This is a genomic window from Domibacillus iocasae (assembly GCF_001750285.1).
GTDB classification, from domain to species: Bacteria; Bacillota; Bacilli; order Bacillales; family Domibacillaceae; genus Domibacillus; species Domibacillus iocasae.
In genome coordinates this window covers 57672-115342 of the sequence record NZ_MAMP01000022.1, presented here as the reverse complement: position 1 = coordinate 115342, position 57671 = coordinate 57672, and the positions used below count along the sequence as shown (strand labels likewise).

At 43.6% G+C, this 57671-nt stretch carries 56 protein-coding genes and 3 other annotated features (2 of these 59 cut by a window edge); of the genes, 10 read left to right on the top strand and 46 right to left on the bottom strand.

The window, feature by feature from the left end:
• From BA724_RS11320 to BA724_RS11220, 21 genes are all read right to left on the bottom strand, one after another.
• Window positions 1-458, bottom strand: partial view of a dUTP diphosphatase gene (locus tag BA724_RS11320; RefSeq protein ID WP_069938779.1) — the 5' portion only. It extends 25 nt beyond the left edge of the window; 458 of the gene's 483 nt are visible here — the first part of the coding sequence; the start codon lies at window positions 456-458; its stop codon lies beyond the left edge, outside the window.
• On the bottom strand, window positions 455-724 hold the full coding sequence (locus BA724_RS11315; protein WP_069938778.1) for a DUF1294 domain-containing protein: 270 nt from the start codon (window positions 722-724) through the stop codon (window positions 455-457). The genes BA724_RS11320 and BA724_RS11315 overlap by 4 nt, the downstream gene beginning before the upstream one ends.
• A gap of 140 nt (window positions 725-864) precedes the next feature.
• The gene (rplT, locus tag BA724_RS11310; RefSeq protein WP_069938777.1) at window positions 865-1221 is read right to left on the bottom strand and encodes a 50S ribosomal protein L20; all 357 of its coding nucleotides are present in this window, start codon (window positions 1219-1221) and stop codon (window positions 865-867) included.
• 36 nt (window positions 1222-1257) lie between these two features.
• On the bottom strand, window positions 1258-1455 hold the full coding sequence (gene rpmI / locus BA724_RS11305) for a 50S ribosomal protein L35 (protein WP_069938776.1): 198 nt from the start codon (window positions 1453-1455) through the stop codon (window positions 1258-1260).
• 23 nt (window positions 1456-1478) lie between these two features.
• Complete coding sequence (infC, locus tag BA724_RS11300) at window positions 1479-1997, bottom strand: translation initiation factor IF-3 (RefSeq protein ID WP_245676207.1); 519 nt, start codon at window positions 1995-1997, stop codon at window positions 1479-1481.
• A 52-nt stretch (window positions 1998-2049) separates the two neighbouring features.
• Window positions 2050-2187, bottom strand: a sequence feature (ribosomal protein L20 leader region).
• A 123-nt stretch (window positions 2188-2310) separates the two neighbouring features.
• Complete coding sequence (gene thrS, locus BA724_RS11295) at window positions 2311-4242, bottom strand: threonine--tRNA ligase (protein WP_069938774.1); 1932 nt, start codon at window positions 4240-4242, stop codon at window positions 2311-2313.
• Window positions 4243-4296: 54 nt separating this feature from the next.
• Window positions 4297-4520: a binding site (T-box leader), on the bottom strand.
• Window positions 4521-4567: 47 nt separating this feature from the next.
• Complete coding sequence (gene dnaI, locus BA724_RS11290) at window positions 4568-5494, bottom strand: primosomal protein DnaI (protein WP_069938773.1); 927 nt, start codon at window positions 5492-5494, stop codon at window positions 4568-4570.
• Window positions 5481-6866, bottom strand: coding sequence for a replication initiation and membrane attachment family protein (locus BA724_RS11285; protein WP_069939232.1), 1386 nt, complete (start codon window positions 6864-6866; stop codon window positions 5481-5483). Before BA724_RS11285 ends, dnaI begins: the two co-directional genes overlap by 14 nt.
• 65 nt (window positions 6867-6931) lie before the next feature.
• Complete coding sequence (gene nrdR, locus BA724_RS11280) at window positions 6932-7390, bottom strand: transcriptional regulator NrdR (RefSeq protein WP_069939231.1); 459 nt, start codon at window positions 7388-7390, stop codon at window positions 6932-6934.
• Window positions 7391-7619: 229 nt separating this feature from the next.
• Complete coding sequence (gene speD / locus BA724_RS11275) at window positions 7620-8003, bottom strand: adenosylmethionine decarboxylase (RefSeq protein ID WP_069938772.1); 384 nt, start codon at window positions 8001-8003, stop codon at window positions 7620-7622.
• Window positions 8004-8211: 208 nt separating this feature from the next.
• Window positions 8212-9243, bottom strand: a complete 1032-nt coding sequence (locus BA724_RS11270) for a glyceraldehyde-3-phosphate dehydrogenase (RefSeq protein ID WP_069938771.1) — start codon at window positions 9241-9243, stop codon at window positions 8212-8214.
• A 145-nt stretch (window positions 9244-9388) separates the two neighbouring features.
• A complete protein-coding gene (gene coaE / locus BA724_RS11265) occupies window positions 9389-9985 on the bottom strand; it encodes a dephospho-CoA kinase (protein WP_069938770.1) in 597 nt (198 codons plus the stop codon).
• Window positions 9982-10818, bottom strand: coding sequence for a DNA-formamidopyrimidine glycosylase (gene mutM, locus BA724_RS11260; protein WP_069938769.1), 837 nt, complete (start codon window positions 10816-10818; stop codon window positions 9982-9984). The genes coaE and mutM overlap by 4 nt, the downstream gene beginning before the upstream one ends.
• 12 nt (window positions 10819-10830) lie before the next feature.
• Window positions 10831-13455: a DNA polymerase I gene (polA, locus tag BA724_RS11255; protein WP_069938768.1), complete on the bottom strand. Its 2625-nt coding sequence runs from the start codon at window positions 13453-13455 to the stop codon at window positions 10831-10833.
• Window positions 13456-13680: 225 nt separating this feature from the next.
• Window positions 13681-15456 carry a two-component system histidine kinase PnpS gene (gene pnpS / locus BA724_RS11250; RefSeq protein WP_069938767.1) on the bottom strand — a complete coding sequence of 592 codons (1776 nt, stop codon included), beginning with the start codon at window positions 15454-15456 and terminating at the stop codon, window positions 13681-13683.
• A complete protein-coding gene (locus BA724_RS11245; protein ID WP_069938766.1) occupies window positions 15453-16169 on the bottom strand; it encodes a response regulator transcription factor in 717 nt (238 codons plus the stop codon). The genes pnpS and BA724_RS11245 overlap by 4 nt, the downstream gene beginning before the upstream one ends.
• A gap of 134 nt (window positions 16170-16303) precedes the next feature.
• Window positions 16304-17245, bottom strand: coding sequence for a malate dehydrogenase (mdh, locus tag BA724_RS11240; protein ID WP_069938765.1), 942 nt, complete (start codon window positions 17243-17245; stop codon window positions 16304-16306).
• A 68-nt stretch (window positions 17246-17313) separates the two neighbouring features.
• Entirely contained in the window at window positions 17314-18582 is a 1269-nt protein-coding gene (gene icd / locus BA724_RS11235) for an NADP-dependent isocitrate dehydrogenase (protein ID WP_069938764.1), read from the bottom strand.
• Window positions 18583-18696: 114 nt separating this feature from the next.
• Entirely contained in the window at window positions 18697-19815 is a 1119-nt protein-coding gene (citZ, locus tag BA724_RS11230; RefSeq protein WP_069938763.1) for a citrate synthase, read from the bottom strand.
• Window positions 19816-20120: 305 nt separating this feature from the next.
• Window positions 20121-20354 (bottom strand): hypothetical protein, encoded by a 234-nt coding sequence (locus BA724_RS11225; protein ID WP_069938762.1) that lies wholly within the window; start codon window positions 20352-20354, stop codon window positions 20121-20123.
• Window positions 20355-20426: 72 nt separating this feature from the next.
• Window positions 20427-20882: a DUF441 domain-containing protein gene (locus tag BA724_RS11220; RefSeq protein ID WP_069938761.1), complete on the bottom strand. Its 456-nt coding sequence runs from the start codon at window positions 20880-20882 to the stop codon at window positions 20427-20429.
• Between the two features lie 79 nt (window positions 20883-20961).
• Here BA724_RS11220 and ytvI point away from each other — a divergent pair, with 79 nt between their 5' ends.
• Window positions 20962-21981, top strand: coding sequence for a sporulation integral membrane protein YtvI (gene ytvI, locus BA724_RS11215; RefSeq protein WP_069938760.1), 1020 nt, complete (start codon window positions 20962-20964; stop codon window positions 21979-21981).
• Here ytvI and pyk read toward each other — a convergent pair.
• From pyk to BA724_RS11175, 8 genes are all read right to left on the bottom strand, one after another.
• Window positions 21968-23731 carry a pyruvate kinase gene (gene pyk, locus BA724_RS11210; protein ID WP_069938759.1) on the bottom strand — a complete coding sequence of 588 codons (1764 nt, stop codon included), beginning with the start codon at window positions 23729-23731 and terminating at the stop codon, window positions 21968-21970. The two genes, ytvI and pyk, sit on opposite strands and share 14 nt — an antisense overlap.
• Window positions 23732-23754: 23 nt before the next feature.
• Window positions 23755-24714, bottom strand: a complete 960-nt coding sequence (pfkA, locus tag BA724_RS11205) for a 6-phosphofructokinase (protein ID WP_046178932.1) — start codon at window positions 24712-24714, stop codon at window positions 23755-23757.
• A 170-nt stretch (window positions 24715-24884) separates the two neighbouring features.
• Window positions 24885-25856, bottom strand: coding sequence for an acetyl-CoA carboxylase carboxyl transferase subunit alpha (gene accA / locus BA724_RS11200; protein WP_069938758.1), 972 nt, complete (start codon window positions 25854-25856; stop codon window positions 24885-24887).
• Window positions 25853-26713, bottom strand: a complete 861-nt coding sequence (gene accD / locus BA724_RS11195; RefSeq protein WP_069939230.1) for an acetyl-CoA carboxylase, carboxyltransferase subunit beta — start codon at window positions 26711-26713, stop codon at window positions 25853-25855. The genes accA and accD overlap by 4 nt, the downstream gene beginning before the upstream one ends.
• Before the next feature lie 27 nt (window positions 26714-26740).
• The gene (locus BA724_RS11190; protein WP_069938757.1) at window positions 26741-27274 is read right to left on the bottom strand and encodes a FadR/GntR family transcriptional regulator; all 534 of its coding nucleotides are present in this window, start codon (window positions 27272-27274) and stop codon (window positions 26741-26743) included.
• Entirely contained in the window at window positions 27275-27469 is a 195-nt protein-coding gene (locus tag BA724_RS19130) for a hypothetical protein (RefSeq protein ID WP_069938756.1), read from the bottom strand.
• An 88-nt stretch (window positions 27470-27557) separates the two neighbouring features.
• On the bottom strand, window positions 27558-30824 hold the full coding sequence (gene dnaE, locus BA724_RS11180) for a DNA polymerase III subunit alpha (RefSeq protein WP_069938755.1): 3267 nt from the start codon (window positions 30822-30824) through the stop codon (window positions 27558-27560).
• Between the two features lie 72 nt (window positions 30825-30896).
• Window positions 30897-31832, bottom strand: a complete 936-nt coding sequence (locus BA724_RS11175; protein ID WP_069938754.1) for a DHH family phosphoesterase — start codon at window positions 31830-31832, stop codon at window positions 30897-30899.
• 96 nt (window positions 31833-31928) lie between these two features.
• Between BA724_RS11175 and BA724_RS11170 the strand changes: the two genes are divergently transcribed.
• On the top strand, window positions 31929-32237 hold the full coding sequence (locus BA724_RS11170; protein WP_069938753.1) for a YtpI family protein: 309 nt from the start codon (window positions 31929-31931) through the stop codon (window positions 32235-32237).
• A 45-nt stretch (window positions 32238-32282) separates the two neighbouring features.
• Here BA724_RS11170 and BA724_RS11165 read toward each other — a convergent pair whose 3' ends face one another.
• Window positions 32283-33596, bottom strand: a complete 1314-nt coding sequence (locus BA724_RS11165) for a CBS domain-containing protein (RefSeq protein WP_069938752.1) — start codon at window positions 33594-33596, stop codon at window positions 32283-32285.
• A gap of 98 nt (window positions 33597-33694) precedes the next feature.
• Window positions 33695-34375, bottom strand: coding sequence for a metal-dependent hydrolase (locus tag BA724_RS11160; protein WP_069938751.1), 681 nt, complete (start codon window positions 34373-34375; stop codon window positions 33695-33697).
• A 212-nt stretch (window positions 34376-34587) separates the two neighbouring features.
• Between BA724_RS11160 and BA724_RS11155 the strand changes: the two genes are divergently transcribed.
• On the top strand, window positions 34588-35037 hold the full coding sequence (locus tag BA724_RS11155; protein ID WP_069938750.1) for a universal stress protein: 450 nt from the start codon (window positions 34588-34590) through the stop codon (window positions 35035-35037).
• A 162-nt stretch (window positions 35038-35199) separates the two neighbouring features.
• Here BA724_RS11155 and argH read toward each other — a convergent pair whose 3' ends face one another.
• Both argH and BA724_RS11145 read right to left on the bottom strand, forming a co-directional pair.
• A complete protein-coding gene (gene argH / locus BA724_RS11150; RefSeq protein ID WP_069938749.1) occupies window positions 35200-36576 on the bottom strand; it encodes an argininosuccinate lyase in 1377 nt (458 codons plus the stop codon).
• A gap of 2 nt (window positions 36577-36578) precedes the next feature.
• Window positions 36579-37781, bottom strand: coding sequence for an argininosuccinate synthase (locus BA724_RS11145; protein ID WP_069938748.1), 1203 nt, complete (start codon window positions 37779-37781; stop codon window positions 36579-36581).
• Between the two features lie 231 nt (window positions 37782-38012).
• Between BA724_RS11145 and BA724_RS11140 the strand changes: the two genes are divergently transcribed.
• The gene (locus BA724_RS11140) at window positions 38013-38324 is read left to right on the top strand and encodes a hypothetical protein (protein ID WP_069938747.1); all 312 of its coding nucleotides are present in this window, start codon (window positions 38013-38015) and stop codon (window positions 38322-38324) included.
• Between the two features lie 16 nt (window positions 38325-38340).
• On the opposite strand, the gene BA724_RS11135 is transcribed toward BA724_RS11140, so the two are convergent.
• The 7 genes from BA724_RS11135 to ezrA all read right to left on the bottom strand — a co-directional run bounded on the left by BA724_RS11135 (window position 38341) and on the right by ezrA (window position 45921).
• On the bottom strand, window positions 38341-39165 hold the full coding sequence (locus tag BA724_RS11135) for an EcsC family protein (protein WP_069938746.1): 825 nt from the start codon (window positions 39163-39165) through the stop codon (window positions 38341-38343).
• Window positions 39166-39170: 5 nt separating this feature from the next.
• Window positions 39171-40163 (bottom strand): class I SAM-dependent methyltransferase, encoded by a 993-nt coding sequence (locus tag BA724_RS11130; protein WP_069938745.1) that lies wholly within the window; start codon window positions 40161-40163, stop codon window positions 39171-39173.
• A gap of 84 nt (window positions 40164-40247) precedes the next feature.
• Complete coding sequence (gene tpx / locus BA724_RS11125) at window positions 40248-40748, bottom strand: thiol peroxidase (protein WP_069938744.1); 501 nt, start codon at window positions 40746-40748, stop codon at window positions 40248-40250.
• 74 nt (window positions 40749-40822) lie between these two features.
• Complete coding sequence (gene rarD, locus BA724_RS11120) at window positions 40823-41728, bottom strand: EamA family transporter RarD (RefSeq protein ID WP_069938743.1); 906 nt, start codon at window positions 41726-41728, stop codon at window positions 40823-40825.
• A 73-nt stretch (window positions 41729-41801) separates the two neighbouring features.
• Window positions 41802-42998, bottom strand: a complete 1197-nt coding sequence (thiI, locus tag BA724_RS11115) for a tRNA uracil 4-sulfurtransferase ThiI (RefSeq protein ID WP_069938742.1) — start codon at window positions 42996-42998, stop codon at window positions 41802-41804.
• A complete protein-coding gene (locus tag BA724_RS11110; RefSeq protein ID WP_069938741.1) occupies window positions 42995-44137 on the bottom strand; it encodes a cysteine desulfurase family protein in 1143 nt (380 codons plus the stop codon). Before BA724_RS11110 ends, thiI begins: the two co-directional genes overlap by 4 nt.
• A 92-nt stretch (window positions 44138-44229) precedes the next feature.
• Complete coding sequence (gene ezrA, locus BA724_RS11105) at window positions 44230-45921, bottom strand: septation ring formation regulator EzrA (protein WP_169818542.1); 1692 nt, start codon at window positions 45919-45921, stop codon at window positions 44230-44232.
• A 208-nt stretch (window positions 45922-46129) separates the two neighbouring features.
• Between ezrA and hisJ the strand changes: the two genes are divergently transcribed.
• The 3 genes from hisJ to rpsD all read left to right on the top strand — a co-directional run bounded on the left by hisJ (window position 46130) and on the right by rpsD (window position 48264).
• Window positions 46130-46942, top strand: a complete 813-nt coding sequence (gene hisJ / locus BA724_RS11100; RefSeq protein ID WP_069938740.1) for a histidinol-phosphatase HisJ — start codon at window positions 46130-46132, stop codon at window positions 46940-46942.
• Between the two features lie 2 nt (window positions 46943-46944).
• Window positions 46945-47424 (top strand): GAF domain-containing protein, encoded by a 480-nt coding sequence (locus BA724_RS11095; protein WP_069938739.1) that lies wholly within the window; start codon window positions 46945-46947, stop codon window positions 47422-47424.
• Window positions 47425-47661: 237 nt separating this feature from the next.
• Window positions 47662-48264 carry a 30S ribosomal protein S4 gene (gene rpsD, locus BA724_RS11090; protein ID WP_069938738.1) on the top strand — a complete coding sequence of 201 codons (603 nt, stop codon included), beginning with the start codon at window positions 47662-47664 and terminating at the stop codon, window positions 48262-48264.
• Between the two features lie 439 nt (window positions 48265-48703).
• On the opposite strand, the gene tyrS is transcribed toward rpsD, so the two are convergent.
• Both tyrS and acsA read right to left on the bottom strand, forming a co-directional pair.
• Window positions 48704-49984, bottom strand: a complete 1281-nt coding sequence (gene tyrS / locus BA724_RS11085) for a tyrosine--tRNA ligase (RefSeq protein WP_069938737.1) — start codon at window positions 49982-49984, stop codon at window positions 48704-48706.
• Between the two features lie 42 nt (window positions 49985-50026).
• Window positions 50027-50246 (bottom strand) — a binding site (T-box leader).
• A gap of 115 nt (window positions 50247-50361) precedes the next feature.
• Complete coding sequence (gene acsA / locus BA724_RS11080) at window positions 50362-52080, bottom strand: acetate--CoA ligase (RefSeq protein ID WP_069938736.1); 1719 nt, start codon at window positions 52078-52080, stop codon at window positions 50362-50364.
• A gap of 187 nt (window positions 52081-52267) precedes the next feature.
• Between acsA and BA724_RS11075 the strand changes: the two genes are divergently transcribed.
• Genes BA724_RS11075 through BA724_RS11065 form a run of 3 tightly spaced genes read left to right on the top strand, consistent with a single transcriptional unit; the run spans window position 52268 to window position 54723 of the window.
• Complete coding sequence (locus tag BA724_RS11075; RefSeq protein ID WP_069938735.1) at window positions 52268-52900, top strand: GNAT family N-acetyltransferase; 633 nt, start codon at window positions 52268-52270, stop codon at window positions 52898-52900.
• 18 nt (window positions 52901-52918) lie between these two features.
• Window positions 52919-53566, top strand: a complete 648-nt coding sequence (locus BA724_RS11070) for an acetoin utilization AcuB family protein (RefSeq protein ID WP_069938734.1) — start codon at window positions 52919-52921, stop codon at window positions 53564-53566.
• Complete coding sequence (locus tag BA724_RS11065; RefSeq protein WP_069938733.1) at window positions 53563-54723, top strand: acetoin utilization protein AcuC; 1161 nt, start codon at window positions 53563-53565, stop codon at window positions 54721-54723. Before BA724_RS11070 ends, BA724_RS11065 begins: the two co-directional genes overlap by 4 nt.
• A gap of 91 nt (window positions 54724-54814) precedes the next feature.
• Here BA724_RS11065 and ccpA read toward each other — a convergent pair whose 3' ends face one another.
• The 4 genes from ccpA to BA724_RS11045 form a co-directional block, all read right to left on the bottom strand.
• Complete coding sequence (gene ccpA / locus BA724_RS11060; RefSeq protein ID WP_069938732.1) at window positions 54815-55813, bottom strand: catabolite control protein A; 999 nt, start codon at window positions 55811-55813, stop codon at window positions 54815-54817.
• 78 nt (window positions 55814-55891) lie between these two features.
• The gene (locus tag BA724_RS11055; RefSeq protein WP_069938731.1) at window positions 55892-56968 is read right to left on the bottom strand and encodes a bifunctional 3-deoxy-7-phosphoheptulonate synthase/chorismate mutase; all 1077 of its coding nucleotides are present in this window, start codon (window positions 56966-56968) and stop codon (window positions 55892-55894) included.
• 223 nt (window positions 56969-57191) lie between these two features.
• Window positions 57192-57512, bottom strand: coding sequence for a bacillithiol system redox-active protein YtxJ (gene ytxJ, locus BA724_RS11050; protein ID WP_069938730.1), 321 nt, complete (start codon window positions 57510-57512; stop codon window positions 57192-57194).
• A gap of 50 nt (window positions 57513-57562) precedes the next feature.
• Window positions 57563-57671, bottom strand: partial view of a YtxH domain-containing protein gene (locus tag BA724_RS11045; protein WP_069938729.1) — the 3' portion only. The gene runs 602 nt beyond the window's last position; the window shows 109 of its 711 coding nt (coding positions 603-711); its start codon lies beyond the right edge, outside the window; the stop codon is at window positions 57563-57565.

Here is a 57671-nt window from a genome sequence, read left to right as displayed (position 1 = left end):
TAGTTTACTTCATTTTTGGCGATATATGCCCGTTCAACTTCATCAGACGAAAAGCCAAGCATGTCTCCTAATGTAAAATAGCGGTTCAGGAGCAGCCCATAATCATCTTCTGATTTTGTTTTTTGAAAAGCGTGAACGGATTCCATTACATGTAAAAACTGCACGGTTGCCGTTTCAGCCGATGCCTCTTTTTCAGGCTCCGCTCTATTATTTGTTAAGAGGCCAAGTGATAAAATAAAATGAACACCGTCGACAAACTCTTCTAAAATGACGTTCCGTTCGGATGGCCCTTTTTTGCTCCAAAACTTAAAGCAGCGCGTTTCATTGGCCAATTCGCCTATTTCGACCAGCAGTGCCAGCACCTTTTGGTCAAACAAGTCAACGCCTTCCAAGTCATGGCCTTTTTCTATGTATTCATCAAGTCCCCGCTGCATGTTATACAATTTTTCAATATTCAAATCGCTGTCCCTCCAGTCATTGCAAGAAGTAATAAATCGATTACAGCTAAAGCGGGCATGCCATATTTAAATGAAGCGTGTTTTGTTTTATGCCGGTACGTCTGCATCGCTACATAACCGCCGGGTGCACCGCCTGCTAAAGCCAACAGCCAGAGTGTTCGCTCTCTCGTCCGATACTGATTTTTCCGTGCTTTTTTCTTATCGTTCGCCAGGGTGACGTACGTGATAAAGTTAATCGCTATAAAATAAATAAATACAATAGACACTGTCGCACCTCCCTATCTATTTTAGCAAACTTACCGCGAAAGCGCATAATTTGTGTCCAGTCGGGGGTATTTATGTCCTTTCAGCTATAAAAAAAAAACCGCCCTGACAAGAAGTCAGGACGGTTTTGAAGCTAAAAAAATTAGCCTAGTTGTTTTTTCGCAGCTTCTGCAAGCTGTGTGAATGCTTTTTCGTCGCTGATTGCAAGATCAGCAAGCATTTTACGGTTTACTTCAATGCCGGCAAGTTTCAAGCCGTGCATTAAACGGCTGTACGAAAGACCGTTCATACGTGCAGCCGCGTTAATACGAGTGATCCACAATTTGCGGAAATCACGTTTTTTGTTACGGCGATCCCGGTATGCATATTGCAGGGATTTCATAACTTGCTGATTGGCAACTTTATATAAACGATGTTTCGAACCGAAATAACCTTTTGCTAATTTAAGAACCTTTTTACGACGTTTGCGTGTTACAGTACCGCCTTTTACGCGTGGCATACTATTCCCTCCTAATGGATGTTACGTTAGATTTTCTTACAGATTATCGAGCATGTGGCGAATGCGTTTGAAATCGCCTTTAGAAACCATTGCGCCTTTGCGCAATTTACGTTTTTGTTTTGTAGACTTGTTTGCAAACAAGTGACTTGTGTAAGCGTGGGAACGTTTCAGTTTACCTGAACCTGTTTTCTTGAAACGTTTGGCAGAACCACGGTGAGTTTTCATTTTTGGCATTTCGACTTCCTCCTCAAACTGGTTTACTTTTCGTTTTTCGGCGCCATAATAAGGAACATACTACGGCCATCCATTTTCGGCTTAGACTCAATAGTCGCAACTTCCTTGCACGCTTCTGCAAAGCGGTCAAGTACACGCTGGCCGAGTTCTTTATGGGTAATCGCACGTCCTTTGAATCGGATCGACGCTTTTACTTTGTCACCCTTTTCCAAAAACTTAATCGCATTGCGAAGTTTTGTATCGAAATCATGGTCATCAATGCTTGGACTGAGACGCACTTCTTTCAATTGGATGATTTTTTGGTTTTTGCGGGCTTCCTTATCTTTCTTCTGCTGTTCGAACTTGAATTTTCCATAGTCCATAATACGGGCTACCGGCGGTTTCGCATTCGGAGCAACAAGCACAAGGTCAAGATTAACGCGGGTTGCAATTTCAAGTGCTTCGCGTTTTTGTTTAATGCCGAGCTGCTCGCCATTCTGGTCAATCAGGCGTACTTCACGGGCACGGATGCCTTCGTTTAAATTCATGTCTTTGCTAATAATAAGCCACCTCCAGGTCATTTGAGAAAACACTGTTTAAAAGATAAGCGCACTGCCTGCATGAAAAAGGCGGAGCATCTGAAGTAGATGCCCCGCCAGTAAAAAGCCGACTAAACAGCTTTATTGTTTACCATGTCAACCTGCCAACTTTTTTGTCAGACGAGGTGAGAAGCGGGTGCTTCTGCTTTCTTTTATTATGTGTTTTATTCACCTAAGCAACTATATCATATCTTCTTTCAAATGTCCAGTAGACTACTGAAAGAACCAACGTTTTAAATCATACCATTGCTTTTCAAAAAAAACAATAGTTTTTTTCTTATCGTTTGCCTTCTTTTTGAACATGCTCGCGAAAATCATCAAATGATATCGTTTCCGACTGCTGTTCACCGTATTTACGGACGTTAACCGATCCGCTTTCGAGCTCTTTATCGCCCACAACGAGCATGTATGGAATTTTCTTCATTTGTGACTCTCGGATTTTGTAGCCGAGCTTTTCTTCGCGGCTGTCTATTTCTACACGAACGCCTGCTGACTTCAATTGATCTTTCAGCCCTTTTGCATAGTCATAATGAACTTCATTCGATACCGGGATAATTTGAACTTGTACCGGTGCAAGCCACGTCGGGAATGCTCCTTTATATTCTTCAATCAAGAAAGCGACAAAACGCTCCATTGTTGAAACAACGCCGCGGTGAATAACAACCGGACGGTGCTGCTTGCCGTCTTCACCAACATATGTTAAATCAAAACGCTCCGGCAGCAAGAAGTCAAGCTGAACGGTTGACAGTGTTTCTTCTTTGCCAAGTGCCGTTTTTACCTGCACATCAAGCTTTGGACCGTAAAACGCAGCTTCATCTTCCGCTTCTACGTATTCCATTCCAAGTTCATCCATTGCTTCTTTCAGCATCGCCTGAGCTCTTTCCCACATTTCATCGTCATCATAATATTTTTCTGTGTTCTTCGGATCACGATAGGACAAACGGAATGAATAATCGTTTAAGTCAAAGTCCTTGTAAACAGCAAGAACGAGCTCCACAACACGCTTCAGCTCATCTTTAATTTGATCCGGACGAACAAAAATGTGTGCATCATTCAGCGTCATGCCGCGGACCCGCTGCAATCCCGCAAGCGCTCCTGACATTTCATAGCGGTGCATTGTGCCAAGCTCCGCAATACGGATTGGCAATTCACGGTAGCTGTGAATGTCATTTTTGTAAATCATCATGTGATGCGGGCAGTTCATTGGACGAAGCACAAGATCTTCATTATCCATTTCCATGACCGGGAACATGCCATCCTGATAATGATCCCAATGTCCGCTCGTTTTATAAAGCTCTACACTTCCTAGTACCGGCGTATACACATGATCGTAGCCGAGGCTTACTTCCTTATCGACAATGTAGCGCTCGATAATACGGCGGATTGTCGCCCCTTTCGGCAGCCAAAGCGGCAAACCTTGTCCGACTTTTTGGGAATTTGTAAACAAATCTAGCTCTTTCCCGATTTTCCGGTGGTCGCGCTCTTTCGCTTCTTCTAGCATTTTCAAATGATGATCTAATTCTTCTTTTTTGAAGAATGCTGTACCGTAAATGCGCTGAAGCATTTTGTTATCAGAATTTCCGCGCCAATACGCGCCGGCAATATTTAGTAATTTGAATTCTTTCAGCTTACCTGTTGACGGCACATGTACGCCGCGGCAAAGATCCGTAAAATCGCCCTGCTCGTAAAGTGTCACTGTTTCGTCAGCCGGGATCGCTTCAAGAAGTTCAATTTTGTATTCATCGCCAATTTCTTCGTAAAACGCTTTTGCTTCATCGCGTGTTACTTCTTTGCGGACAACCGGCACGTTTTCATTAATGATTTTTTTCATTTCTTTTTCGATGACCGGCAAATCTTCTGGCGTAATCGATTCATCTAAATCAATATCATAATAAAAACCGCCTTCAATAACCGGGCCGACACCAAGCTTCACTTTGTCCGCGCCATATACGCGTTTAATGGCCTGTGCCATTAAGTGCGCTGTACTGTGGCGCAAAATTTCTAATGCATCCGCATGATCCGGTGTGATAATTTCAATCGAACCGTCCTGCTCGATCGGTGTTTTTAAATCAATTGGCGCACCGCTTACTTTACCGGCAAGTGCTTTTTTGCGCAAACCCGGACTGATCGACTGTGCGACATCCTCCATTGTTGTTCCATTAGGAAATTCCTTTACGGCCCCATCCGGAAATGTTAATCGAATCGACATGTGTGTTGCCTCCTTTTTTTCTAAAAACGACAAAAAACCCCGCTCCTCCATAAATGAAGGGGCGAGGTTTAATCGCGGTTCCACCCAACTTTCCGAGGATAATCCCCGGCTCAATTGCAGTCAGATAACGGTCTGGTGCCGCCGCTTCTTACTTGAATTCGTTCAGAAGCAGAGCTCGAGGGTGGTAAATGCATTTGTTCACGACGGAAAAGTTGCAGCCAATGCTTTCCCTCTCTAAAGACGTCCCAAATGAAACATGTCCCTGTCATAGCTTTTCATATGACGTTATTATAGTACCCATCCCATTCAAAATCAAGAGCGAGTTTTAATGCCGGCGATTCGCACCTGTCATTTCAACCGGCTCTGTTAAAAACCTGATTCGTTCCATAATTCGGGCTGCTTTCAGCTCTTCAGACTCGCCGCGCTGCGAATGGGTTAAGTGATGCTGAAGCTCATCGTAATTAAAATTAGATGTAAATAAAACCGGCAATCCTTCAAGCATGCGATGCTGTAAAATAGTGCCGAGTATGTCATCGCGAATCCAGCTCGACATCGTTTCCGCGCCAATGTCGTCAATCATCAAAACAGGAGCAGACTTAACGGCTTCGATTTTCTCGCCCGTTGACTGGTCATTCAATGACTGCTTCATTTCACGGACAAATTCCGGAAAGTAAACAATCATCGACGCAATATGTTTCTCAGCTAGTTCATTGGCAATCGCGCCGAATAAAAAGGATTTCCCCACACCGAATTTTCCGTAGATATATAAGCCTTTGGGCATTTCACCCAGCTTATAACCATCTACAAAACTTTTCGCCATTTTAACCGCATTCAGCCTGCTTCTATTCGCAAGCTCTACTTGGGCAAATCTCGCTTTCAAAACATCTCCCGGCATATAAAGGCTTTTAACATGCCTGCGTAAGTGCTTCATTTCATCATCCCGGATTTTACGCGGGCAGCGTTTGTAATCCAGTTCAACCGCCTGATAACGCATAGCAAGCTCCGGCTCGAACCCCTGCATCACGTTCACACACCCGTCAAGGGATGGACATTTCTCACAGCAGTGGCTTTGGGAGACGTACTCATATAATTTGATCATTGCACGGGTCACTTCCCGTTCTTCAAGGCTGTGCTCTTTAATAAATGCTTGAACGGTTTTGTCTGCAAGCACCTCCCGTTTTGTTTGCTCATACTGTTCCGCAAACCCGGGCGATTTGTTGAGACTTCCGAGTGCTTCATTAATCTTTTTCACCGGTCGACGCCCTTTCTGTTCGTTTTCTCAGTTCTTCTTCCAGCTTTCTTTTTTCTTCTTCAAAACTTTGGTCTACGATTTCCGGCTCTTCTTCGTTTTTCGTAAACCAAGATGGAAGTTTTTCTTGACGGACAGTTTTCCGGCTTCCATAAGAACGGGAAGTGTTTTTCGCCTTCGTCCGTTCTGTTGATTGCTTTTGTTCACTTCTCGCCAGCTCAATGCCTTCTTTGGCTGTTTTAATTTTTTTCCGCGCCCATTGCCCCGCAATTTTGTCCATAAAGCTTTTTGAGAGCTTCATGTTTGATTTCAGCATAACATATTGAATGAGCGCATTCATTACTCCCGGTGTGAAGTCGTATTGAAGCATAACTTGTTCAATTAGTTTCATATCAACAGATGAAGGCGCTCTATCAGATATATCAACGATCATTTGATACGGAGTGACCGATTCACAATGAAAAATCAGCTTTTCTTCTTTTGTTTTCGGTTCAGCATTTGCTGCACCTTCCTTCTGTGAAATACGGGGTGTCATATCCGGCAAGCGTCCGCCCGATTCAAATTGATACGCATTACGCGCCGACTTCCGAAGCTCATCCACGTCAATTTCATCTTGTTCGTTTAATGAAGACAGCACGAGATTTTTCATATTAAGCGGTGTAATTCCATACAAAAATGACAGCTTTTTAATCGTTTCTTTTATAAAAGGCGTTAAAGATGAGGCCGGTATTAACGCATCTTTTAATGCACGCTCTAGTGCGGAAAAATCAAACGATTCATTTAAGACAGGGCCCGTTTTGATGCCTTTTGATGCTAAACGGCTGCCGGGCTCCGGTGTGCTGTCCGGCTCTGCTTCCTGCGCATCCATATATCCTGTTGAAAATACGTCTGGAAACGCATGTGTCACATCACGAAAATCAGGCGACTTTGGCTCACGGTCACAAAACATCCGCTTCAGCCGCAAAAAATGAGGTTTGCCTATTTTCCGATATAAAAACACATTTAATAAACCGTCTGTAAAAAATTGATCCGGTGCGAGCGGCGGCAATAATTCGTATAAAAATTCCCGGCTTTCTTCTGTTTTTTTTACATATGTCTTTAACAAGCCGATTCCTTCAAGTTTCAGCCGGTCTTCATAAATTTGCTGGGGACTGCAGCCGAGCGTATTCATTAAATGATAGTGTGGTGCGCTGCCTGATGACAGCTTGCCGTCCTCCACTTCCGCATACATTGTCATATACAAGCTGAGCGCCTGCGCACCAACAAGCGGCTGATATAAAAGCGTAATTACTTTTTGCTCAAGGCTGTCTACACAGCCGGAGATTGTAATCGTATACGCGTCGGCGGGCTGCATTTCATTCCAGTGCCGATTCATGCTGTTCACCTCAATGCCTTCTTTAAATAAGAAGAAAAAAGCCCGGAGCAAGATCTCCCGGGATTTTATTTTTCTTTGTTAATAATGTCTTTTAACTCGTCTAAAAACACGTTAATGTCTTTAAATTGCCGATAAACGGATGCAAATCGGACATAGGCTACTTCATCAATCGCTGACAGCCGGTCCATAACCATTTCGCCCACTTCATCCGACTGCACTTCGGATACGCCTTTTGCACGCAGATCCTGTTCAATGTCCGCTGTCATTTTCTCAAGCGTCCCGAGTGGTACCGGCCGTTTCTCACAAGCTTTTATCAGTCCGCGGAGCATTTTCTCTCGGTTAAATTCTTCGCGCATCCCTTCTTTTTTCACGACAATGAGCGGTGTATGCTCGACACGTTCAAACGTCGTAAACCGGTAGCCGCACTTTTCACATTCGCGGCGCCGACGGATGGAATGCCCGTCATCTGCCGGGCGCGAATCGACTACTTTCGTCCCGTTAAAACGGCAGTCAGGGCAAATCATGGTCAAATCAACTCCGATTTTATTTGAATATGGATCAAATGCTAAGAACGCGGCGTCCTGCCTCAACGCATTTGTGACCTGCTTCCTGCAGGCCCAAGAACGCGGCGTCAACCGCTGCACATTCGTGACCTGCTTTATGCAGGTCCTGTCTTTACCCTTTATCATACTAAAAAAAAGACGTTATGAAAATAGAAAAGAGGTGTATGAAAATTCATACACCCCGTTTTGTTTACATAACGTTTGCCGTTTGCTTAATTTGTGAACGCACAGGACCCATACCACGCGGTATCTCAATCGTTTCGCGTGTTTCAGCTTCAAGCGCATCTGCAATATAGTTCGCAGCAATATTTGGATCTAGATCCCCACATGTATAAACGTCAATACTTGCATATCCATGTTCCGGGAAGCTATGAATTGTTAAGTGAGACTCGGAGATGATGACGACTCCACTTACTCCTTGAGGAGCAAACTTGTGGAACGCGACTTCGCGAATTTCCGCACCTGATTTAAGAGCGGCGTCGACAAATATTCTCTCGATAACTTCCATATCGTTTAATTTGTCAAAATTGCAGCCCCATAGTTCTGAAATGACGTGACGACCCATTGTTTCCATGATCGTTCCCCCTTTTACAAAGTAGTTTTTGAATAATTGTAAAAGTGATCACTGCCACGGGGGAAAGTTAGTCCGAAGAGGTCCTAACCCTTTAAGCATTTATTTCACAAAACCGAGTATAAGACCTGCTACACCATTTTGCAACAAATTTCTCTTATTTTTTCAAACGAAAAACTCCGGCAGGCGCCGGAGCTTTTCGTTGCTTGATTTAAGCGGAAATACGGACTTTTTTCTTCATTTGTTCCGCTACAAAATGGACAAGATCGACAACCCGGCAGGAGTAGCCCCATTCATTATCATACCAAGCAAGCACTTTTACTTTGTTGTCGCCCATCACAATCGTTGTCAGTCCATCAACAGTTGAAGAATGCGGATTTGTATTAAAGTCAACCGACACAAGCGGCTCTTCTGTAAAATCTAGAATTCCTTTTAATTGTCCGGCAGCAGCTTCTTTAAACGCTTCATTTACTTCTTCCGCTGTTACCGGGCGCTTCACATCCACAACAAGGTCGACAAGCGACACGTTAGACGTTGGTACACGAAGCGCCATGCCATGCAATTTTCCTTTTAGCTGCGGCAGGACGAGCGAGAGTGCTTTAGCCGCACCGGTTGACGTCGGAATGATCGATTGAGCACACGCACGGGCGCGGCGTAAATCTTTATGTGGATTATCAATATTTTTTTGATCATTTGTGTAGGCATGAACCGTTGTCATTAATCCATTTTCGATCCCGAATTGGTCATCGAGCACTTTGGCAACCGGTGCAAGACAGTTTGTTGTACAAGAGGCATTCGAAATAATCTCGTGTTTCTCTACGTCCAGCACTTCTTCATTCACACCCATTACGATGGTAACATCTTCGTTTTTTCCTGGTGCGGTAAGGACCACCTTTTTTGCTCCTGCCTGTAAATGAAGTGCTGCTTTCTCACGAGCATTAAACTTTCCCGTCGCTTCAATAACAATGTCGATACCAAGTTTGTCCCATGGAAGTTCGAGTGGATCCCGGCTTGAAAGAAGCTGAACCCGTTTTCCATTAATAATAAGGGCCCCTTCTTCCGTTTGCACATCCCCTTCGAATTTCCCATGATTCGTATCATATTTGAGCAAATGAGCAAGCGTCTCTGCCGGATAGCTGGCGTTCACCGCTATAATGTCAAGATCGTCGTCCAAAATCGCTTTGCGGAACACCATGCGGCCAATCCGGCCAAATCCGTTAATTGCTACTTTTGCTTTTGTCATAAATGAGGGCCTCCCATGAATTAATGTTATACTTTATATTTGTTTTCTTAATTTAGTATAACATATTTATCTGAAAAAGAAACAAAAAATGACCCACTAAAATAAATTTATGAATTTTAGATAAAAGGGACAAAAAAGGACCCAATTAAGAGCGGAGTCTTAATCGGGCTATCCATTGGTCAAGCTGTTCTATTGTTTGTTTAATCGTGCCGTTGTTATCAATGATATCATCGGCGAGCGCTTTTTTCTCATCAATCGGCATCTGGGATTGAATACGGGCGTCAGCTTCCTGCTCTGTATACCTATTTCGCTCCATAAGCCGTTGCAGCTGAGTATCTGGCGTAACGTAAACAAGTACTGTACGGTCCGCCATCCATGTCAGCTTACTTTCAAATAAAAGTGGAATATCAAAGATAATCGTATTGTGCCCTGCTTGAACGGCTTTGTCCTTTTCAGACAGCATCCATTCTCGGACAGCCGGATGAACAATCTCGTTTAATTGTTTTCGTTTGGATTCATCATGAAAAATGATTGAGCCAAGCTTTTCACGATTCAGCGTTCCGTCTTGTGCCAGAATTTCGCCGCCAAACACTCTAACAATTTGTTCTAGCGCCGGCTGTCCTGGCACGACAACAGCGCGGGCGGCAATATCCGCATCGACCACTGTGAACCCTTTTTCTTTCAGCAATTGACTGACGGTGCTTTTTCCGCTGGCGATACCACCCGTTAATCCAATAATCATATTAAACCCTCAAACGGCTGACAGTGCAGGCAAATGTGGGTGCCCCGTCCGCCGGTTTTCGTTTTCACAATTTCGGCTCCGCATTCCACACATGCTTCTCCTGCACGTCCGTATACATTCAGCACTTCTTGAAACGTTCCTTTTTGTCCTTGACTGTTAAGATAGGTTCGAATCGTACTGCCGCCCCGTTCGACCGCTTCCGCTAACACAGTGATTGTATATAAATGGATTTGGTTCGCTTCTTCTTTTGTAATCGTACTGCTGACTCGATGTGGGTGCACACGTGCCCGGAATAATACTTCATCTACATAAATGTTTCCAAGGCCTGTGACAATAATTTGATCAAGAAGCGCAGTTTTTACTTGTCTTGATGTTTTTTGCAGCTTTTCATGTAAATATTCTGGTGTGAAGCGTTCGTCAAACGGCTCCGGCCCGAGTGCTTTTAATGAAGAAAGTTCGTGTTCTGTTCCTTTTGCCGTTAAATGCATCGTTCCGAATTTGCGAACGTCCCGGTAGCGAAGCTCACTGCCATCTGTAAATGAAAAGACAATATGTGTATGCGGCGCTTCCGGCTCAGATGATTCATTCACACTGAACTTGCCCTCCATTCGCAAATGCGAGATCAGTGCGTAATGATCCAACTGGAAAATCAAAAATTTCCCACGGCGGTCGATTGACTGGATCGTTTCACCGATAAGCGCATCCCGGAATGGTTCGGCTTCCGGCTGCTTGATCATTTTTGGCCAGCGTATGTCAACGCCGGCAATTGTTTTGCCCGCCGCAAGAGCTGACAATGTACGGCGAACTGTTTCTACTTCCGGTAATTCCGGCATTCTTCTCTCTCCTTACTTCGCATCGTACCATGTTGGTCCAAATGAGTAGTCTACTTTGAGCGGCACATCAAGTTCAAAAGCATGCTCCATGACATCCGGTACAATGCGTTCCATTTGATCAATTTCTTCTTTCGGCACATCAAAAATCAGTTCATCGTGTACCTGTAACAATAGCTTGGATGTCAATTGTTCCTTCTCAAGCCGCTCAGCCACATCAATCATCGCTTTTTTAATAATATCGGCTGCACTTCCTTGAATCGGCGTATTCATTGCTGTACGCTCACCGAATGAACGTAAATTAAAGTTGCGGCTCGTTATTTCCGGAATGTAGCGGCGTCGATTTAGCAGTGTTGTCACATAGCCTTTTTCTTTTGCCTCGCGAATAATTGTATCCATGTATTCTTTAACGCCTGGGTAGGTATTTAAATAACGGTCAATAAATTGGGCGGCATCTTTTCTTGTAATCCCAAGATTTTGCGAAAGGCCGTAATCACTGATTCCGTATACAATCCCGAAATTAACAGCTTTCGCCTGTCTTCTCATATTAGATGTTACGCCGCTTTCTTCAACATGAAATACTTCCATCGCTGTTGCGGTATGAATATCAAGTCCCTGCTTAAATGCATCAATAAGCTTTTCATCCCGGCTTATATGCGCCAAAACACGCAGCTCAATTTGTGAATAATCAGCCGCAAACATAACGGAATCCCCTTTTTCAGGAATAAACGCCTGCCGGATTTTTCGTCCTTCTTCCAAGCGGATCGGAATATTTTGCAGATTCGGATCAGTGGAACTGAGCCGGCCTGTTTGAGTTAATGCTTGATTAAAACGAGTATGGATTTTGCGTGTATCCGGATCAGCGACTTTCAAAAGCCCTTCAATGTATGTCGACTGCAGCTTTCCGATTTGGCGGTAGTCCAAAATGTGCTGCACAATTTCATGAGAAGGTGCCAGCTTTTCAAGTACATCAGCTGATGTAGAATAGCCGGTTTTTGTTTTTTTCAGCGACGGTAATCCAAGCTTCTCAAATAAAATAACCCCCAACTGCTTCGGTGAATTAATATTAAACTCAGTCCCGGCAAGTGTATGAATCGTTTTCTCCATTTCAGCAAGCCGCTTTTTCAATTCTGTGCCCATTTCGTTTAATCGGTTTATATCAACACGGACACCCTCTGATTCCATATCCGCCAAAATAAGCGCCAGCGGCAGTTCAAGCTCGTCAAACAATTCGTTTTGGCTGTTCTCAGACAGCTCGTGCCGGCATGTTTCGTCGAGACGGCTTAACGCTTCCGCTTTGGCACTAACATGCTTTGCATACGTCTCTTCTGCTGGAAGCGCCCGCTTTGCGCCTTTCCCATAAATTGTTTCATCAGATGCGATTCCCGTTTCCCCGTGCAGTTTCGCCACGGCCGCAAAATCTTCGGGCGATTCAGACGGATTGATTAAATAGGAAGCAAGAAATACATCAAAATCAACACCGGCAATCTCAATACCGTGGCGCCGCAGCGCAATAACAGTCCGTTTCGCATCAAAAACGGTTTTCCGTGCTGATTGATTCTCAGCCCATTCTTTAAATGCAAGAGACGAAACAGCTGTTTCACCTGGCATAAAAATGGTTTGTCCATCACCGGATACAGAAATACCCGCAATTGGCGCTTTGTGATAATTCACGTCCATCATTTCCACATAAACGGCGTCTGCTTGTTTAAAATGGGCCGCTTCCGGTTCTGTAACGATCGTAAATGATACATCCGTCACTTGTTCTGGTTCGCCCGTTCGCTGTATGCCTTCGAGCAGCGTTTTAAATTCAAGATCACGGTACAAATCATACAGTTCATCATCGTCCGCACCTTTATATACAAGCCTCTCTATTGCCAGATCAAGCGGGACAGTCCGTAAAATCGTGGCCAGCTGCTTGCTCATAACCGCCATGTCTTTATGTTCGGTTAATTTTTCTTTCAGCTTTGCGCCGCTTACCTGCTCAACCGACTCAATCAGCTGTTCAACAGAATGAAATTGCTTTAACAGCTTAATCGCTGTTTTTTCCCCGACACCTGGTACACCCGGTATGTTATCGGATGCGTCTCCCATCAGCCCTTTCATATCGATGATTTGAAGAGGCGTCAATCCGTATTTTTCAAGAACATGCTCCGGTGTATATTCTTCTATATCCGTGATCCCTTTCCGCGTAATGCATACTGTCGTTTTTTCCGTGGCCAGCTGCGTTAAATCTTTATCGCCTGAATAAACTTTAACCATAACGCCTTCCTGTTCAGCTTTTAAAGACAATGTACCTATAATGTCATCTGCTTCATAATTTTCCAATTCAAAATATGGAATGCCATACGCTTTTAGGAGTTCGCGCACGTAAGAAAACTGCTCAGACAGCTCAGGCGGCGTTTTTTGGCGCGTTCCTTTATACTCTTTAAACGTCTCGTGGCGGAATGTTGTTTTTCCCGCATCAAACGCGACAAGAATATGCGTCGGCTGCTCATCTTTTACAATTTTATTAAGCATCATCGCAAAACCGTACACAGCGTTTGTATGCACACCTTTAGAATTGCTTAGGAGCGGCAGTGCAAAAAAAGCCCGGTACGCAATGCTGTTTCCGTCGATTAATACTAATTTTTTTTCCATAAATCCTCCTTTGCATCCGATAATGAATGCACTAAAAAGCCGTTGTTTTCTTTTTTCATTCTACCATGCACGGTAGAAAAAAAGAAAACAACGGCTTGTATCAATCCCGATTAAAAAAGCGGCAGAGGCCCATCAACAAAGTGCCTCTGCCAAACAAAAGCTGGATAAAGGGGGTTGATAATTCATACTATATCAGATGAATATGAAATAAATGTAAACGATTCATTAATCTTTTGTAAAATCGTTTGTCAGTTCTTTTTTAAATGAGACAGTAAACGATGTTCCTTCATTCATTTTACTGTCTACGCTGATTTTTCCGTGATGAGCTTCCATAATATGTTTTACGATCGCCAGACCAAGCCCTGTTCCGCCTGAATCACGGCTTCGTGCCTTATCAACGCGGTAAAAGCGTTCAAAAATACGCGGAAGCTCCACCTTATCAATGCCGATCCCCGTATCTGATACTTTCACCTTCACCATATGGTCTGACTCGCTTCCTTCAATAAAAATCCGCCCGCCTGTTGGCGTATATAAGATGGCATTGGTGATTAAATTCAAAAATACTTGCTTTAACCGGTATTCGTCTCCCTGAATCATTAAATGATCAGGTACATTAACCCGTAGAATAATCTGTTTTGCTTCAAGCCGGCTTTCAAGTGTCACAATCATTTCTTCAATCAATTTATTTAACGAGACAGTTGTAATATTGAGCGTAAGCCCTTTTTGTTCAATTTTTGACAGATCAAGAAGATCCGCAACAAGTGTCTCCATCCGACCGCTTTCTTTCCAGATAATATCCAAAAACATTTTAGCTGCATCTGGATCATTTAATGCCCCGTCTAAAAGTGTTTCCGAAAAGCCTTTGATTGATGTAATCGGCGTTTTCAGTTCATGTGAGACATTCGCAACAAAATCTTTGCGCATTTGCTCCAAGTGCTTGATTTCCGTTATATCATGAAATACGACGAGAATGCCTTTCCACTCGTCGTTTGTTCCGATAATGGGCGCACCGGATACTTCAATATCTTTCTCCTCGAGCTCAAACGGGATCTTAATTTGCCGGCGGACATTTTTTTCCGTCATAAATACGTCTTCTACTACTTTTATGACCTCATCCTGTGTAATGACTTCATAATATCGTTTTTTAATAATTCGGCCGGTACTGTACATTTTTTTAAATGAACGGTTCGCCATAACAATATAACCACGATCATCAATAAGCAGTAAGCCGCTTTCAATATTTTCTACTAGCGTAGTCAGGCGATTGTGATGAACCTCTTGCGCCTGCATCATTTCCTGCAAATTCCGGGCTAAAATATTAATGGAGGTATTAAGCATCCCCATCTCATCCGGCGGGATTTCATATGTCCGTGCCCGATAGTTTCCTTTTGCCAACTCAATCGCAACAGCTGTAGCAGATTCAATTGGCTTCACGTATCGACCCGTTACTTTTGTTCCAATTAAGACAATCAGCACAAGAGAAACCCCAAGCGACGTCAGTAAAATAAGCCAGATTTGTCCATATATTTCATCGAGCGCATCTACCTGCATGCTGACGATAATGTAACCTTCCTGCTCTCCTTCTTCATTTAAAATAGGCTTCCAGTGATATTGAACGTCCATTTTCCGCAACAATGAATTTCTATAAATTTCTTCATTTATTGTACTTGAAATACGCTTGACGATATCACGGTGAATCGCTGTCTGCTGTTCATCCGAGCCGCCGCTGTCATAAAGAAGCTTTCCGCTGTTATCCGCTACGCTTAATCGCGTATCCATTTGTTCGCTCCACTCCTCAAGCATGACAGGATCGAACGCTTCAGCCCCTCCCCAATCTTCTATCGCACTGGCGAGCAAGGATGTTTCTCGTTCAAGACGGTCGTTAATCGTTGCCAAATAGTACGATTTAAACATTTGACCAAGCCAAATGCCAAGTGCGACAAGTACGATGGCAATGAATGTGATAAGCGACAAGATCAGCCTTGTCCGAAAATTAATCATGCTTCTTTTGGTTCTTCCAATTTGTAGCCTAAACCACGGATTGTTTTAATGTACTGCGGCTTTTTTGTGTTTTCTTCCATCTTGTCACGTAAATGGCTGATATGGACATCTACAATGCGGGTATCGCCCACAAAATCATATTTCCAAACAGCCGCAAGCAGCTGGTCACGTGTCAGCACTCTCGTTTTGTTTTCAGCTAAAAACAGCAGCAGTTCAAATTCTTTTGGCGTCAACTCAAGCAGATTTTCTTTATAATAGGCTTCGTATTTTTCAGGATATAGCTTTAGATCTGCCACTTTGATCAACTCGTTATCTTCCTCTTCTTCAATAACCGGTTCAGCCGGCGGCAGCTGCACACGGCGCAAAATAGCTTTTACGCGGGCAATTAACTCCCTTGGACTAAACGGTTTTGTCATGTAATCATCTGCTCCGAGTTCAAGTCCCAGCACTTTATCAAACTCTTCATCTTTTGCAGTCAGCATTAAGATGGGAGTTGTCACTCGTCTTTGCCGAAGATCTTTGCACACTTCCATGCCATCAAATATCGGCAGCATCCAGTCTAAAATAATTAAATCCGGAGATGTCGATTCTGTCTTATCAAGTGCTTCCTGCCCATCACAGGCGGTTTCTACAATAAAACCTGCTTGCTCAAGGTTATATTTAATTAATGTGACGATTGATGATTCATCATCTACAACTAAAATTTTCTTCATAGAGTCCTCCTGATTCAAATGTCTATCTTTCATTATAACGAAAGAATCGCACTTGAGAAAGTGCTGTTCTGCATATGAGAGATACATAAAAAAAAGAACCTGCCAATTGATGGCAGGTTCTTTGAAGCGTATGTTTATGCAAGAACCGACATGACATTACGGACAGCGTCAGCAGACTTGTCAAGACCCGCTTTTTCATCCGCCGTCAATTCGAGTTCAATGATTTTTTCAATTCCGTTGCTGCCAAGAATCGTTGGAACACCTAAGTACAATTCATCATACCCATATTCACCTTCAAGATAAGCAATGGCCGGCAAAATGCGGCGTTGATCTTTCAGGATGGCCTCTGTCATCTCAACAAGTGATGCCGCTGGTGCATAGTATGCTGAACCGTTGCCCAGTAGTTGAACAATTTCGCCGCCGCCTTTACGCGTACGTTCAACGATCGCATCTAAACGATCTTTTGGAATTAATGTTTCGAGCGGGATGCCGCCTGCATATGAATAACGAACAAGCGGTACCATGTCATCACCATGGCCGCCAAGAACAAAACCTGTTACATCTTTAACCGATACTTTCAATTCTTGTGCAACGAATGTACGGAAACGAGCTGTATCCAGGACGCCTGATTGGCCAATAACACGATTTTTCGGGAATCCAGATTCTTTTAAAACAGTATACGTCATTGCATCAACTGGATTTGTTAACACAATAATCGTGCAGTCTGGAGCGTGTTTGACGATTTCAGCTGTAACAGATTTCATTACCTTTTGGTTCGTCTGAACAAGGTCATCACGGCTCATGCCCGGTTTACGTGCAATCCCTGCTGTAATAATAACAATATCAGAGCCCGCTGTATCTGCATAATCTGATGTACCTGTAATGTTTGCGTCAAATCCTTGAACCGGGCTTGCTTCTAACATATCTAAAGCTTTCCCTTTTGTAGGACCGTCTGCTTGCGGGATATCTACTAAGACAACATCTGCCAATTCTTTTTGTGCAAGAAGAAACGCTGTTGTTGCACCCGTGAATCCGCCGCCAATTACAGAAACTTTTTTACGATTGTATGTTGTCATAATAAAAATCCTCCCTTATTTATATAAGTTAGTATGTATATACTCTCCGTAACGGAGAGTATTGGCGATTATAGGTTTTTAATTAGTTCATCTGCGAATTCAGAACATTTTACTTCTGTTGCGCCATCCATCAGGCGGGCAAAGTCATATGTAACGACTTTAGAAGAGATCGTTTTTTCTACTGATTTCGTGATTGCATTTGCTGCTTCTGTCCAGCCAAGGTGCTCAAGAAGCAAAACGCCTGACAATAATACAGATGATGGGTTTACTTTATCAAGGCCAGCGTACTTCGGTGCTGTTCCGTGCGTTGCTTCAAAAATCGCATGACCAGTTTCATAGTTGATGTTAGCGCCCGGTGCAATGCCGATTCCGCCTACCTGCGCTGCAAGAGCATCAGAAATGTAGTCACCATTGAGATTCATTGTTGCTACAACATCAAACTCTTTCGGGCGAGTTAAGATTTGCTGCAAGAAAATGTCGGCAATAGAATCTTTAACGATTAGCTTACCTTCTGCTTCTGCATCAGATTGTGCTTTATTCGCTGCTTCTGTGCCTTCCGCTTCTTTAATTTTATCGTATTGCGCCCATGTGAAAACTTTGTCGCCGAATTCTTTTTCAGCAAGATCATAGCCCCAATTTTTAAATGCGCCTTCTGTAAATTTCATAATGTTGCCTTTATGAACAAGCGTCAGCGATTTGCGGCCCTCTTTTAATGCATAGTTGATGGCTGCACGTACTAGACGCTCTGTTCCTTCTTTTGATACAGGCTTGATGCCGATACCTGATGTTTCAGGGAAGCGGATTTTGTTTGCACCCATCTCATTTTTTAGGAATTCGATGACTTTTTTCACTTCATCCGAACCTTCTGCATACTCGATTCCTGCATAGATGTCTTCTGTGTTTTCACGGAAAATAACCATGTCCGTGTCTTCCGGACGTTTTACCGGTGAAGGCACGCCGTCAAAATAACGAACTGGGCGAAGGCATGTAAAAAGATCCAATTCCTGGCGAAGTGCCACGTTCAATGAACGGATTCCGCCGCCAACTGGAGTTGTAAGTGGACCTTTAATTGCGATTAAGTATTCATCAATTTGCTCAAGTGTTTCTTTTGGAAGCCATTCGCCCGTTTGGTTGAATGCTTTTTCACCAGCAAGCACTTCTTTCCAAACGATTTTCTTTTCGCCATTGTACTCTTTTTCAACTGCCGCATCTAATACACGTGATGCTGCTGCCCAAATATCTGGACCGATTCCATCGCCCTCAATAAAAGGAACGACCGGGTTGTTTGGTACGTTTAGCACGCCATCTTGCATTGAAATTTTTTCGCCTTGAGTCATCTTGCAATTCCCTCCAATTCCATGTTCAAAGGTTAGCAGATTATGCATCTAACCCTTGTTTGCCATCTTCCATATTACACTAGTTATTTATTTGTTTGCAAATGCTTTCTTAATTCAGACGCGTTCACCGATTGGCACGTATTTTTGCATATCGGGACCTGTATATTCCGCACGTGGACGGATTAATCTGTTATTGGCATACTGCTCAAGAATATGCGCAATCCAGCCCGATGCACGGCTGACAGCAAAAATAGGTGTGAATAAATCGTGCTCAATACCGAGACTGTGGTAAACAGATGCCGAATAGAAGTCAACGTTTGGCGGCAGGTTTTTGCTGCCTGTTACGAGTTCTTCAATTTCAATTGACATATTATAAAGCTCAGGCTCGCCATTTTGCTCCGTCAAGCGCTTTGACATTTCGCGCAGATGCTTTGCACGCGGGTCACCCTGACGATAAACACGGTGTCCAAAGCCCATGATTTTTTCTTTATTGTTTAGCTTTTCAAGGATGTATGGCTCAACGTTGTCAGCCGAACCAATCTCTGTAAGCATTTTCATAACTTGCTCGTTTGCACCGCCATGAAGAGGGCCTTTAAGGGCACCAAGAGCAGCTGTTACACCAGAATACATGTCAGATAATGTTGCCACGCATACACGCGCTGTAAAGGTGGAAGCGTTTAATTCGTGATCTGCATGTAGAACGAGCGCCTTATCAAAAGCTTCAATTTCTACTGCTGTTGGCTCATTGCCGGAAAGCATATATAGGAAGTTTTCCGCGATGCCAAATTCTTTCTTCGGTGCAATTGGCTCTTGCCCCTTGCGAATGCGTGCAAATGCTGTAACAAGCGCCGGAATTTTAGCCTGAATACGAATGGCTTTACGATAGTTCGCTTCCTCTGTCATTACATCTGCTTCTTCGTCATATAGACCGAGTAATGAAACGGATGAACGGAGCGCTGCCATTGGATGAACTTTGTCAATTGGATACATTTTAAAATGATCCATAATTTCCTGAGGAATGTCATAGCTTTCTGATAGCTGTGTTCTCAGCTCATCCAGCTGTGCCTGTGTTGGAAGGCTGCGGTGCCAAAGCAAATAAATTACTTCTTCAAAACTCGCATTTTCAGTCAGATCGTCAATGTCATAACCTGCATATGTAAGTGTGTCATCAATGATTGAACTGACAGATGACGTTGTAGCAACTACTCCTTCGAGTCCGCGTGCAGTAGTCATAATTATCTCTCCTTCGCCTGTTTATTTCCCCGTTACCCGCTTTTTTATTTTTCATATGTACATTCTGAGCAACTGCTCAGTACCATTTTGAAATAAAAAAGCTTATGTAAAATAGTACAAGTGCTTTTTTGAACAAAAAAAATTACTGCAATGTTCAAAAAGGTGTGCGCTTACATTTCCTATTATAAACAATCTAGGCGGTTTTGTGAATCAAAACGTGTCAAATAGTTCGAAATTTTTTTAGAAAAAAGTAAAATTCCGAACATAACATGTTCGGAATTTATGGTATTATTATATGTTTAGGCTTAAAATTCAGACCTTTTATTCATTCTTTCTGCCGTTTTATATGCATCATAAATGCCCCAGATCCATACAATTGGAAATGTGATAAAGCCAATAAGCACCCACATGAGCGCCGAATTGATCATTTGCACAACAATCAAGATAAGGCCTTTGATAATCTGACCGTTATAAATTTGTCCGACGCCGGTCCAAAATACGCTTAATACAGCCGCAATACCCGGATTTTTCGTTAACAATATGTCCGCCTCCTTTTTATCTTCTTATGTTATACATATACGGGTCCGCCAATGAAAAAGTTTCATTTTTGTTTATTGAACTATCGAAAATAATTTCATTGCATAATACGCGATGCCTGCACCAATTAATGGACCGACTGGAACGCCGTTAAAAAGAGCTACAGCTAACACTGTGCCTAATACGAGTGCTGTCGTTATATGCGGGTCTTCGGCCAAAAGCACAATTCCGTTTTTTGCGATTAACGCAACGAGAATGCCTGCCGCAAGCGCAATCCAGGCATATGGCGATTTTAATGCTGCCCCCAGCTCCTTAAAACCGATTGCACCCGTGGCGATTGGGATAAGCACCGCTATAGTAATAACCGTTACGCCCCAATTGATACCGTTTTTTTGCATTAAATCAAACCATTTCATATCGAGCCCAGCCGCTTTTAAGGCAAGCAAAAATGCAGATGCGACAAGCAATGATTGATTTTTCGCAATCATGCTGATGATAACTAATAGGAGTAAAAATAAATATGCCTGCATTATTTGTTCACCTCTAAAAAAAGACGCATGGACGTGTCCATTTCTTCATACGAGTAGTAGAGAAATGGAGGCATGTACCATGCGGATGATTGTTCAATATGTTCTCGTTAGTGCGGTCTTGCTTTCTGTTTACTGGCTGCTGCCAATTTTCAAGCCTTTTTTAGCCGGGGCATTTTTTGCCGCTGTTTTACATAAACCAGCCCACTTTATTCAAAAAAAAGCGTCTGTATCCCGGAGCACAGCTGTGTTCGCTTCTCTCGTATGGATTCTATGTCTACTTTCGGCCGGCCTGTTTTTATTCGGATGGATCAGCGCTCGAACAGCTTCACATATCCATTATGTGATTCCCCATTACATCCCGGTCGCTACAGCACATTTAGAACAGTTAATCAATAACGTTACGGATTTTCTAACAGAAGATCAAAAAGGGCTTCTATTACAGTCCCTGTACGCTGTTGAAACAGCGATTGACAACACTATTGAAGAATATGCGGGAAAATGGCTGCTCATAGGCACATCGTACTTTCTCGCTCTTTCAGGAACAGCAGCTGAACTGTTAATTGCCATACTGGCTGCATTTTTTATTGCAAAGGATGGCCCTTCGTTTATTACGATTCTGCCTGAATCCATCCGTGAAAAAACAGCGATTGCTGCAAATGATTTTTCCACTTCTTTTTATGCATACGGTTATGCTCAAGCACAGCTTTTTGCCGCTACTTTTGCCGCTGCATGTATTGGCTTTTTTCTGCTGCATATTCCGCATGTGCTGGAACTTGCTTTTTTAACAGCCGTGCTTGAGTTTCTGCCTATTATCGGATCAAGCTTGCTGTTTCTCCCATGGATCTTTTTCTGTCTGCTCACCGGTCAAACGAACATCGCTATTTTTGCCGGCGTTCTTTACGCGGCACTTACGATCATGCGTCAACTGCTTGAACCGAAGCTCATTTCCGATTCAGCCGGACTTCATCCACTTGCTGTTTTGTTTGCAGCGTTTGCTGGTTACCAATTGGCAGGCGTTTTCGGCTTGGTGACAGGCCCTCTATTTTGGCTTGCTTGTTCGTCCGTGTACCGCTCTCGTTTGTTATTTACAGAACGTTAGCATGGCCATCGTAAATAATGCCGCGTGCTGCGTCGACCGTAATTTCCTGACCATCTGAAAGTATCGTTAAAGCACCTTCTACATCCACAATAACTGGAATACCAAGATTAATGCCAACAACGGCTGCATGGCTCGTTAATCCGCCCTCTTCCGTAATAACAGCACTGCACTTTTCAATTGCAGGCATCATTTCACGATCCGTTCCATATGTGACAAGAATATCACCTTGTTTTACTTTTTCGAGTGCTTCAGATGATGTTTTCGCTGTTACTACTTTACCGTATGCAGAATGACGGCCGATTCCTTGTGCTTTCACTAAAATATCGCCGACTACATGGATTTTCATTAAGTTTGTTGTTCCAGATTCTCCTACTGGAACACCCGCTGTAATCACAACAAGTTCACCGTGGCTGATTAACCCTTCATCGAGGCAGTGGACAATTGCATTATCCAGCATTTCGTCGGTAGAAGATACGCTTAGCCCCATAAGCGGGACAACACCCCAAACGAGTGAAAGGCTTCTTGTCACACGCTCACTATCCGTTACTGCGTAAATGGATGCTTTCGGACGATAGCGTGAAATCATCCGTGCCGTATGGCCGCTTGATGTTGGCGCAATAATAGCACGTACTTCCAGCGCTTCCGCTGTTTTCGCAACAGACTGCCCAATAGCATCTGTCATAGTCATTCGCCCTGTATTGTTGCGGCGGCGCGGCGGAATTTCTTTCATTTGCAATTCTGACTCTGCCCGCACAGCAATATTATGCATTGTTTGAACGGCTTCAAGCGGATAAGTACCCGCTGCTGTTTCACCTGAAAGCATGATCGCATCGGTTCCGTCAAAAATCGCATTGGCCACATCACTTGCTTCTGCACGAGTTGGACGTGGATTACGCTGCATTGAATCAAGCATTTGTGTAGCAGTAATAACCGGTTTGCCCAGCAGGTTGCATTTCTTAATAAGCTGTTTTTGAACAATCGGCACTTCTTCAGCTGGAATTTCCACACCAAGATCTCCACGTGCCACCATTAATCCGTCAGATACTTCAAGAATGTCATCAATATTATCGACACCTTCCTGGTTCTCGATTTTCGGGATGATTTGAATATGAGCCGCGTCGTTTTTTTCTAAAAGCTCACGAATATCTAATACATCCGATGTACGGCGGACAAACGATGCTGCGATAAAGTCTACGTCCTGCTCGATGCCAAAACGAATATCGTCTGCGTCTTTTTCTGTGATTCCCGGCAATTTAACGGATACACCTGGAACGTTGACCCCTTTTTTATTTTTCAGCGTGCCTGTATTTAAAATGCGAACACCAATTTCACCTTTTTCACGATTAATGCCTGTGACAAGCAGACCAATTAAGCCATCATCAAGTAAAATTCTTGAGCCTGGTTCCACATCATCAATTAAACCTGGATACGTGATTGAAAATTTTTCTGGTGTTCCGAGCACTTCTGTCATCGAAATAGCGGAGTCTTTTCCGCTTTCGAGCTCAATTGATCCGTTTTCCATTTCATGCGTGCGGATTTCAGGTCCTTTCGTATCGAGCAAAATCGCGACCGTTTTCCCGGTGTTTTTTGCTGCCTGACGAATATTTTGAATGCGTGCTCCATGTTCTTCATGGCTTCCGTGAGAGAAGTTTAAACGCGCAACGTTCATTCCAGCTTTCATTAACGATTCAAGCGTTTCAAGGCTTTCACTTGCCGGTCCGATTGTACAGACGATTTTCGTTTTTTGCATCAATAGTTCCTCCAATTTCGTAGTTAAATCGACAGTTCCTGTGATAGTTCATACATACGCTGATCCACTTTGTGCGGCTTCGAGAGCGCTTCAATAATGTCATAATCAACGATTTGGTTTTGCTCAATTCCAACAGCGCGCCCGCCTTTTCCTTCAAGAAGCAATTCCACTGCGTGCGCACCGAGACGGCTTGCCAGCACGCGGTCTGATGCGCTTGGTGTACCTCCCCGCTGCATATGACCCAATACAGAAACACGTGTGTCGAATCCTGTCAACTCTTCAATAATAGCACCAAATTTGTTGCCTGTCATGACGCCTTCTGCCACGACAATAATACTATGTTTTTTGCCGCGCTCCTGACTGCGTTTTAGCTTTGAAGCAATTTTGTTCATGTCATACGGTGCTTCGGGAATAAGGATCGTCTCTGCCCCGCCTGCAAGACCTGACCAAAGCGCAAGGTCTCCTGCATGGCGGCCCATTACTTCGACAATAAATGTCCGCTCATGAGAGCTTGCTGTATCACGAATTTTATCAATTGCATCAATAACAGTATTCAAAGCCGTATCAAAACCAATCGTAAATTCTGTTCCCGGAATATCATTATCGATCGTTCCTGGTACGCCCACACATGGGAAACCGTGCTCAGTCAATGCTTTTGCTCCCATGTAAGAACCATCTCCACCGATGACGACAAGCCCTTCAATACCGAATTTCTCCATCTGCTCAATACCCTGCTTTTGTCCTTCAAGTGTCTTGAACTCTAAACAGCGTGCAGAACGAAGAATGGTACCTCCACGATGGATAATATCACCGACAGAACCGCGGTCCAGCTGCTTAATATGTCCATTAATCAAGCCATGGTATCCTTGATACACACCGAACACTTCCATGTCATGATAAATCGCTTTCCGGACAACAGCCCGTACAGCCGCGTTCATTCCCGGCGCGTCTCCACCGCTTGTTAATACACCAATTCGTTTCATCATCCTGTCACCTCTAAAAAAATTTTGTCAGTCACAACTCTCATATGCCTACCTCCTTTTAAGATAACAGAACGTTTTGCCATTCACAATCTTTACCCATAAAGTAAGCGTTAACACCTAAAAAACCTCATGTTTCCACTCAGTTACCGAAAAAAAACCGGTCCTGAAAGTTAATCTTTCAGGCCGGTTGTTTGTTCGGCATAGCCGCCAATCCGCTTATATTTTTCATAACGCAGGTCAACAAGAGCGGTTTGTTCCATCATTTGCAGCTGTTTAATTGCCGGCTGCAATACTTCATCAATCAGCTCCGCTTGCTTTTTTGCATCACGGTGCGCACCGCCGCGCACTTCCGGAATGATTTCATCCACGATGCCGAGCGAACGTAAATCTGGAGCTGTAATTTTCATTGTTTCGGCTGCACGTTTTGCGAGTCCCGCATCTTTCCATAAAAGAGCAGCTGCCCCTTCCGGTGAAATAACAGAGTATGTCGAGTTTTCAAGCATAAATAATCGGTCTCCGACACCAAGTGCCAGTGCTCCTCCACTTCCCCCTTCACCAATCACGATGCAAATAACCGGAACCGTCAAACCGGCCATCTCAAAGATATTACGGGCAATTGCTTCGCTTTGCCCACGTTCCTCGGCTGCTTTTCCCGGATACGCCCCTTTTGTATCAATTAAACAAATAATCGGCCGATTAAATTTCTCTGCCTGCTTCATAAGACGCAGTGCTTTCCGGTACCCTTCTGGATGAGGCATACCAAATGTACGCTGAATGTTTTCTTTCGTATCTCGCCCACGCTGGTGGCCGATAACAGTTACAGGCTGTCCATGGTACTTCGCTATTCCCGCGACAATCGCTGCATCATCGCCATATGCGCGGTCTCCATGCAGTTCAAAAAAGCCTTCAAACAAGTATGAGATATAATCCAGTGTCGTCGGCCGGTTCGGATGACGTGCCATTTGCACACGGTCCCAGGGCGTCATGCTGTTGTAAATGTCATCTTCCAGCTTCTTCAAACGCAGTTCCAGCTTTTCAATTTCGTCTGATAAATCCACTTCTGATGTAGAAGTGAAATTTTTTAATTCAGCAATTTTTTCTTGCAGGTCACGGACCGGCTTTTCAAATTCAAGTCCTGTCATCTTTCTCCACCGCCCGTTTGATGAATATCAAGCAAAAATGAAAGCTTTTCTTTCATTTCACTTCTGTGCAACACGGCATCAAGCTGGCCACACTTCAGTAAAAATTCAGCCGTCTGAAAATCCTCAGGCAGTTTTTCACGAATGGTCTGTTCAATAATCCGCCGTCCTGCAAATCCAATGAGCGCACCGGGCTCTGCAAAGTTAAAGTCTCCTAAAGACGCAAAGCTTGCCGATACACCGCCTGTTGTAGGGTGGGTCATTACCGACACAATCAATCCGCCGCGATCACTCAGCCGCTTAAATGCAGCACCAGTCTTAGCCATCTGCATGAGGGACAAAACCCCCTCCTGCATACGCGCACCACCAGAAGCTGTAAAAATAATAAATGGAATCCGAAGGCGAATCGCTTCTTCAACCGCTCGCGTGATTTTTTCCCCAACGACTGAACCCATGCTGCCCATTCGAAATGACGAATCCATAAATGCAAAAGCCGATGGATAGCCATCAATTGTTCCGACACCTGTTACAATTGCTTCAGTTAAGCCGGTTTTCTTTTGATCAGCTGCTATTTTCTCTTCATAATCCGGAAATTTAAGCGGGTTGGCCGTTGACAAGCCGGCATCGAGTTCACGGAAAGAGCCTTCATCTAAAAGACTTTTAATGCGTTCATGCGCTTTCATCGGGTAATGATAGCCACACCCAAAGCAAACATGGAGGTTTTTTTGTAATTCTCTTGTGTACATAATTTTTTTGCATTTCGGGCATTTTTGCATAATACCTTCAGGGACATCCTGTTTTGCTGCCTCCGACGGAATCGTTGCATATTTTATTTTTTTCGGTTTTTGTTTTGTGAACATATTTTTAATCGCCACTGTTCCACCCCTTTACTGGCCCTCTGAATACTGGATTTGTTTGGCCGCAGCCAGCAGCTCTTGAAGACGTTCGTTGTCCGGATCACTCCCGGCATAATCGGAAATGATCATCCATATATTTTGGAGCAAACGATTATCCGCTGCTTCTATTTTTTGCTGAAAAGAACTCCCTGACTCGTTAAAATCGAAGCTGGATTTTCTAGATAAGATAGCGAGACATCCTAATTCCAATATCGCTTTAACGTCCCGAACATCTTCTTTGTTTTGTTCACCATCAAAAATAAATGTGCCAATGAGCGGGACAAGCTGGTGATCTGTAAAATCGCGCAGAAAAGTCCCTTCACCGCGCCGTGTTTCAATGAGCCCCAGCAGTTCCAAAGCCCTCAGCGCTTCCCGAACCGATGAACGCCCGATTGAAAGCCGGTCTGACAGTTCTCGCTCTGATGGAATTTTATCCCCGCATTGAAGACGGTCTGTTTTAATCATTTCCTGAATTTGCGAAATAGCTGCCAAAAATTTAGAAGGCGGACGTGATGAATCTTTCATTTATTCACCTTTGCCAATCAATGATAGCTGCATTGTTTTTTGATGCACATCTTCTGGATTTGCTTTACGGCGTGCCACACCAGGCGAGTACGCAAGGCTTAGATCCTTTGCATTCTTGACAACCGTTTTAATTCCAGTAGACAATTCACCCTGGTTTTCTTTATGCATCTGGCGTGCTTCTTCCTGATTTGACATCCTGACATCTCCCCTATCTTGCCATACCAGTGGTCAGACCACATAATTCACTATAATACTTTAAACGATTCAAAAGCAATTGTAAAGGTTAGACAAATGATTTAAGAACGACATTTTTGGCTCCACACTTCTTTTTTAATTCATCTATTAATTCAGCTGTTGGCGACACTTTATATTTCGTTCCAAGTCTTACTGTCTCTTTTGTCCGTTCATAATGAATGACGACAGAAGCACGGCCCGGGCAGCGCTGCAATTCGTCAACGACCCATTCTGCCAGCCTGCTTTCTCCTTTGCCTTCCTGCAGTTGAATATACAGCGTTTGTTTTTCTTCCATGATTTTGTTCAAGCCATCTTTAATTGATTCTATAGACTTAATAATAATTTGCAGCGTTCCATTTCTTTCCTCTGTCGATCCAAATGCCAGTACAACTTGTCCTTTTTCAATAAGTGCTCCGAATTTCCGGTATGTGTCGGGGAATAAAACGACCTCTTTCTCTCCTGTCTCATCGATAAAAGAAGAAAATGCCATCTTCTCTCCTTTCTTCGTCCGAATTTCACGAACGGTCCCAACCATTCCAGCAACGATGATGTTTCGGCTTTTCCGAAGCTCCGCCAGTGGAACGGCTCCTGCCTGGCTCAGCATCGAACGATACATCGCTACCGGATGATCCGATATATACAGACCGAGCATCTCTTTTTCTTTTTCAAGCTTTGTGTCACTTTCCAGATCCGGTACATCTGCGTATTTCGGGTGAAATGAAACGCCGAGCCCCTCAAATAAACTTCCTTCGTCGGGCTGGATGAGCGCGGCATGTTCAAAAGCAGCATCGATGCTGGCGAGAAGCACGGCGCGATCTTGACCAAATTCGTCCATAGCGCCGGCATAAATTAAGGATTCAATTACTTTTCGATTCACGACACCGATCGGCACTCGCTGGCAAAAATCAAATAAGTCGCGAAAGTGTCCCTTTTTTCGCTCGTCAATAATGGCTTTGGCTGACTGCTGTCCGACACCTTTTACTGGCACGAGGCCGAATCGGATACCATCAGAATCCGCTTGAAACGAAAAACTGCTCCAATTGACGGATGGTGCAAGAAAATGCAGGTTGTATTCAGCTGCTTCTGCTGCATATTGCCGCAGTTTCTCTTCATTTCCAGTTTGTGATTGAAGCAGTGCTGCAAGAAAATGTGCCGGGTAGTGTGCTTTGAGCCAGGCAAGCCAATATGCAATCATACTGTATGCAACCGCATGGCTGCGATTAAATCCGTAATCGGCAAACCGGACAATTAAGTCATACACGTAGACGGCTGTTTTTTCGTCAATACCGTTTTGTTTGGCGCCACTGACAAAATGCCGCCTTTCCTTTTCCAGCGTTTCCTTTTTCTTTTTGCTCACAGCACGGCGAAGCAAGTCAGCCTCACCAGGCGAAAAACCGGCTAATTTAACAGCAATTTGAATAATTTGTTCCTGATAAACGATAATGCCATATGTCGGTTCCAGGATGTCTTTTAAAATTGGATGTGAATACCTGATCTCCTCTTGTTCATGACGGCGTTTAATGTATAAGGGGATTTGCTCCATCGGACCGGGACGATATAATGCGTTGACCGCTACCATATCTTCAAACCGGTTTGGCTGGAGATTCATGAGCACGTTTCTCATTCCGTCCGATTCAAACTGAAAAACACCAGCTGTTTTTCCTTGTCCGAGCAATTGAAAAACAAGCGGGTCATCCAGTGTAAGCGATAATAAATCTATTTTTTTGCCGGTTTTTCTTTTAATTGAAGCTAAAATTCGTTCAATCGTCGTCAAATTACGTAAACCGAGCAGATCCATTTTTAACAATCCAAGCATTTCAAGCGGCTCCATCGGATATTGCGTTAAGTAAACACCATCGTGCCCATCCATAATCGGTACATAATCCGTCAGCGGCTTTTCTGAAATAATCACGCCGGCTGCATGTGTAGACGTATGGCGCGGCAGTCCCTCTAAATGAAGCGCTGTTTGATAAATTCGTTCGTTTACCTGTGATTCAGCGCGCCAGCCGCTTAAGTTGATTTGTGAAAGCTTCGTTCCTGGAACAGACGGAATGAGCTTTGATAACCGGGACAATTCCGCTGTGTTAAAGCCGAATATACGCGCCGTATCACGCATAACCGCTTTTGCTGACAGTGTACCGAATGTAACAATTTGCGCCGTATGAACAGCGCCATATTTATCAGCGATATATTGAATGACTTCATCTCGGCGATGATCTGGAAAGTCAATATCAATATCCGGCATGGTGATCCGCTCCGGGTTTAAAAACCGCTCAAATAAAAGGTCGTAATGAATGGGATCTACAGCTGTGATTCCTAATGCAAAAGCCACGAGAGACCCTGCAGCCGACCCCCGGCCGGGACCTGCCAGCATGCCTTGCTTTTTTGCATACTGCATAAAATCATGAACGATTAGAAAATAGTCGCTGAAATTCATTTTGCTGATAACCGATAACTCATAGGAAAGCCGCTTCATGTAAAGACTGTTTTTTTCCGAAAGCCCCTCCATACACAACCTCTTTAGACGATCATCAGCGGTTTCACCATCCGGAAGCGGAAAAGAGGGAATCAGCCGGCTGCCGAACTCAATGTTTACATGGCAAAGTTCGGCAATGGCCTCCGTGTTTTCGATTGCTTCTGGCATCTCTTTGTATGTATCTTTTAATTGTGCGCTTGACGCAAACGCATATACCGCTTCCGCTACTTCTTCTTCGGGGTCAATAAGCCGGTTTTCTCGAATCGCCTGCAGGCATTTGGACGCAAAAGCACCTTCTGTATGTGCGTATTGCACATTGCCAATCGCAACAACCGGAATGCTGCTTTCTCTTGCTTTTTCAATTAAAAAACGCTCACGGCTGCCCCCCCGAAGACCAATATAAAAGTGGCTGAACAACTGCTTAAAATGAGCCGCCGCTTCTTCAGAAGGATCGCCATCGAGTCCGGGAAGCACCGCAATGATTCCTTCTGCATATCCATTAAGCCACCGAAGCGGGAGACCGCTTTTCGCTTTCGTTTGCAGAGCACTTGCGATTTTGGTCAAGTTGGAAAAACCTATATCATTCTGCGCGTACAAAAGAAGCGGAAAAGCTTGCCCGCTTACCTGCTGGGCTTCCACTTCTGCTTTTAACCCAATAATAGGCTTAATATTTCTCTTTTTGCAGGCAAGGTAAAAAGGAATGGCCGCATGAAGGTTGTTCCAGTCAGTCAGCCCGATTGCCTTGCTGCCCATTTCCTGCGCTTTTTGGGCGATCTTCTCAGGCGTAAGAGTCGCTCCCCGAAAGCTGTATGCCGTTTCCGTTTCCAAATGGATCATCATTTTTCACTCCTTCCGGTTATGTGAATGTATGTTCTTTTTTTTATATAAAAGAAAGGAGAAAAAATTCTCCTTTTATTGCCCAGCAACAAGTGTTTTTAAATCTGCCAGCACTTGATCTGCTTCTTTCCATGAGTAAATACTGGCACCTGCAGCTAGAGGATGTCCGCCGCCGCCATACTTCATGGCGAGACCATTAATAACAGGCCCTTTCGAACGGAACCGGACGCGAATCTGATCTTCTTCTTCAATGAAAAACACCCAGGACCGAATGCCTTTGACGCTGCCTAAAATACTGACTAGGAGCGATGTTTCCGCTTGTGTCGCCTGAAACTTTTGAAGCAGCTCTTTCGTTAAGCGCACTTCAGCAACACCAGAATCGTCTATGTCAAAATGCTGCAAAATGTAGCCCTCTAACTTCAACACGTGTGCGTCTTTCTCATACATATTGTTAAACAGTTCCTGACGATCAAACGTATATTGCATGAGCTCACCGGCATATTGCATCGTATCAATCGTTGTCGACGAGTATAAAAATCGCCCTGTATCGCTGACAATGCCTGCATATAGAAGGCGTGCCGCAGCGTCGCTCATTTTCAGCTGGCCTTCAGACGTCTTATACAGCTCATAAATCATCTGGCTGCACGCCGCAGCATCCACGTCAACCCAAAGCAAATCGCCGTACGGATCTTCATTCGGGTGGTGGTCGATTTTAATGATTTCTTTACCAAGCTTGTAGCGCTGATCACAAATCCGTGCCTGGTTTGCCGTATCACATACAATCACAAGCGCATTTTCATACACACTGTCTTCAATCTGATCAAGACGGCGCATAAAATAAAGAGTCGGCTCTTCTTCGCCCACAGTATAAACTGTTTTTTCCGGAAACGTTGCTTTAATAATTTCGGCAAGACCTCCCTGCGATCCGTATGCATCTGGATCAGGACGCACATGGCGATGCAGAATGATTGTGTCATACTGTTTAATTTTGTCGATAATGTGTTGTTTCAAGTCTTTTCCCCTTCTCTAAAGGCTCGTTTCCGGTGGAAATCCGCCGCTATTCCCGTTACAATAAAACGAGAGTAAAAAAACGGAGGAATATGTTGGATGCCCAATTTCTTTTTAGTCGTAATTATTGTTTTATCGTTTATTTTTTATTTGTTTTATAAAGTTCAGTATGTCCGCAGCAGACGGCCAATGGAGCGAAAATGGCTGTCTGCGAAATCCAGCATGGTGCTTGGATTGTTTGTCGGTATGTTTGGCGTCAATACGCTGCTCATTCAGCAAACAATGACCGCTTATATTGTCGCGGCTATTTTTATCTTATACGGATTCGCCAGTATGATTGCAGGCTTCAAAATGTATAAGCACTATTTACCCTTTGCCCGGCAGGAAGCGGAAGAACTGGATCGATAACGGATGGAAAAGCAGGCATATCAGCCTGCTTTTTTCAATTTGTTGTTAGCGGTCGATTAATTGGCACATCATCATTACTTTGCCTGCCAGCACACCCGTGTTGTATACTTCCACATCCACTTTCCCGAATTTCCGGCCGATCTCCAGCACTTTTGGAAAAATGGTCAGCGTTGATTCCATTTGAATCGGCTTTAAAAAGTAAATGGTGATATTTTCAACAACGAGATCCCCGCGTTTGTGAGCACGTAATGCCCGATTCGCCGCTTCTGTGACGATGGTTGTAAAAACACCATATGAAATAGTACCAAGCTGATTGGTCATTTGCGGTGTTACATCAAATTGGTAGCCTCCACCCGCTTCTTGATCTTCAGGCAAAATAAGCTGCTTGGCGATCGTATCATCGAGCGTTTCGGCCGCTTGAGGCTGACGCTGTGCCATCTGCATCGCTTTTAAGACGTCCTGTCGGCTGACAATCCCCTGCAAGCGGTTTTGCTCATCAATGACCGGCAGCAATTCAATTCCTTCCCAAATCATCATATGCGCGGCTGAGGCAACACTTGTTTTAAGTGTGACCGTAATCGGATGTTTCGTCATCACTTTATCAATCAGCATTTCCCGGCCGCTTCCCATTATATCTTTCGCTGTAACCATACCAAATACCTTTAAATGTTCATCGACTACTGGAAATCGGCTGTGCGATGTTTCTCTGTTTTTATCAAGCCAGTCACCGACCGTATCACCCAGCTCCAAAAAAACACTGCTTTCAACCGGTGTTAAAATATCACCGACAAGCACAATTTCTTTTTTGATAAGCTGATCGTAAATAGCCCGGTTAATCATGGCCGCAACGGTGAACGTGTCATAGCTTGTCGAAATGACCGGAAGCTCCAGGTCATCCGCCAGCTTCTTCAATTCATCGCCTGCTTCAAATCCGCCAGTAATTAAAACAGCCGCACCAGCTTGCAGCGCAAGTTCGTGGGCTTTCACCCGGTTTCCGACAATTAACAAGTTGCCTGGACCTGTGTAGCGCATCATCGCTTCCAGCTGCATTGCACCGATGACGAATTTATTTAATGTTTTATGTAGTCCGTTTCGCCCGCCCAGCACTTGCCCATCGACAATATTGACGACTTCTGCAAATGTCAGCTTTTCAATGTTTTCTTTTTTCTTTTGCTCGATCCGGATTGTTCCGACACGTTCAATCGCGCTGACCATTCCTTTTGTCTCAGCATCTTTAATCGCCCGGTAGGCGGTTCCCTCACTAAGCGAAAGTGCCTTGGCAATTTGGCGGACGGAAATCTTCTCGCCGATCGGCAATTCCTCAATGTACTGAAGAATTTGTTCATGTTTCGTTATCAATAGCCCCACCAGTCCCTTTCCGCTCTCATTCCTTTCTTAATTATAGACCAAAACAAAGCGAAAAAAAAGAAGCCGCCTCCTCTGAGACAGCTCTGATTTTATAATTGGATTATATCTCCGGCATTCATTACTTTCCCGCTCCCGTTTTTCACTTTCGACGTGAAGTCTTCTGGGTTTTGCTTAATTGGGGGAAAGGTGTCGTAATGAATCGGCACGACTGTTTTCGCCTGTAAAAATTCCGCCGCGATCGCCGCATCTTCAGGTCCCATCGTAAAATTATCACCGATTGGCAGGAAAGCCAAATCAATTGGATGACGTTGAGCAATTAATTTCATATCAGAAAATAAGCCAGTATCCCCTGCATGATAGACGGTTTTTCCTTCATTCATAATAAGAACCCCAGCCGGCATACCCATGTATAAAAACGTTCCATCTTCCTGCTGAAGACCAGAGCCATGAAACGCCTGGGTAAATTTAATTTTTCCAAACTCAAATTCACGGCTGCCGCCTATATGCATAGGATGCGCATTAACACCTTGATGCTGTAAATAAAGCGCCAGCTCGTTCACAGCAATAACAAGCGCACCGCTTCGCTTAGCAATCTCTACTGTATCGCCTACGTGGTCGCCATGCCCATGCGTCAGCACGATAAAATCCGGATTTTGTTCGTTTGCTTTTAAATCCGTCAAGTCGTTTCCAGTAATAAACGGATCGATCAACACCGTTTTTCCGTTTGATTCAATTTTCACAATCGAATGTCCGTGAAATGATACTTTCATGTTTAGTCCCCTTCCCTTTTGTTAAGCATTTTCACACATTTCTTTCTTAAAAGCATTATGACATATTTCCCTTTTCAAAGACACTTAAAACCTGACTTGAAGAAGAAGTCATACTTCTCTTTTAAAATAATAGATTATTTTCAGAATGTTTAGCTTATCACTTTTTATTTTATATTTTTGTTGTAAAATGTAACTATAAGGGGGAATGACTTATGTTGAAGTATAAGCACGTATTAGTAGCCGTTGACGGATCAAAAGAAGCGGAATGGGCCTTTAAAAAATCTGTTCAAATCGCAAAACGAAATGGTGCTTCGCTAAACCTTGTTCATGTCATTGACACCCGTTCATTTGCCGCCATCGAGGCGTACGACCGCTCCATCGCTGAACGCGCAACAAAATACGGAAACGAGCTTCTTAACGATTATAAAAAAGAAGCGGAAACAGCTGGTGTGACACATGTAAATACGTTTGTCGAATATGGTTCTCCTAAATCAATCATCCCAAAAGATATAGCGAAACAAGTAGAAGCAGATTTGATCATCTGTGGCGCCACTGGATTAAACGCAATGGAACGTTTTTTAATCGGAAGCGTTTCCGAGCATATTACACGGGCAGCCAACTGTGATGTATTAATTGTCCGTACTGATGATATTGATGAATAACTGCATGCATAAAAAAACCGCCACTTCTTTGGCGGTTTTTTGTTAATCCAGCTCCCAGCTCCATCGGCTCAAGGTCATAAGCCAGCGCTTCTGGAGACAAAAAGCGCCTCCGCCAGTCTTAGTCTTATGCTTGTCGCCGATAAGCAGGCGCCTTACACTTTTTTATTTTAGCAGTTCTCTTGCCGCTTGAATTTGGTTTTCGACTTGGTCAAACCCTGTGCCGCCGAGAGACTTCCTTCTCTTGACTGCTTCGTACGGTGACAGAACGCCGTAAATATCTTCTTCGATGACATTTGATGCTTCTTTCAACTCTTCCATCGACAAATCAAGCAGGAAGCATCCTTTTTGGATACACGTAAATACAAGCTTGCCGGTAATTTCATGCGCTTCACGGAATGGGATGCCTTTTGCAGCCAGGTAATCCGCAAGCTCTGTCGCATTGGAGAAATCATTTTGCACGGCGTCTTTCATGCGGTCTTCATTTACCGTCATTGTATCGACCATTCCCGCAAAAATTTTCAGAGAACCAAGAACCGTATGCACGGTATCAAACATACCCTCTTTATCCTCTTGCATATCTTTATTATAGGCAAGAGGCAGCCCTTTCAAAATCGTCAGCAAGCTGAACAGATTGCCGTATACACGGCCTGTTTTGCCGCGAATCAATTCTGCCATATCCGGATTTTTCTTTTGCGGCATAATGCTTGAGCCGGTTGAGAACGTATCGTCCATCTCGACGAAGCGAAACTCCTGACTTGACCATAAAATGATTTCTTCTGCAAAACGCGACATGTGCATCATTAAAATGGATGATGCGCTTAAAAATTCAAGAATGAAATCGCGGTCACTTACCGCATCCATACTGTTTTGGTAAACATTTGAGAACCCAAGCAGCTCCGCAGAACGCTGACGGTCAATCGGGAACGTCGTGCCGGCGAGTGCCCCTGCCCCGAGCGGTGACACATCAATCCGTTTTAATGCTTCCTGATACCGTTCTTTATCGCGCTGCAGCATCCAAAAATATGTCATTAAATGATGACCAAATGAAATCGGCTGCGCACGCTGCAAATGTGTGTAGCCCGGCGCAAGTGTTTCTTTATGCTTGTCGGCTTTCTCCACTAAAACCGACTGGAACTGGCTGATTAATCCGATAATGTCTTTGACTTGCTTCTTCAAGTACAAATGCATGTCTGTTGCGACTTGATCATTCCGGCTTCTTCCGGTATGAAGCTTTCCGCCAACAGGACCAATCGAATCAATTAATGCTTTTTCTAAGTTTAAATGAATATCTTCAAGTGAAACCGAAAACTCGATTTCACCGGCTTCGGCTTTCTTCTTTAAAGCCTCAAGCCCTGACTTGATTTGATTCATTTCTTCGTTTGTTAAAATGCCTGTCTCACCAAGCATGGTCACGTGGGCGATGCTGCCTTCGATATCTTCGAAAACGAGCTCCTGGTCAAATGAGATGGACGCTCCGAATTCGTCTACCCACTCTTCCGCTGATTTTTGAAACCGTCCGCCCCATAACTTTTTCGTCATGATTACTTAAGCCCCTTCTCTTTATGAACGCGCGAGCTGACAACCGTTGGAAGGCCGTATAGATTGATAAAACCAACCGCAGATGCATGATCAAACGCATCGTCTTTAGAGTAAGTAGCCAAGCTTTCATCATACAATGAATATGGCGATTTTCTTCCTTCAACAATAGCATGCCCTTTAAAGAGTTTCACACGCACTGTACCTGTTACATATTTTTGTGTATCTTTCAAAAAAGCAACAAGTGATTCCCGAATCGGGTTGAACCAAAGACCATCATAAATGATTTCAGTTAAACGCTTTTCGATAACCGGTTTAAAGTGAGCAAGTTCTTTTACAAGTGTAATGTCTTCAAGCTCTTTGTGTGCAGTAATAAGCGTTGTTGCGCCCGGTGTTTCATACACTTCACGTGATTTAATACCGACAAGACGGTTTTCAATGTGGTCAATACGGCCAACTCCGTGCTTGCCTGCTACTTCATTTAAGTGAAGAATCAATTGATCCAGTTCCATTTTCTCGCCGTTTACAGCTGTTGGAACACCTTCTTCAAAATCAATTTCGATAATGTCCGGCGTATCTGGTGTATCTTCTAAATGAGCTGTTAAGTCATATGCATCAAGCGGTGGTGCCGCCCAAGGATCTTCTAAAGCGCCGCATTCGTTGGCGCGACCCCATAGGTTCTGGTCAATCGAAAACGGGCTTTCTTTTCCAATCGGCACTGGTACGTTGTGCTGCTTCGCATATTCGATTTCTTCTTCACGTGACCAAGCCCAATCACGAACAGGCGCTAAAACTTCTAGATCCGGATTCAACGCGCGGATCGCTACTTCGAAACGAACCTGGTCATTTCCTTTTCCTGTGCAGCCATGTGCAACAGCTGTTGCATTTTCCTGCTCTGCAATTTCGACCAATTTTTTAGAAATAAGCGGGCGAGACAAAGCGGATACAACCGGATATTTGTTTTCATACCATGTATGGCCCTGCAACGCAATAAGTGCAAAATCTTCAGCGAATTCTTTTTTCGCATCGATCATATAACTTTCAACTGCCCCTACTTGAAGCGCTTTGTTTTTAATAAATTCAAGATCTTTTCCTTCGCCGACATCAAGGCACACCGCGATAACATCATACCCTTTTTCTTTCAGCCACGGGATCGCAACGGATGTATCAAGACCACCTGAATACGCGAGAACAACTTTCTTACCCATCTATTATTTCCTCCTCTTAATTGCAAACAACAGTATAATTATTCATTTAATTTTATTTTTATTCTATTAACATGTATAAAGAATATCATGTTCCCCACGGTCTTTCAAGTGCTTTTCTAAAAAAAATACAGTTTTTTGTTTATTTATGTAGAAATCATGTATATTCGGTTATTTTGCTATTTCAAACACTTTTTACTATTATAGAAGAAACTCAATTAAGCAGGTGACTCCATGTTTCATCATGATAAACGCCTCGGGATTTCAGTCCCCTTTCTCAAACGGGAATGGCTTGACTATCCAATAGAAGAGCGGCAGGAAATTATGCATAAATGGGAAATGATTCGGGGGAAGATTCCGGATCGCATTCAAGAACTTGAAGTACATATTATTGAGAAGCAGGCCGCTTTGAATAATGAAGAGGATTTTGACCGATCATGCCAGCTCAATACAGACATTAGCGAGCTCGCCTCGGTTATTAATGATTTATGGCTTTGGTTCAGAATCGTACCCGATGTATATGCCAATGAAAAAATGCATCAATAAAAAGAACCGGCTGTAGTCAGCTCCGGTTCTTTTTTTCATGCAAATAGCGGTATTGATAATATCGTTCAGCAAAAGTAGTCATTTGTTTAACTGCCCGATAATTGGCACCGGCTCCGATCGCCATTGAGATAAGCGGAACGCCCGATATGGTTTGATGACGCAGCGTTCGAACAGCCGCCAGCTTCAATGCGTGACGCAATGGTTCTTGAAGCATCGTTTTATCCATCGCCCAGCTGCCATCAGAAATAGAAGCAATTCCTTCTTCCACTTCTGTGATAAGCTGTGCCCATCCATCTGCTTTCAGATGATCAGGAAGCAAAGAGACGTGAAAGAGATGAAGGATGTTCTCTTTTTCAATTGGATGACTTGGATCAAAACCATATGAAAGAGTGTTTGTTTGAATCGCGTGCAGCCCAATAGCGGTCATAGAAAGAAGATCTGCGGCTATCGGTACCAAACTTCCTGTTCCTGTGATAGCTCCTTGGACTGCCGCGGCTGCATGATTTCTGGAAGCTTGTTGACGGCTTATGTAATGAAGCTGGTCAATTGTAAGACTGCGCAGCTGCTCTACCGTTTCAATATCATCTCGAAAGATCCGGGCTGTCAAGAGTATTCGGCCTCGCACTTCTGTTTGCAGCATTTCTTTTTGCAAAAACGAATGAATCCATTCTATTGATTGATCCACCTGCATAAAAAATCGATCCTGCATATCATCCGTCATGAAGGCTGTGATCCTGTCGAGGGCATCATTCTCCTCTGTTTCATTGCCCCGACTTGAAACCAGCTGCTGCTCCCAATCCATCAGCTGATTCCAATACAAGTGGTCTCTTTTCGTCCACATCGCTGTCATCCTTTCTGATGTTCACTGAACCACCGATCAATTTTTTGAATGATCGCCGCTGTTGCTTTTTTATCTGTTAATGATGGCATGGCTGCGAGCAGCACTTCTTTCGGCTTTTTTACACCTGGTGCTTTTTTGCGGATCATTAAAATGCTTTTTGCCGCTTGTTTATTTTTAAAAAGCGTTTCTGGCAATTGAATCACACCTTCAATATACGCTTCTTCTGTTAAAAAGGACTGCAGCTTTTTCGCTTCCGGTGATTCAAAGAGACCATTCGGAATGACAAAAAACAGCTGCCCACCCGGTTTAGTGTGCTGCAGGCTTTGCTCAATAAACAAGTGATGGGCATATGAATGACCAGTGTCTGCTTTTAGCCTGTATGAAGATGCCCGATTATCATTCGGGTAATACCCTACAGGCAAATCACAAACAACCACATCTACTGGATCAATTAACAGCGGTTCTAGTGCATCTTGATTGTATAATGTAATCGGATGGTGGAGCAGGTTTGCCCCTGCATAGGCAAGCTTTAATAACACATCATCAAGATCGACACCGTGCGCTTCCACTTTTCCATCAAATTCATTTAATACCGTTGTGACGAGATTTCCTGTTCCGATCGTCGGATCCAGCAGCGTAAACGTCTTCGTTGTCCCTATGCTTTTTCTTAATAAATACGCGATAAATAAACCGATTGAATCCGGCGTCATTTGGTGATTCGGCTGAACATTCTCTTTCATACCTTTCAAAATGGCCAGCTGGTACGACTTTCGGATCGCTTCTTTTGAATAGTGTTCCAGTTGAACCTCACTGTATAACTTTTGAAGCCGTTTTTCATCCATTTCATTTAATTCTTCCTGCACGACGTAGCCGTGAAAGAGATTTTCTGCTGTTTCACCGAGCGCTTCTAAATATGAAATCGATAGAAGCCTGCTCATAAGTTCGGCAGATTCATTCATTACGGTAAACAATTTTTCTACTGTTAATTCCTGTGTCATAAAAAAGATCCTCACTTTCATTTCGCAAAAAACAGCCGGCTCCGACAAAATGTCAAAGCCGGCTGTGAACGAGCCTGTACTGAATTAGTTTGCTGCTTTCGCTGCTTCAATCGCCGCGTCGTAGTCCGGGTGATCTGTTCCCTCACCGACATACTCCACATATGTAACTGTATCGCTGGAGTCAATCACAAAAACAGAACGTGCCAGAAGGCGAAGTTCTTTCATGCCAACACCATACGCTTCAGCAAATGAAAAGTCCCGATGATCTGATAATGTTTTTACATTTTCCAGACCAGCTGCGGCGCACCAGCGCTTTTGAGCAAATGGAAGGTCAGCTGAAACAGTCAGCACTTCAACGTTGTCCACTTTTGCCGCTTCTTCATTGAAACGGCGTGTCTGCGCATCACATACACCTGTATCAATAGAAGGCACTACACTGATTAAACGAACTTTGCCTGATGTATCAGCAAGTGTGACAGCTGACAAGTCATTTGCCAACACCGTAAAATCCGGAGCTTTGTCCCCCACTTTTACCTCGTTCCCAATCAATGTCATTGGATTTCCTTTAAATGTTACGTTTGCCATTGTTTATTCCCTCCAAATTCAGCATTATACATACATCATACTGAATCACGTACTCCGATTGCAATGAAAAAGGGCTAAACGACCGCTTTTTTCTTTTGAACACTTTTTATCTGGGCAAATGTAAAGACAGCAAGCGCGCTCCAAATAAAAACAAAAGAAAGCAATTGCGATGGCGTAAATGGTTCATTGTATATAAAAACGCCGAGCAAAAGCGTCATCGTTGGCGCAATGTATTGCAGGAAGCCGATCAAATAAAGCGGAATTTTTTGTGCCCCATGCCCGAATAAAAGAAGAGGGATCGCCGTGAGCACACCACCGCCCATTAAGAGAAGATCTGTCTGGATATCGCCTGAAAACAATTGAATACTGCCTTTTCTTGATAAAAACAATAGATATAAAACGGCAAACGGGGTGACAGCGGCTGTTTCAATTGTCAAGCCAACCGCCGCATCCATCCGAATCATCTTTTTGGCTAAGCCATAAAGAGCGAATGAAATCGCCAGTGATAATGATACCCATGGAAAAGAACCATACGAAAATGTCATAATTAAAACCCCGCATGCGGCCAGCAAAAAAGAAATGACTTGCGCCTTAGAAAGCGATTCTTTTAGCACGACAACCCCGAGCAGCACACTCATAAGCGGATTAATATAATAGCCCATACTCGTTTCAATAATATGGTTATTGTTCACTGCCCAAATAAAAACAAACCAGTTAATGCTGATTAAGAATGAGGCCGCCCCGAGTGCCAGTGCTTTTTTTGGATGAATTGTAATCTCTTTCAATACGCTTTTAAGCGGTGCAAGCTTTCTCATCAGCACGAGCAGTATGATCATAAAAACAAATGACCAAATCACACGGTTCGCCAATATTTCATTGGCAGACACATCACTGATCAGCTTCCAATAAATCGGGATCAATCCCCAAATCACATACGATCCAGCTGTATACATCATGCCGGATTTCCGTTCGTTTTGCATGTATTCACCTCATTTATTTCTATACCCGAAATATATCCCTGGAAAAATCCGCGCCGGAAACTGGCGCGGTCTTTTATAACAAGTCATCCATTTCCGATTCGTTGTTCGGAAGCAGAATCGTTTCCGTTGATCGAACGGCTTCATCAATCAACGGATCGAAATCTAAAAAGCTTTCAAAAAATTGGACTTTTTCCGTTTTCGGCTTTGTTTTTGGTGCTGCCGGTGTAAAAATCGTACAACAGTCTTCAAATGGTAAAATTGAAATGTCATGCGTGCCGATTTTGCGTGCAATATTCATAATGTCAAGCTTGTCCGTTGCAATTAGCGGCCGAAGAACCGGCGTGTTGGTTACATCATTAATGGCCGCCATGCTCTCCATTGTTTGGCTGGCTACTTGCCCGAGGCTTTCTCCAGTAACAATGGCCAAGGCACCCGTCTGCTCACGAATGCGATCTGCGATCCGCATCATAATCCGCCGTGTCGATGTCATCGTATAGTTTTCCGGCACTTGCTTATGAATTGTTTCCTGAATATGTGTAAATGGAACGATATGCAGCCGGACATTCCCGCCGTATGTTGTCAGCACATTGGCTAAATCGATCACTTTTTGCTTTGCCCGGTCACTCGTATAGGGCGGGCTGAAAAAGTGAACGGCTTCAATTTCAACACCGCGTTTCATCATCATGTAGCCGGCAACCGGGCTGTCGAGTCCACCTGATAATAGCAGAATTGCTTTTCCGGCAGCACCGGCTGGCATCCCTCCCGCTCCAGGAATCGTTTCAGACGATAAATAAACGGCCTCTGCCCGAACTTCAACTGTTAATATAAAATCCGGATGACGCACATCAACCGTTAAGTCATTCGTTTCACGTAAAACATGTCCGCCAATTTCATGATTTAATTCATGTGTATCCAGTGGAAATTGCTTGTCGGCGCGGCGTGTATTCACTTTAAATGAAGCCGGTTTTCCGTTCATCGCTTTTTCAACAAGAGAAAGGGCTGCTTCTTTCATTTCATCTAGATCCTGTGTTGTTTTCACAACCGGGCTGAATGACTGAATGCCTGACACGTGCATAAGCTTTTCTTTTACATCGTCGAACGATGCGCCATTTAAATAAAGAAACATGCGGTCACGCTGTGCTTCCACCTGAATGCGGTCGTCTTTTAAAAGGCGCTTAATATTTGTTTTCATTTTATTTGTAAATTTACTCCGGTTTCGTCCTTTCGTCGACATTTCGCCGTAACGGATCAATACGCGGTCATACTTCATGTTCGTTCATTCCTTTTTTTTGCGAGCGCTGGAGTGATTCGATCCAGCGCTTCGATAAATTGTTCAGCTTCCTGCAATGTATTGCGGGATGACAAGCTAATGCGAATGGCGGAAGCAGCCAGGTCACTATTTACATTCATTAATTGCAGTGTACGACTCGGCTTTGTCTGTTTGGAGGAACAAGCACTTGTTGTTGAGACAATGATGCCTTCCTGCTCCAGAGCGTGCACGAGCACCTCCCCTTTTATGCCTGGCAAAGATACATTCAAAATATGTGGTGCGGCCTCACCAATGGGTGTGTGAATAACAATGTTTGAGCGGGCAGCGAGTTCATCATAAATCCAGCGGGTGATGCGTTTAACCGGATCCATATTCGTTTCCATTACAAGACGTGCCGCTTTTGCTAATGACGCGGCTCCGGCTGTGTGTTCTGTTCCGCTGCGAAAACCACTTTCCTGCCCGCCGCCCGACAGCAGCGGAGCAAGTTGAACATTACTCTGCTTGTATAAAAAGCCGGTTCCGTTTAATCCGTGCAGCTTATGACCGGATACAGACATAAGATGTATACCGGATTTATTTAAGTCGAGTGGCACTTTTCCAAATCCCTGTACCGCATCAACATGAAAAAGCGTCTGCGGATAATGTTGAAGCATTTGGCCAATCCCTTCTATCGGCTGCACTGCACCGGTTTCATTGTTCACATGCATGACCGATACAAGGATTGTTTCATTCGTCATCGCTCGTTTAATGTCTGCTATGTCGATTACACCATTCGCTTTTGGTTTTACATATGTGACCTGAAATCCTTCTTTTTCAAGATCCCTGCACGCTTCAAATACAGATGGATGTTCGATTGCGGTCGTAACAATATGCTGCCCTCTGCTTTTATAAAAATGTGCCGCGCCTTTAATCGCCAGGTTATTCGATTCTGTCCCGCCCGATGTAAAAATAATCTCCTGGGCAGAAACCCTGCACAGCGCTGCAATTTGGCCGCGCGCTTTCTCAAGAAACCGTTCTGCTTCCATTCCCGGATAATGAAGTGACGATGGATTCGCAAAAAAACGTGTGCTTGCTTTTATAAATGTATCAAGTACCGATTGATCCGGCATCGTTGTTGCACTATTGTCGAAATAAATCATATGCGCTGCTCCTTACTTTTTTCACTTATCCATGTTAGCACATTGACATAAAAAAAGCCGCCTCTTTTTCTCGAGACGGCTCTGCTTTATTGCTATTCTTCTTTGTATTGGGCATCGAACTTTTTCAACCCTTTTGAATCGACTTTATCGATGGCTGTCGCGCAGAGTTCCAGCGCTTTGCTATAGTCCGCCTGGCGAAAAGCGATTTCTGCTTCATTGAGTTTCGGCTCAATATTCGGATGTGTCCGGCGATACCGGTTGCCAAATTGAATCATTCGTTCAGCAAGCGTCACTTGTTCAATCAGTTCATCCGTTTTATTCGCAAGGTGATCAATCGATCCATTTGCTGCATTGAGCTGTTCCCGCACCGCTTTCATGTTCAATGGCTTTTCATTCAAGTATGTGTTCGCTTCTTGAATACGTACCCGGGCGTCTTCACTCATCTCCCGATAGTAATCTGGAACACCTGGCAAGTTGCTTTGTTTTACTTTTCGGGTAATGTGCTGCAATCGTTTCCGAAGTGTCTGCAGCTCCTCGGTCGCTTCCACTTCATCTTTTCGAAGCGTTTGAAGAAAAGCAGCAAACCCTTTTTGTTCTTTTTTCAGCTCTTTTATACGCGCTTGAATTTCTTTTAATTCATCATGAAGAAATGAATACGCCGTTTTTTCGCCTTGAATTCGGCCATGTAAAATTTCATATTGTTTTTCCAGATGATAAATTTCTTCCTTCAATCTTTTTGGCACATCTGATTCTTCTCCGTCAAGCTGATAGCTTTGCTTAACGAGATCGGTTTCTTCCATTAATTCATTATTATGCTCACTGATTCCTTCTATAACGATACCTGTTTCTCCTTCATCCTTTAACACATGATGCTTTGCCATTACTTCTTTTTCCAGCAGATCATAGAAAAATTCAATGCTGTCTTTTGCGTCAGATACAATTAACTCCGTTTCCGCCACTTCTGTTTTCATAAGAAAATCACGGCAGCGACCCAAATCTTCTTTTAAAGCCGCCACTTCTTTTTCAATTTCCAAATGGTCCAACAAATAGCCATCCTGTTTCATTTCTTTATAGCCATGTTCAATCTCAGACAACTGCGCGGGTATTGTATGATTTACTTCTGTCATTAACACAGGAATCCGAGCCATTTTATGTTCCATAGCGTCCATTTCTGTTTGAATTTCCATCAATAGTTCCCTTGCTTCAAGGTAGTTTCCGTCTTCCGTTAAATCCGCAAATTTTTCAAAACGGCCGGTGATGGCATCGAGCTGCACTTCAAGCACAGGCGCTGCTTTTCCAAACGTATGACGATGAGCAAGAAGACGCTTTTTTGCTTCACGCTGGCGTGTGTGCATATCCTCGCCTTCAGCTCGGTTTTTTTCTTCACTGCCAACGAGCTGCTCAAGCTCAGATAAAATGCTGTTTACTTTTTTTTCGATTTGGCTGAGACGGCTTTCGATCTCTTTATTTATTTTTTTTGCAGCACCAAATCGAAATTTGTCGACCAGGTCTTCCGAAGTGAACAATTTTTCGTCCACGGCAGGGATATCAACCGTTACGATTTCATCCCATTCCGCCCGCCACCTGTCAAACAAAGCCTCTGTCTGGCCTATCATGTTAAGGCGCTTTACTTTAGCCAGTTCTTCATGGACTGGGCGATGAAGCAGCTCCGTTTTTTTCATGTCAAGCTGATCGATCTCAGTTGCATTTCTTTTTCTGCTGACCATCGCATAAATGGAAAAAATAAGTACGACAATGATCGCTCCAATGACGAATTCCACCATCATAAGCCCCCTCGTAACAACGAATAAATAGTATGTATAGAAAGAAAACGCCTCATTGCGCCTTTTCGTTCAATTGCGTATAATTTCACTAATATTAATAATAGCATGATTGATCCTATTTTTGATGGGAACTTACGTTTTTTCATCCACTTTTCGCAAAAAAATGTCAAAATCATTGCTGTTTTCAAAGAAAAAGGAGTTTTTTCGCATGCTTAGAGACGGACATATTCATACATTGTACTGCCCGCACGGCTCAAATGATTCATTAAAACAGTATATTGAACGTGCGATTGAGCTTGGTTTTTCAGAATTGACCTTTACAGAACATGCGCCGCTTCCGGAAACCTTTATCGATCCTGCCCCTGCCCGTGACAGCTCAATGCGAAAAACAGATCTTGAACAGTATTTAAAAGCGCTAGAAAGCGTTAAAAAGCAGTATGCTTCTTCTTTAAAAATCAATGCAGGTCTTGAAGTTGATTTTATTTCCGGGTTTGAAGAAGAAACCACTCAGTTTTTGGCGGAATACGGCTCTTTCTTGGATGATTCTATACTATCTGTTCATTTTCTTCCACTAAACGGCCAGTTTGTTTGTATTGATTTCAGCGAAGAAGAATTTGGACGCATCACACAAGAAGCCGGATCAATTGAATTTGTGTACGAATTGTACTATGATACCGTCTTACAGTCGATTCAAGCCGACCTTGGCGCATTTAAACCGTCCCGGATCGGGCACATAACACTCGTACGTAAATTTCAGCATATGTTTCATTGTACAAAATCATTTGATCTGCACATAGAGCGTATTTTACAGGCCGTAAAACGTGCGGGCTATTCACTGGATTACAACGGAGCCGGTTTTGTCAAGCCATTATGCCGGGAAACATACCCGCCTGTTCACATTGCCCGGGCCGCTCATTCGCTTGGCATTCCTCTCATTTACGGATCAGATGCACACGCGGCGGCCGGAATTGGGCAGGGACTAGAACAAATTGATCGTACTTTAATAGAAGGAAGTGTATAAATATGTTTCAAACTGCCGCTTATTCTGGCACAAAAGCTGAACAATATTCACTCGCAAACAAGCAATTAGAGGCACTGCTTGCTGGCGAAGAAAATCAAATCGCTAATTTAAGTAACGCTTCGGCGCTCCTCGGACAATTTTTGCCTCGCATTAACTGGGTCGGATTTTATTTAAATGATGGACAAGAACTCGTGCTTGGCCCTTTTCAAGGACTACCAGCCTGCGTACGCATTCCATTTGGCAAAGGCGTCTGCGGCACAGCGGCTTTTGAACGCAAAACAATGCGGATTGAAGATGTCCATGCGTTTCCCGGTCATATCGCCTGCGATGCAGCCTCACGTTCTGAAATTGTTATCCCGATCATCAAAAATGGTGAACTACTGGGCGTTCTTGATATCGACAGCCCCGAAACAAACCGTTTTGATGAAGAAGATGAAAAAGGACTTGTCCACTTTGCTGAAACACTGGTCCGCTTTTTATAATAAAAGGTTGACAGCAATTTTCACGCGTTATATACTATTCTTTGTGTAAAATAAATGCAGCCTATGTGTACGCTGTTTAGATGTCATTTTGTTTCTTTGTCCGGCATGATCCGGAAAAGGGGCATCGTGTAACCCGTTGCTGCAGGGCGATGGTGCATGAAAACAAAATGTGCTGATAGTTTGTCACACCGGTTTTTATTTTACAACAAAATAAAAACATAGAGGAGGAGTCATTCAATGGCTCGTTACACTGGTCCAAGCTGGAAATTATCCCGCCGTCTCGGCATTTCACTAAGCGGTACAGGTAAAGAAATCGAAAAACGCCCTTACGCTCCAGGTCCACACGGCCCGAATCAGCGTAAAAAAATGTCTGAATACGGACAACAACTTCAAGAAAAACAAAAACTTCGTCACATGTACGGCGTGACTGAGCGTCAATTCCGTAACTTGTTTGACCGCGCTGGCAAACTAAAAGGCGTATACGGTGAAAACTTCATGATTCTTCTTGAATCACGTCTTGATAACCTTGTATACCGTTTAGGTCTTGCCCGTACTCGCCGTCAAGCTCGTCAGCTTGTTAACCATGGTCACATCACTGTTGATGGAAAACGTCTTGACATTCCATCATACCAAGTGAAAATTGGTCAAACAATTGGCGTTCGCGAAAAATCAAACAACTTTGCTATCATCAAAGAAGCAGTTGAAGTAAACAACTTCGTACCTGACTACTTGACATTTGATGCTGACAAACTTGAAGGAACTTTCACACGTCTTCCTGAGCGTTCTGAATTGCCGGCAGAAATTAACGAAGCGCTTATCGTTGAGTTCTACTCACGTTAATTCAATCGCTTTATAGAATTACTTTTAAAAAAACCGCAAAACATTGATATAACAATGTTTTGCGGTTTTTTGTTTTTTTCCCTTATGCAGAGTCTGAACAAATGATTGGGGCACCCTTACTCCATAAGAAGCGATAAAAATGGACTATTGCTTTCTAAACTAAAAAGCTGTTAAGAAAGCCTTAACAGCCTGAAACCACAATAGCGAAGATTGGATAAAATACTAGGCTTAAAGATAAAACAAAAATCAAGGCTGCATGTAAAAGAAAACCTGTATTTATGTTCCCTCAATAAGCGTTATCCCAAAATAACCCCATTAGCATTGCTAATATAAAAATGCTAATGGCAACATAATAAATTTTATAATTGATCTTCGTTAGTTCTATTTTCATTATGACTCCTTGCCCCGCTGCGCATCGAACTCATCACCGACATGTTGTTTACTCATTGATATTCTGATGGTTATTGTACTGGATTAAAAAGTATTTCTTTTTCCCGCGGCGGATTACTGTAAATCGACCGTCCATTTTGTCTGCCTCCGTTAAAACATAAGCAGTGTCTATCATTTTATCACCATTGATCGAAACAGCTCCATTTTGCACGTCCTCCCGCGCCTGCCGCTTTGATGGGGAAATTTTCGCCTCTACCAGTAGGTCAATGATATTGGGAATCTCCCCTTCTACCGTATAGCTTGGAACATCTTTTAATCCTTGCTCAATTTCAGCAGCTGATAAAGACTTGATCTCACCACTAAACAAAGCTTTTGTAATATTGATGGCCTGATCCAGTGCACCTTGTCCGTGGATCAGGCGTGTCATTTCTTCCGCAAGCGCTTTTTGCGCTTTACGTAGATGCGCTTCTTCATTTACAGATGCTTCTAACGCTTCAATTTCTTCCTTTTGGAGGAACGTGAATATTTTCAAGTACCGAACAACGTCGGCATCCGCCGTGTTAATCCAGAACTGGTAAAATTCATACGGAGACGTTTTCTCAGGATCAAGCCAGACCGCACCGCTTTCTGTTTTTCCAAATTTCGTTCCATCCGATTTCGTCACGAGCGGAATAGTAAAACCAAATGCCTGCTCACCTTCCGGATTCATTTTCCGAATCATCTCTAAACCGGTCGTAATATTGCCCCATTGGTCACTTCCGCCAATTTGCATCCGGCAGTTATGATTTTTGTGCAAATAGTAAAAATCCATCGCCTGTAAAATCGTGTAGGCGAATTCTGTAAATGAAATTCCACTCTCTAATCGGGAAGACACAGTATCTTTCGCCAGCATATAGTTAACACCAATATTTTTCCCGAAATCGCGCAGGAACGTTACCACATCCATCGAGCCAATCCAATCGTAGTTATTGACTAGAATCGCCCCATTGTCGCCTTCTACCGAGAAAATTTTCTCCAGCTGTGCACGCAGGCCATCGACATTTTTTTGCACCTGATCCATCGTCTGAAGCGTCCGCTCTTCTTTTTTTCCGCTCGGATCACCGATTGTACCGGTTGCTCCTCCCACTAAAACGATTGGTTTATGGCCATGATTTTGAAAACGACGCAGCGTTAAAAATGGCAGCAAGTGACCGATATGCATACTGTCCGCTGTCGGGTCTACACCGCAGTACAGAGCGATTTTTTCACTATCCAGCAATTTTGCAATGCCTTCTTCATCCGTCTGCTGATAAACAATACCTCGCCACTTTAAGTCTTCTAATAATTCCATTTTATCTTCTCCTTTTTAAACAAAAAACGCCCCTGCAATATATGCAGGGACGCTATTTATGCGCGGTACCACCCAAGCTTGAGAAAACAAACATATTCTCCACTCAACACCGGTTAACGACGGTGGACGTCAGCCGCTACTAATTGTTCACGGTGAAAGCTCCTGGAGGTAATTCATCTCACTGTTTGTGCTTTCTTCCACCAGCCGAAAGCTCTCTGTATAACAGGGACAGCAGACTACTTATTCCGTTCATTGCTTTGTTTATTAAATATAAATCAAATTGTAGCGATCAAATTTCCTTTTGTCAAACGTAAATTTGCTTTTGTACCCATTAAAAAGATGCTCCGCTATAGACTGAGCATCAGCCAAAGCACAGATTAATCTTCCATTGTCGACAAGTCACCTGTTGGAAGATCAAGTTCCCACGCTTTCAAGACACGGCGCATAATTTTACCGGAGCGCGTTTTCGGAAGCTTGTCACGGAACTCAATTTCCCGAGGTGCCGCATGTGCTGCAAGACCGTTTTTCACGAATTGGCGAATTTCTTCTTTTAAGTCATCCGACTGCTCGTAGCCATCACGCAGCGCAATAAACGCTTTAATGATTTCACCACGCACCGGATCCGGTTTTCCGATTACGCCCGCTTCGGCAATTGCCGGGTGCTCAACGAGTTTGCTTTCAACTTCAAATGGACCAACGCGCTCGCCGGCTGTCATAATAACGTCATCAACACGGCCCTGGAACCAGAAATACCCATCTTCATCCATATAAGCAGAATCGCCTGATACATACCAGTCACCCGGCATAAAGTAAGATTCATACTTTGCTTCGTTGTTCCAAATTGTCGCCATCATGGATGGCCAGCCTTTTTTAATGGCCAAATTGCCCATCCGGTTCGGCGGCAGCTCGTTCCCCTGATCATCGACAATCGCCGCTTTCACACCAGGAATCGGCTTGCCCATTGAACCCGGGCGAATATCCATTGCCGGATAATTGCAAATAACTTGAGCGCCGGTTTCCGTCATCCACCATGTGTCATGAATGCGAAGGTCAAATACTTTTTTGCCCCAGCGGACCACTTCAGGGTTAAGCGGCTCACCAACGCTCAAAATATGGCGCAATGATGAAAGATCGAACTTCTTCACTACTTCATCACCAGCACCCATCAACATACGGAATGCTGTCGGTGCGCTGTACCAAACGGTTACTTTATATTCTTCGATTGTTCCATACCATGCTTCCGGACTGAAGCGTCCCCCAACAATGACGTTTGTTGAGCCCGTCAGCCAAGGACCAAAGATGCCATAGGCTGTTCCTGTAACCCAGCCAGGATCGGCCGTGCACCAGTATACGTCGTTTTCCTGAAGGTCAAGAACCCATTTTGCTGTCTGGTACTGCTGAATCATTGCATTATGTACGTGTAAAACGCCTTTAGGCTTTCCTGTTGAGCCGGATGTATAATGAAGCAGCATGCCGTCATTGCGGTCCACCCATTCAATATCAAATTGGTCCGACGCTTCTTTCCATTTTGTCATAAAATCAACGTGCTTATCATTTTCCTCCACATTGTCTGATACAATGAATACTTTCTCCAGCTTCGGCAAATCACCCACTGGGATACGCTCCAGCAAATCAGGTGTTGTAATAATCATTCGTGCTTCGCTGTCCTCAAGACGATCGCGTACGGCGCCTTCCATAAATGCTTCAAACAATGGCCCGACGATTGCACCGGCTTTAATTGCACCAAGCACCGCAAAATACAATTCCGGCGAACGTGGCATAAAGATGAAAACGCGATCTCCTTTTTCTATGTTTCCGTACTGTTTTAAAACATTGGCTGCTTTATTCGAATTCGCTTTCATTTCTGCAAATGTGTATTGTTCATTGCGGTTTGCATCACGATAATAAAGCGCCACTTTATTCTTTCTTTCAGATTCGGCATGACGGTCGATCGCTTCATAAGCCGCATTTACTTTGCCTGTTTCAGCCCAAGAAAAAGCTTTCTCAGTTTCTTTCCAGTCAAAAGAAGAGTACACGTCATCATAACTTGTTAAATTATAATTTCCTTGTATAGCTGATAGCGCTTCCAATTTCATAAACCGATTCCCCCTTATGTATGGTTAATACCCCCCTATTATATAACACTTCAAAATTTTTCACAATTTATTCAAAATTAATTTTGTTAAGATTTTATTGATTCTCTGAATATTTAGTGAAAACGCTTTATTTTAAAGGTGATTATGTATAATGTAGGGTATATATGATTATGAAGGTGGTGACCTAATGGAGCATCGTAAAACGTATTATTCGAAAGAAGTGGAAACACCGGCCGGGCCACTCATTATTGAAGGTCCAATCCCACCCGAAAAGCTGATGCAATATGAATTTCATGAAGGTCTTGTTGCATTCCGCCAGCCCGAACAGCAGCACGAGGCATTAATCGGCATTGCAAATCTTCCCGAAGGCCGCATCATTATTGCCAGAAGTGGCAGCACTATTGTTGGATACGTTACATTTTTATATCCAGATCCACTTGAACGCTGGTCAGAAGCAAAGCTTGATAATTTAATTGAACTCGGTGCGGTTGAAGTCGCTTCTGAGTACCGGGGAGCGAGTGTCGGCCAGACGATGCTGCGCGTTGCGATGATGGATGATCAAATGGAAGAGTACATTACGATTACAACAGAATATTACTGGCATTGGGATTTAAAAGGAACTGGATTAAACGTTTGGGATTACCGAAAGATTATGGAAAAAATGATGAGTGCGGGCGGGCTTGTCTGGTATGCAACAGATGATCCGGAAATCAGTTCCCATCCGGCAAACTGTTTAATGGTCCGAATTGGCGCGCGAGTAGACCAGGAATCCATTCAGAAATTCGATCAGATTCGTTTTATGAACCGTTTTATGTATTGAGAAAGGGGGAGCTTACAGGTGATTGTTGAAGAAATAATGAATATTGATATACATACACTTACACCTGATGATACAATCGCGGCGGCTTTGCAGCTTTGCCGTGACCATAAAATCCGTCATATTCCAATTTTAAACGCTGAAGGGCTGCTCGTCGGACTTGTCACAGATCGGGATATTAAGGATGCAACTCCGTCTATTTTAAAACAGGAAAATGGTGTGGAAGAGTTAAATAAGCCTCTTCGTCTAATTATGGAAACAAACGTTGTTACCGGCCACCCACTTGATTTTGTAGAGGATGTTGCGGCAACGTTTTACGAGCACAACATCAGCTGCCTGCCTGTCGTTCAAAATAACGAAGTAATCGGACTGGTGACTGAAACGGACGTTCTCAACACATTCGTTGAATTAACCGGTGTTCATCAGCCTGGTTCCCGGATTGAAATTCGTGTTGAAAACAAAGCCGGCGTTTTATTTGATATTTTACAAGTGCTGCGTCACAGACGTGTGAATGTGCAAAGCGTTCTTGTTTATCCGGATCGTGATGCAGAGACGCACAAAGTCATTGTACTGCGCATTCGAACAATGAATCCGGTCGGGGTGATCGATGATTTAAAAAAAGCGGGCCATCAGGTGCTTTGGCCAAATATGCCAGGGGTTTGTACATGAATCACGATGCCGTTTTTGTGCATTCTGATCAACTATTGCGTTACCGCTTTTCAGAAAATCACCCTTTCAACCAATTTCGTCTTACATTAGCGATTGATTTGCTGCGCCAGCTGGGAGCGCTTGATGACAGCCAAATCATTGAACCGCGTATGGCAACAGATAAAGAACTAACGCTTATTCACGACCCTGAATATGTAGAAGCTGTTAAAAAAGCCGGGCGTGGTGAATTATCCGAAGCTGCCGGAGAAGGGTATGGCCTTGGCACGGAGGATACACCGATGTTTAAAGACATGCACGAAGCAAGTGCGCTCCTTGTTGGCGGCACGCTGACAGCTGCTGATCAAGTGATGACAGACAAGGCGAACCACGCTATTCATCTTGGAGGCGGTCTGCATCATGGCTTTCGCGGGAAAGCTTCGGGCTTTTGCATTTATAACGACAGCTCTGTAGCCATAAAATACTTGCAGGAAAAATACAATGCCCGTGTTTTGTATGTTGATACAGATGCTCATCATGGTGATGGTGTACAATGGTCATTTTACGACGATCCTGAAGTAGCTACTTATTCTATTCATGAGACAGGCCGGTACCTTTTTCCTGGAACAGGAAACGTAAATGAACGGGGGCACGGTCATGGATATGGGTATTCCTTTAATGTGCCGCTAGATGCTTTTACAGAAGACGAATCGTGGCTGTCTTCTTATGAAACATCGCTCCGTGAAGTCGCTCATTTTTTCAAACCGGATGTCATTTTAACTCAAAATGGGGCAGATGCTCATTACTATGATCCTTTAACCCATTTATCGGCGACCATGAACATTTACAAACGAATTCCCGCACTTGCTCATGAACTTGCTCATGAGTATTGTGACGGCCGTTGGATCGCTGTTGGAGGCGGCGGATATGATATATGGCGTGTTGTGCCGCGTGCCTGGTCCCTTCTTTGGCTGGAGATGAGCGGACAGCAACAATTGACCCAATCATTCCCAAAAGAATGGATCACAAAATGGCAGCCGAAAGCACCTCACCCTCTCCCTTCTTCTTGGACAGATCCAGACGATATGTATCCGGCCATCCCAAGAAAAAGCGAAATTATGGAAAAAAACCAGCTGACAGTCGATAAGCTTCTTTACCCGCTTCGTGACCAAACAAAATAGCCGGACAAACACAGTTCAATCCTTGGGCTGTGTTTGTCCGGCTTCTTCTGTTAGATTTGGATCTGTAATAATTATTTTGACACGCTTTGTATTATGCTTTTGTTGAACCGCGTTTTTCAATACGGTGTGGCAGAACAACAACCGGATTTTCAACTTCTTCTTTATTCATAAGTTTCGTCAGTAAACGCATAGCAACGGCACCGATATCATACAATGGCTGTGCGACTCCTGTCAGCTGCGGACGTGCCATAAGCGATAATTTTGTCGAATCAAAGCTGATCACCTCAAGATCATCTGGTACGGTCAAGCCGGCATCCTGAGCCCCGTGAACGACACCAAGTGCCATTTCATCGTTGTAAACGAATATAGCAGTTGGCTTCTCGCCTGCTTCATTTAATTTTTCCCACGCTTCAATGCCAGAATCATACGTGTAATCTCCCTCGACAACAAGCGATTCATCGTAAATGCCCACTTCTTCAAGCGTTTCTTTATACGCAGCAAGCGCATACTCCGTGTTGATAACATCCTGGAAAGGGCTGGCTACGTAAGCAATACGCTTATGTCCGCCATCAATGAGCGACTGAACAACTTCACGGGCTGCTTCTTTATAATCGATATTCACTGACGCGGTTTTTCCAGATTTTTCAACAGATCCCGCGAGCACAACCGGCACAGGTGAACGTTCAAATTCTTTTACATGCTCATCATTAATATGATTGCCCATAAAAATAAGACCATCAACCTGCTTGCCAAGCATGGTTTGAATCAAGCGCATTTCTTTTTCTTCATTTTGGTCAGAGTTGCTTAAAATAATGTTGTATTTATACATTGTCGCAATATCTTCAATACCACGCGCAAGCTCCGCATAAAAAATATTCGAAATATCCGGGATAATTAAGCCGACAGTTGTCGTTTTTTTGCTCGCAAGTCCACGGGCAACCGCATTTGGGCGATAACCTAAGCGTTCAATGACATCGTTCACTTTCTTTCTTGTGGCCGGCTTTACATTTGGATTTCCGTTTACCACGCGTGACACTGTTGCCATCGACACGCTTGCTTCTCTTGCTACATCATAAATCGTAATATTCATGGGGTAATTGCTCCTTTTGGTTTCTTTCTTTCTATATTAACGAAAAAAGGCTCCTGTGCAAACACAGGAGCCTGAATTTTATGCTTTTACTGGAACAGATTTTAAAATTTCATCGTAAAATTCATCAAATTGTTGCAAATTCATCTGCTGCGCTGCATCTGAAAGGGCAACGGCCGGATCCGGATGAACTTCTGCCATAATACCATCCGCACCGATCGCGATGCCTGCTTTTGCAGCTGGAAGAAGAAGATCACGGCGTCCTGTTGAATGTGTCACATCAACGAATACCGGAAGATGCGTTTCCTGCTTCAAGATTGGCACGGCCGTAATATCGAGCGTGTTGCGTGTCGCACGCTCATATGTGCGAATACCGCGTTCACAAAGGATTACCTGGTCATTTCCTTGAGCAAGGATGTATTCAGCCGCATTGATAAATTCGTCGATTGTTGCTGCCAAGCCGCGTTTTAAAAGAACTGGCTTTTTGACAGAACCCGCTGCTTTTAATAATTCGAAGTTTTGCATGTTGCGCGCACCGATTTGAATAACATCAATGTACTCACAAGCTGTTTCAATATCAGCTGGATTAACGATTTCGCTGACAACCGCTAGATCAAATTCATCTGCCACACGCTTCAAAATTTTCAATCCTTCAAGGCCGAGCCCTTGGAAATCGTATGGAGATGTACGTGGCTTGTATGCCCCGCCGCGAATCATTTTCAGGCCTTTTCCTTTAATGGATTTCGCGACTTCTGCTACCTGCTCGTATGATTCAACTGCACATGGACCAAAAACGAATGTAACATTTCCGTCACCCACTTTATGCCCGCGCACTGTGACAACTGTATCTTCTTGTTTCTTTTTCCGTGAAACAAGAAGTGCTTTACGATGGTCATCTTCTTGAAGCTCAAGACCTGCTTTAAAGATTTCTTTAAAAATATGTTCAACAGTGGACCGTTCAAACGGTCCATCATTTTTTTCCAGCAAATTATTAAGCATTGAGCGCTCGCGGACCGGATCATAACGATTGACACCTTGTTTTTCTTTTACGCGTCCGATTTCCTGTACAAGCTCTGCGCGTTCATTAATTAATTTTAGCAGTTGAACGTTCATTTCGTCCACCCTGCTTCTTAGCTGTTCTAATTCTTGGTTGCTCACATTTCTCATCCTTCCGCAAGTAGATATTCAAAATTTTCTCGCAATTCTTTATGAAAAAATAACGATGTTTCTGTATTTAATATGTTTGTTGCGAACTATTACGGTTATTATAAATCATCCATATGGAAAAGTCACGAAAAAGTTGCTTTACTTCTTAAACGCTTTTAAGTGTTAAAGCATTAAAGTATGAAAAATCCTGAACGAAAGACGTTCAGGATTTTTTTTAATTTACTGAGTCAAGTTGATCTTTCGTAATTTTCCAATGCGATTCATTCCATGCTGGCTGTCCTTCTTTAAAATAAATAACCTGTGGTGATTCATGGCGGATATTTGTCACTTGAGCGATATGATTCGATAATTCACGCGCTTCCTGGACGGCCAAATATACACCCTTTTTATCAGATCCTGAATCTTCCATGAAAGATTGATACGCCTCATAAGCTGCTGCGCTAACCGGACATGTCGTACTATGTTTTAATAAAAAGAATGGCTCATTGCTTTCAACAAGTTCCTCAAATTCTGCGATGTTGATAATTTTTTCCATACTTAAGACTCCTTTTAAATGTGAAAAGCTGGACCAAGTCCAGCCTTTCATTACTTGTTATTAGGTTTTTTACTTTGATTGTTATTGTTGTTATTGTTGTTATTGTTGTTGTTGTTGTTGGTACTTTTATTCGTGTTATTTAATCCGCCATTTTTCTTT

Coding starts and splice junctions, on each gene's coding strand:
- rplT (WP_069938777.1), bottom strand. CDS start 1,221: ATGCCACGCGTAAAAGGCGGTACTGTAACACGCAAACGTCGTAAAAAG.
- rpmI (WP_069938776.1), bottom strand. CDS start 1,455: ATGCCAAAAATGAAAACTCACCGTGGTTCTGCCAAACGTTTCAAGAAA.
- thrS (WP_069938774.1), bottom strand. CDS start 4,242: ATGTCGATTCGATTAACATTTCCGGATGGGGCCGTAAAGGAATTTCCT.
- BA724_RS11285 (WP_069939232.1), bottom strand. CDS start 6,866: ATGAATCGGCACTGGAATGAAATGCAGCCCGCCGACGCGTATACGATT.
- nrdR (WP_069939231.1), bottom strand. CDS start 7,390: ATGATTTGCCCTGACTGCCGTTTTAACGGGACGAAAGTAGTCGATTCG.
- speD (WP_069938772.1), bottom strand. CDS start 8,003: ATGGAAACAATGGGTCGTCACGTCATTTCAGAACTATGGGGCTGCAAT.
- BA724_RS11270 (WP_069938771.1), bottom strand. CDS start 9,243: ATGACAAAAGCAAAAGTAGCAATTAACGGATTTGGCCGGATTGGCCGC.
- coaE (WP_069938770.1), bottom strand. CDS start 9,985: ATGATTATTGGATTAACGGGTGGTATCGCCAGCGGAAAAAGCACCGTC.
- mutM (WP_069938769.1), bottom strand. CDS start 10,818: ATGCCGGAATTACCGGAAGTAGAAACAGTTCGCCGTACATTGTCAGCT.
- polA (WP_069938768.1), bottom strand. CDS start 13,455: ATGGAAAAAAAATTAGTATTAATCGACGGAAACAGCATTGCGTACCGG.
- pnpS (WP_069938767.1), bottom strand. CDS start 15,456: ATGATTAATTTTCGGACAAGGCTGATCTTGTCGCTTATCACATTCATT.
- BA724_RS11245 (WP_069938766.1), bottom strand. CDS start 16,169: ATGAAGAAAATTTTAGTTGTAGATGATGAATCATCAATCGTCACATTA.
- mdh (WP_069938765.1), bottom strand. CDS start 17,245: ATGACAACATACAATCGTAAAAAAGTTTCTGTAATTGGCGGCGGATTC.
- icd (WP_069938764.1), bottom strand. CDS start 18,582: ATGACTCAAGGCGAAAAAATTTCAATGCAAGATGGCGTGCTAAACGTA.
- citZ (WP_069938763.1), bottom strand. CDS start 19,815: ATGACTACTGCACGCGGACTCGAAGGAGTAGTTGCTACAACGTCATCT.
- BA724_RS11220 (WP_069938761.1), bottom strand. CDS start 20,882: ATGCAGGCATATTTATTTTTACTCCTATTAGTTATCATCAGCATGATT.
- ytvI (WP_069938760.1), top strand. CDS start 20,962: ATGCGGATGATTGTTCAATATGTTCTCGTTAGTGCGGTCTTGCTTTCT.
- pyk (WP_069938759.1), bottom strand. CDS start 23,731: ATGCAAAAAACGAAAATCGTCTGTACAATCGGACCGGCAAGTGAAAGC.
- pfkA (WP_046178932.1), bottom strand. CDS start 24,714: ATGAAACGAATTGGTGTATTAACAAGCGGTGGAGACGCGCCGGGAATG.
- accA (WP_069938758.1), bottom strand. CDS start 25,856: ATGACAGGACTTGAATTTGAAAAGCCGGTCCGTGACCTGCAAGAAAAA.
- accD (WP_069939230.1), bottom strand. CDS start 26,713: ATGTTCACAAAACAAAAACCGAAAAAAATAAAATATGCAACGATTCCG.
- BA724_RS11190 (WP_069938757.1), bottom strand. CDS start 27,274: ATGAAAGATTCATCACGTCCGCCTTCTAAATTTTTGGCAGCTATTTCG.
- BA724_RS19130 (WP_069938756.1), bottom strand. CDS start 27,469: ATGTCAAATCAGGAAGAAGCACGCCAGATGCATAAAGAAAACCAGGGT.
- dnaE (WP_069938755.1), bottom strand. CDS start 30,824: ATGATGATCCATTTGGAAACGGAAACGGCATACAGCTTTCGGGGAGCG.
- BA724_RS11170 (WP_069938753.1), top strand. CDS start 31,929: ATGCCCAATTTCTTTTTAGTCGTAATTATTGTTTTATCGTTTATTTTT.
- BA724_RS11160 (WP_069938751.1), bottom strand. CDS start 34,375: ATGAAAGTATCATTTCACGGACATTCGATTGTGAAAATTGAATCAAAC.
- BA724_RS11155 (WP_069938750.1), top strand. CDS start 34,588: ATGTTGAAGTATAAGCACGTATTAGTAGCCGTTGACGGATCAAAAGAA.
- argH (WP_069938749.1), bottom strand. CDS start 36,576: ATGACGAAAAAGTTATGGGGCGGACGGTTTCAAAAATCAGCGGAAGAG.
- BA724_RS11145 (WP_069938748.1), bottom strand. CDS start 37,781: ATGGGTAAGAAAGTTGTTCTCGCGTATTCAGGTGGTCTTGATACATCC.
- BA724_RS11140 (WP_069938747.1), top strand. CDS start 38,013: ATGTTTCATCATGATAAACGCCTCGGGATTTCAGTCCCCTTTCTCAAA.
- BA724_RS11135 (WP_069938746.1), bottom strand. CDS start 39,165: ATGTGGACGAAAAGAGACCACTTGTATTGGAATCAGCTGATGGATTGG.
- BA724_RS11130 (WP_069938745.1), bottom strand. CDS start 40,163: ATGACACAGGAATTAACAGTAGAAAAATTGTTTACCGTAATGAATGAA.
- tpx (WP_069938744.1), bottom strand. CDS start 40,748: ATGGCAAACGTAACATTTAAAGGAAATCCAATGACATTGATTGGGAAC.
- rarD (WP_069938743.1), bottom strand. CDS start 41,728: ATGCAAAACGAACGGAAATCCGGCATGATGTATACAGCTGGATCGTAT.
- thiI (WP_069938742.1), bottom strand. CDS start 42,998: ATGAAGTATGACCGCGTATTGATCCGTTACGGCGAAATGTCGACGAAA.
- BA724_RS11110 (WP_069938741.1), bottom strand. CDS start 44,137: ATGATTTATTTCGACAATAGTGCAACAACGATGCCGGATCAATCGGTA.
- ezrA (WP_169818542.1), bottom strand. CDS start 45,921: ATGGTGGAATTCGTCATTGGAGCGATCATTGTCGTACTTATTTTTTCC.
- hisJ (WP_069938740.1), top strand. CDS start 46,130: ATGCTTAGAGACGGACATATTCATACATTGTACTGCCCGCACGGCTCA.
- BA724_RS11095 (WP_069938739.1), top strand. CDS start 46,945: ATGTTTCAAACTGCCGCTTATTCTGGCACAAAAGCTGAACAATATTCA.
- rpsD (WP_069938738.1), top strand. CDS start 47,662: ATGGCTCGTTACACTGGTCCAAGCTGGAAATTATCCCGCCGTCTCGGC.
- tyrS (WP_069938737.1), bottom strand. CDS start 49,984: ATGGAATTATTAGAAGACTTAAAGTGGCGAGGTATTGTTTATCAGCAG.
- acsA (WP_069938736.1), bottom strand. CDS start 52,080: ATGAAATTGGAAGCGCTATCAGCTATACAAGGAAATTATAATTTAACA.
- BA724_RS11075 (WP_069938735.1), top strand. CDS start 52,268: ATGGAGCATCGTAAAACGTATTATTCGAAAGAAGTGGAAACACCGGCC.
- BA724_RS11065 (WP_069938733.1), top strand. CDS start 53,563: ATGAATCACGATGCCGTTTTTGTGCATTCTGATCAACTATTGCGTTAC.
- ccpA (WP_069938732.1), bottom strand. CDS start 55,813: ATGAATATTACGATTTATGATGTAGCAAGAGAAGCAAGCGTGTCGATG.
- ytxJ (WP_069938730.1), bottom strand. CDS start 57,512: ATGGAAAAAATTATCAACATCGCAGAATTTGAGGAACTTGTTGAAAGC.